Genomic DNA, 57671 nt, shown 5'->3' with positions numbered 1-57671 from the left:
GACATCGCCACGGAAACGATCCGCGCGGACATGCATGAAGGGCACGCCATCCACGAAGACCGAGACTTCGCAACACCCTGTGCGTTCGCCCGTCGCAGGGTCAAGACGCTGCACCCAGCCTCGCAGCGCTCCACGCCCAAAACCGTCCACGAACGACTCATAAACATAACGCGGCTGAAGAGTGACTAGGATATCTTCCTCGAACGCCTCTTCCACCGCGCCAACCAGACACGGCACCATCGACCGATCCGGAAAGCGCAGCCCCACACGATGTGGCTTACCGTCCGCCGCCGACGCAGGCAGATGGAAGGAAAATCCAAGCTGCGGCGTCATGACTCCGATGTTTTCCTGAACATCGGGGCGCGGAAGATCACAGGTCACACGCCCGACTTCCTGCCCGTCCAGCAGCACATGCAGGACAACTGGAACGCGCGGCGTCGCCAGATCGCACGCCCACCCACGCACTTCCAGCCCGTCAAGACTGTCAAAATAACCGATGAATCGCGTCAGTTTCCTTGACGTCGCCAAAGGAGCGTTCATGAAATCCTCTTCGACTGGCCCGCCACCCTCACCGGCATGCGCGCACTAAAATTTTATTGGCTTACGCTGCACCGATGAAAAAAGTCGGCACGACGCAAGACAGATTATTTTTGCGCCACAATAGAGAGTGTCGCGCATCCTGATATCAGGACGATGGCGCCGAAGCCTTAAATTCAAGAAAACGCAGCATCGCTTTGCGTGCAGAAGACGCATCGCAGCCAAGTTTTATCAGGGACACAATCTGGGATGGACGACAGAGGAGTGATTTCGCCAACGCTCCCACACCCAACCCACCATCGGGTGAGAGAGCCAGAGCCGCTGCCGGAGGCAGGGTTCGCGATGCAGGATCGCAGATGACACGCAGAACAGCGAACGGACGCCCCGCCTTTTGCGCTGCCCGCGCGACAAAGCCACTTTCCATGTCCAGCGAGCAGCAGCCTGTCTCATGCGCCAGCCGCTGTTTTTCTTCTGCCGTCAGCACCACCACATCGCTGTGCAGCAGCGCGCCGGCTACTACACCACGCAATCCTGCCCCCAGCCTGCGCCGCAAGGATGGCGAACATGGGAAAAGCTTTCCTTCCGCGACAACAGCATCCGGCACGAGAATCGTCCCCGGAGCCAGCTCCGGATCGAGCCCAGCCGCCAGCCCGAACGACGCCAGCACTGGCACACCACACGCCACCAAACGCGCCGCCCCTCGCTCGGCGCCATCGCGCGTAGCTCCGCTGATCGCAATGGGCGAGTCCGGGAAAAACCGACGCAACAGGTCCGCTTCAGCCTTCAGCCCGACCAGAAACCCGATCGGTCCGCTCTGAGCGTTATCAGAAGCCAAAGGACACCTGACGCGAATTGGTGCTGCCGAGATTGCGATACCGCGCCACCGCCAGAAGCGGGAAGAACTGCCGGTAGCCGTGATATTTCAGATAGAACACCTTGGGAAAACCAACGGCGTTGTAGGGCTGCTCGTCCCACTCGCCATTGTCATTCTGGTGCTTCGCCAGCCACGCGATACCCCGCACCGTCGCCGGATCGTCACGGCGCCCCACAGCCATCAGACCCAGAACGGCCCATGCGGTCTGTGAAGGCAGGCTCTCTTTGTACTGGCCGTGCAACCCGCCTTCGTAGCTTTCGCAGCCTTCACCCCAACCGCCATCGGGCCGCTGAACCGAACGCAGCCACTCTACAGCTCGCACCACCATCGGATCGTCATGCGACACCTCGGCAGCGTTGAGAGCACATAGCACCGACCATGTACCGTAAATGTAGTTCGTCCCCCACCGGCCGAACCACGAGCCATCCTTCTCCTGATCGGAGCGCAGATAAGCGAGGCCACGCTCGATAACCGGGCGATCCTCAGGATTGCCAAGCTGCGCAAGGAAGGAGATGCAACGCGCCGTCACATCGGCGGTCGGCGGATCGAGCAACGCACCATGATCGGCAAACGGAATGTGGTTGAGAAGGTCCTTGTCATTATCGATGTCGAAGGCACCCCAACCGCCGTTGGTGCTCTGCATACCCACGATCCATTTACGGGCGCGCTCGATCGCCTCCGCATTGGCCGGATCGTTCTGGCGATGCAGCAGCATGCCCACCACCGCCGTATCGTCCACATCCGGGTAATAATCGTTGCGATACTGGAAGGCCCAGCCACCCGGTTCCAGATCGGGCTTGTTGATGGCCCAGTCGCCCTTCACGTCAAGAATCTGACGTCCTCGAAGCCACTCGGCGGCTTTGGTAAGATTGGCCTTTGTGGCTTCCGCTTCGATGGGATTGGCCCCGCTGCCCGCTTCCATCATCGCATGACCGGCAAGACCGGTGTCCCAGATGGGCGACACACAAGGCTGGCAATACACCTCATCGCCGTGATCGACGAGCAGAGCCTGCACCGATTCCCACGCCGTCTTTGCGCGAGGATCGCTGTCTGGCACACCCAGAGCGCGGTACATCATCACCGTGTTGGCCATGGCGGGATAAATCGCCCCCAGACCGTCGATCCCGTTCAGACGCGGCTCAATGAAATCCACGGCCGCCTTGATGGCCTTCTGATGTGTCTTCTTGGGAACCAGCTTGATGGTCGGGCGCAGAACCTGATCCACCACCTTGAACACATGCCCCCAACGCGAGCGATACGGCCCGCGAATCCAGTCCTTCACCTGATCGGGCGGAGTCACGAACAGTTCCTGCACATGCACGCCACGCGGGTTGATCGCCACCGGACGCAGGGCCGCCAACACCAGCAAAGGCGCAATCACCGTGCGCGACCAGTAAGACATGTTCCACACGGAGAAGAACGCCGAGCGTTTCAGCAGCATCAGCTCGACCGGCATGACCGGCGTACCGTGCCACGGGATTTCCCCGAACAGGGCGAGCTGGAAGCGCGTGAAGACGTTGCTGCGCTCCGCCCCGCCATGATCGAGCACCGCTTCCCGCGCACGCTTCATGTGCGGCGCATCGGGATCGTCCCCAATGCATTTGAGGGCGTAATAGGCCTTCACCGTGGCGGAAATGTTGAACTCGCCATCGTGATACAGCGGCCAGCCGCCATGCTCGCCCTGAATGCGGCGCAGATAGACGCCGATCTTGCGCTCCAGATCCTCGTCGATACGGTCGAGAAAATGCTCCAGCAGGACATATTCGGCCGGAATGGTGGCGTCGGCCTCAAGCTCGAACACCCAGTGACCGTCCTCGTTCTGCTTGCCGCCCAGGGCTGCATGGGCACGCCGGACAATCTTCTCCAGTTCGTCAGCACCCGGTCCGCCCGGAGCAGAAGATGCGGAATGTGTCGTATCGTCCAGCATGGCCTACCGTCATTCTCCCTATGTCTTATCCAAAGCCCGCAACGGCTCAGGCAGCCGGTTGCATGCCGCTTTCGTAAGCGCCGCGCAATCCCAGCGCCCGAACTGCGGCAATCCCGGACCGAATGGAACCGTCAATCGTGGCGGGCAAACCCGTGGCCGTCCAGTCCCCCGCCAGAGCGAGATTGGCAAGCGCCGTCTTTGCCTGCGGTCTGCGTCGCAATTGCGACGGCGTTGCGGCAAACGTGGCACGTTTTTCCCAGACCAGCCGATGTCGTTCCGGCACAGTGGCGGGCAGCGGCATGTCCAGCAGTGTGTCCATGACGCGGCGCAACTCCTGCCAGATCGCAGCCCCCAACTCCTCGGGCGGCCGCGCTGCGTAGCGATTGGCGGCACTCACCGTCACGGACAGGATGTCATCGCGCAGGAACACCCACTCGGTCACACCGCCCACAACGCCCACAAAACCGGTGGACGCGAAACTGCCGAGCGGCAGCGGGGCGCGGTCGAGACGGAAATGCGCGTTGAAAATCCCCTCGAATTCGTCCGGAACCAGCAGATTTGGCAGCGCATCCTTCAGCAGGGACGCGGCCACGGGCGCTGGCACGGCAAGGATCACCACATCCTCCGGACCCAGCTCGATCCGCTCGTCGGGGAAGCAGAGCGCCGTCACCCGGTCCAGACCGGTCTCGATGGCCGTCACGCGCCTCCCCGTGCCCACGTCCGCCTTCATCACGGAAAGATAGGCCAGCGCCGGATCGACCAAAGTCTCAGAAAGCCCCACTTTGGCAAAACGCGGCAGGCAGGCTTTTCCGCCCTTTGCCAGCGACTCACGAATGACATGCCCAAGGAGAGCCGCGCTCGCCTCGTCACTGGGCGTATTGAGAGCGGCAATGGAAAACGGATCCAACAGGCGACGCGAGAACTCGCCGTCCGAAAGACAGGCGGACACGACCTCATCCGGCCCGGCTTCCATCAACCGGCGCAGCGCCATCACCTCACCCAACTTCATGCCCGGCACGCGACGTTGCGGACTGAACAGCCACCACGGCACCCGCCCCATGGACAGATCGAGCGTCCAGTTCGTGCCATCCGCGAGATCGACAAAGGGAAAGATCGGCCGGTCCGGCCCGCACACCGTATCCAGCGTTCCAATCTGCCCGAGATAGCGGAAGGCGGCGTCATTGGCGGTCAGCAGCAGGTGATTGCCGTTGTCGATACGACAGCCCAGCTTGCGGTCTTCGTAGGAACGCGCGCGTCCACCACAGGCCGGGCCGGCCTCGTGGATCACCACATGGCGGCCGCTTCCCGCAATCTCCACCGCAGCGGCCAGACCCGACAGGCCCCCGCCGATGATATGAACGCGCCGGGCCATCGCCGTCAGGCCGCGAAGGCCTGCAACACACCCACGGCCTTGCGGGCGGGCGACACGTCCATGGCGGAGCCTGCATGGTCCCAGCCACGCTTTTCCAGAGAATCGAGAATCCCGAGATAGCAGCCGCCCATCAGACGGGCCGGCATCATGGCGCGACGGTCGCACTTCTTCATGATGCGGAAGGCCTCACGGAAATGATCCCGCGCCCGTACGGAGATGATCTGCAGCACGCCGGGCAGACCAGCGGAGGAGAGAATCTTCTGCGGGTCGGCCGGCACATCGAAACGGGCCAGAAGATCGCGCGGCAGATAGAGACGCCCGGCATGTGCGTCCTCTCCCACATCGCGCAGGATGTTCGTGAGTTGGAGCGCACGTCCCAGATGGTGGGCGACGCGCTTGGCGTCATGCGAACTGTCACCGAAGATGTGCACCGACAGACGCCCAACGGCGGCGGCCACACGATCGCAATAAAGGTCCAGCGTTTCCTCGTCGGGCGCCACGATGGGACCGAGCGCGTCCATCGTCATGCCATCGATGATGGCATCGAAGTCATGCTTGTGCAGCGAGAAGAAACGGATGGCAGCATGAAGCACGCGATCCAGCGCGTCGTGCGTCTGCCCTTCGTAAAGACGCGCGATGCGCGCGTGCCATTCATTCAGCCGTGCTTCACGGTCCTTGGCATGCTCGGCCCCGCGCAGCGACGGGGCGTCTCCGTCGGCAATGTCGTCCACGATGCGGCAGAAGGCGTAGATCGCATACATGCCATAACGACGATAGGGCGGGAGGATGCGCATTCCGGTCGCAAACGAGGTTCCCGCCTGCCGGACGATCGCCTCGACGCGCGCCAGATCAGCGGGATCGCAGCCCAGCGGCGTCGGTTCATCATGCGTACCGAGTGTCTCGTTCATGCCATTTGCTCCTTTGTGGCGGCTTGCCACACCCATGTTCCACGCATCGCCTCAGGCTTTCCACGCGGCCAGCGCCGCAAGCATCCCGCGACCGAAATCAGCGCGGCGTAATGCCACCCGTCCGGCCAGCGGATCGCCCGCGCGCAGATGCGCCGCCAGCAGATGCGCCAGTTGCACCACCGCGCCGCAATACATTCTCATACGACGGTCCCGCACGGTGTGCAGAAGGCCGCGCGCCGTTGCGTTCAGCAGGTCCACGTCATCCAGCATCAGATCGAAGACACGGCGCAGACCGGCCGATGTTGCGCGCGCCAGCACGGCCTCCGCCGTCAGTCCTTCCGCCGCGAGCAGATCGAGCGGAATGTAGGACCGACCAAGCTTGCGCAGGTCATCCGCACAATCCTGAAGGTGATTGAGAATCTGGAGCGATGTGCACAGCGCGTCCGAGGCCACGAACGTCGCCTCGCTTTCCCCGTGCAGCCCCAGCAGAAACCGACCGACTGGATTGGCCGAATAACGGCAATACCGCTCCAGTTCCACCATCGAAGCGTAGCGGTCCTTCACCGCATCCTCGCGGAAGGCCACCAGCAGGTCCGTCGCCACCGCGCAGGGCAGTCCCGTTTCTTCGAGCATGGTCCGCACGCGAGCGGCGGAACGCGCGTCCTTGCGCGGGGGTGCTGCCGCCTTTCCACGCACGATGTCTTCCATCGCATCCAGACGGGCGATCTTTTCCTGTGGCGTCAGTTGCGCGCTGTCGGTCACGTCGTCGCTGAATCGGGCAAAATCGTAATAAGCGTGAACATGCGTCCGCAGCGGGCGGGCAAACAGAACCGATCCCACCGGAAAGTTCTCGTCCGCCTGTCCCTTGCCGGAAGAGACATCGGGGGCCTGCCACGGTGCGACGCCATGCGCCGCGATCTCGCGACGCGCAGCCTCCACCAGCCCTTCGGGCGTAACGACCCCGGCCACAGATGACGAATCCACTGACATGGCGCGGTGGTTTACACGCTCCGGAGGCGGCTGCCTACACTCCCTGCCCCGCGCGTCCCTCAGGGCCGCCCCACGCGCCACGCCGTCAACCGGCGTGCGTGGCATCCCGGTAGGCCCGGTTTTTCCACTGCACGCCGCGTCCACGATGATAATCCATCGCCGATCCCACCGTCGCTGCCGTATAGAAAAGCGCCACAGCAGGCAGGCATACCGCCCAGAGCGGCGACATGCGGAAGCGTTTCAGGGTGGGAACATAAGACCCCATGGAAGCAGCCCATGCGACAAACGCCAGTTTGCGCGCCGTGCCCTTGCCAAACAGCGCCACCAGCATGGGCAGCATCCACACCAGCACCATCCCCAGCACCGTACCTGCCAGCATGAGCGGGGAATAATGAAGCTGCACATAGGCTGTGCGCGCGATCATCCGCCAGATGTCGCGGGGGTGCGGGTAAGGACGGATGGAACGCGCAAGGCACGAATGTCCCAGATAGAGACGCCCGCCCGAGCGCTTCACATGAGCGGCCAGCGTGCAGTCATCGATCAGCGCACCGTGCAGGGATTCGATACCTCCGATACGCGCCAGAGCCGAACGCCGCAGAAGGATCGTGCCGCCTGCCGCTGCTGCCGTAGGACTTTTAGGGTCGGCCACACGGGCAAAAGGATAAAGAAGAGCAAAAAAGAACACGAAAGCCGGGACCAATGCCCGTTCGGCCGGACTTTCGCAGTTCAGCTCCACCATCTCCGATACCATATCCAACCCGTCCGCCTCAGCCTTGGCGACGAGCGTTGCGACATGCTGCGGGTCATGTTCGATATCGGCGTCGGTAAAAAGGATATAGCCCTCATCCTGCGGATCGTCGGCCTGCACACGGGCGACGGCCTGCTGCACGGCCCAGAGCTTACCGCTCCACTCGGCATCGGGACGGGGCGCCCCCTCCACGATGGTCAGCTTTCCCTGCGGATCGGGCAGCTTGCGGGCCAGAGTGCCGGTTCCATCCGTGCTGCCGTCATCGGTCATCACGATGCGGTAGCGACCGTCATAATCCTGCGCCAACAACGTGGAGAGCGCCCGTTCGATCGACTCCGCCTCATCACGAGCCGGCACGACAACCGTGACAGGTGGCGCTCCTTTCGGACGCGCATGCCGCAGGATCGGTCCAGCCTGCCAGAACCGCCCATGAAACGCGAGAAGAAGCCCCCAGACAACAGTTGCAAGCGTCGTGAGAAAGACCAGCATGCCTCATACGCCCCTATTGCAACATCCCACTCTTGCGAAACCAGTCGATGGCGTCCGTCACCGCCTCACGCGCTGGACGCGGGCTGTAGCCCAGTTCGTGAATGGCCTTATCGGAGGAAAAGAACATCTTCTTGCGCGACATCGCCAACATCTCACGCGTGACGCGCGGCTCGATCCCGAAACGGCGTGACAGCCATTCGGAGACGATGGCGACGGGCCAGATCACTTCCTGCGGCAGGCGGATGGAGGGCGGCTTCACGCCCGCAATTTCGGCCACCATGCGAAACAGGTCGCCCAGCAGGTAATTCTCGCCGCCGAGGATGTATTTCTCGCCGATTTTGCCGCGCTCGAGCGCGAGCGCATGGCCTTCCGCGACATCGTCCACATGAACGATGTTCACGCCCGTATCGACATAAGCCGGCATCCGACCCGCCGCACAGTCGAGGATCATCTGGCCAGTCGGCGTGGGCCGGATATCACGTGGCCCAACGGGCGTGGACGGATTGACGATGACAGCGGGCAGGCTCTTGTCACGCACCATGCGGAGCACTTCCTGCTCGGCGCGATACTTCGATTTCTTATAGATGCCGATGACACCGTGCTCATGCACGGGCGTCTGCTCGTCCGAAATCGTGCCGTCCCCGATCAGGCCCAGCGCCGCCACGGAGGAGCAGTACACGATGCGCTCCACGCCCGCGCTCTGCGCCGCCATCATCAACAGGCGCGTGCCTTCGACATTCGCCGCCATCATCGGCGCAGGATCGGGCACCCACAGGCGATAATCCGCCGCGACGTGAAACACGTAACGGCATCCCTTCACCGCATCGGCAAAGCAGGCCGGTGTGGAGAGATCGCCTTCCACCAATTCGGCGGGAATATCGGCGATGTTGGTACGGTCGCTGCCTTTGCGCACCATCAGGCGCAGGTCATGGCCACGGGCGAGCAGAACCCGGGCCACGGCGGAACCCACGAATCCCGTGGCTCCCGTAACGAGCGTCGGTGCGGTCATTGCAAGCAGTTCCCCTGAGAAACGCGACGGACGGACAGGGGGCCTGATTATCGCGATGTTTACCTCTGACGCCAGAGCCCACAAGCGGGAAAGGGCTTTTCATCCCACGCTCTGGCGTGCAACGGGTGGGTAGTGTATGGAAAGCGCCCTGTTTCGGAGCAGGCGCGCGGCATCCGCACGATGTCCGTGAACGGTCCCTGTGCCGACAGGCCCTTCACGCCCATGCGCCTTTTCCCGAACCCCTGCCGCATGGCCTGCGGACGGGATGAGCTGCAACAGTCACGGACGGCCCAGCGCGTTGAAGAAGCTCACTATTCTGCTCACCCTCATCGGCCTCGGCGTTATCGCCTTCGCGCTGGCCCATAGCGGCATCCGGGAAGTGTTCACGGCCGTCACCCGGATTGGCGTCAGCGGCTTCCTGCTTACGGTCGCCGCCCAGCTTGGCGTGGACGTGCTGCTCGGCGCCGCCTGGCATGCCGCCTTCCCCTCCATGAGCTTCCGGCATCTGTTCAAGGCCCGCATGGTGCGCGACGCCGCTTCCACCTGCCTGCCTTTCTCACAACTTGGCGGCATTGTGATCGGCATCCGCGCCACCTGTCGCCATCATGGTCTGCGCGATGCCCAGAGCGGTGGCGTCGAGTGGCCCGAGGCGGCCTGCGCCAACGTGGTGGACATCACCACGGAAGTGCTGGCGCAGATCGTGTTCATCCTTCTGGCTGTCGCTCTTCTGGCCATCGGCACGCCGTCCAACCCGCTTGTGCGGCCCGTCATCATCGGCGCCTTCCTGCTCACCATGGGGGCCGCCGGTTTCATCTGGACTCAGCAGCGCGGGGGCGCCGCCATTCGGCGTGGCGTGGAAGGTCTCGGCCGCCATATTGCCGGTCAGTGGCAGACCACCATGGTCAATGGTGCGGATTCTCTACAGGAGCGGATGGAAGAAGCGTGGTCCCACCCCGGACGTATCTCCGCTTCCGCCGCCATTCATCTTGTCGGCTGGATCTCCAGTGCTGGCGTAACGTGGCTGACCGTCCACCTGATGGGCGCCTCTCTCTCCTTTCCCGACGCCATCGCCGTGGAGGGTGTGACCTGCGGGCTGATGTCCGCCTCCTTCCTCATCCCGGCCGGGCTGGGCGTGCAGGAAGGCTCCTACATGACGCTCGGGCACGCCTTCGGGCTGGATGCCTCGACCTGCCTCGCCCTGTCGCTTCTGCGGCGCGGCCGCGAAGTGGGCATCGGTCTGCCTGTCCTCGTTCTGTGGCAGTTGGGCGAAATGCGCGCCCTTCACAAGCCTGACGCACAGCGTCCCGCCCCTCTTCCCTCATCGGGCAAGGTGGCCACGGACAACCCGGAAGGATGACGTCATGACGTCCGCGGCTGCCCCTCTGTTCGAGACGCTCACCGTCGTCGGACCCGGCCTTATCGGCGCGTCCGTGCTCCATCGGGGGCGCCGTGATGGCACGCTGGCGAAAAAGCTGATCGCGGTGGACATCAACCCGACGTTCCGGGAGCGTGTGCGCCAACTCGGCATCGCGGATGAGGTGACGGACGATCTCGCAGGCGCTGCCGCGCAGTCGGACTGCGTGATGCTCTGCGTGCCTGTCGGGGCGATGGGAGAGGTCGCGGCCACCGCCATTCCCGCCATGAAACCCGGCGCCATTCTGACCGACACCGGCTCCACGAAGGTATCGGTCATCGACGCCATTCGTCCATCGTTGCGCCCGGATGTGCCCTACGTGCCCGCGCACCCCATGGCCGGCACCGAATATTCCGGTCCGGACGCGGGCTTCGCGACCCTGTTCGACAACCGCTGGTGCCTCCTCACACCGCTCGACGGCATGCCGGACACCGCCACGACCGCCATCACCACGCTCTGGGAACTGTGCGGCGCCCGCACACGCACCATGACGCCGGAGCATCATGACCGCGTCTGCGCCATCGTCAGCCATCTTCCGCATCTTCTGGCCTTCACCATCTGCGGCACGGCGGACGATCTGGCGGACGAAACACGCTCCGAAGTGCTGGAATTCGCGGCCAGTGGATTTCGGGATTTCACGCGCATCGCTTCCTCCGACCCGATCATGTGGCGCGACATCTTTCTCTCCAACCGCGAAGCCGTGCTGGAGATGCTTTCCCGCTTTCTCGAAGACGCGCAGGCCATGGCGCGCGCCATCCGCTGGGGCGATTCGGATTACATCGTGGATCGCATCGAGCGCGGGCGGGCCATCCGGCGGAGCCTGCTCGAAAACCGTCAGGCCTGAACGCCCTCTCCCGCGATGGAGGCTGTGCTGTGTCTCCCGCCATTCCTGTGCAGAAACGCCCGGGCCTGTCTCCACCGCTCAGATGCGGCCCGACGCACAACAATCAGCAGCAACAGAAAGGCGATGGAAGGCGTCGGACACAACAGGAAAGCATGCCCGAACACGCGGGCGGCGGGCAGATAAAGAAAAATCAGGAAGAGCACAAACTTCTCACCGCTCCACCAACCGTTCCGCAATCCGCGTTCCAGCACCCACGCCATGGGAAAAGCCAGACAGGCCAGATCGTAATCCAGCAGGAAGGGTGAGCAGAACGGCAGGGCAGCGATCATCACCGCCATATCAGCACGTCCCGCCTCCGCGTAGGATGATGCAGGCCGTCGCCACACCGCCCATCCGGCCAAAGCGAGCACAAGCAACGTCATGGTGATCTGCGCCACATAGGCCATGGCGATACTGCCGTGCAGAAGACGGACGGACGTGAACACGCTCTGCATTTTCCACGCCGGGACGTAGGACATCTCATAGGTCTTGCGCGCGATCGCACTCACGCGGAAGAAACCGCTCCATGCGGCCGGTCCGAATGTCAGCCACGACACAGCTATCAACCCCAGACCGGAACATAGGCCACCTGCAATCACCCGCCACTGCCGTGCGCAGAGCAACACGACCGGCGCGGCCAGCAGAAGCTGCGGCTTGATGACCAGCACGCCCAACGACATGCCCGCCAGAAAAGGCCATGTAGGGATCAGCACCATGGCGAGCCCCAGAAATGAGCCGGTCAGAAGACCGTTCTGTCCATTGACGATGTTGATGACGAGCCCGGGAAACATCAGGATCGGGATCCACGCCCACCGCTGGGGCAGCAGGCGACGCACAACCGCCACAAAAACCGCCACGCTTCCAAATTCGAAAAGCCCCACCGCGACCGGATAGGACGCAAGAGCGAAAGGCAGGCAAAATAGAAGCCATGTAGGTGGGTAATAGAACGCGACATTCCCGAAGGTCATGCCGTGAAAGGCCACTTTTTCCGCCAGATGATGCGCGATCTCGTTGTACACTTCCGCCACATGACCACACTGCACCTGAATGGATGCGGTCCAGAAGCTGACAAAATCCAGACAGATCGGCACACCGTGGAAATCGTATCCACCATGTGAGACCAACAGGATGTAAGGCAGCAGCCCCCAGTTGAAGACGCCGCTGATAAGGCAGTACGCAAGCGCACGATCGCGCGTGAGCCATCGCCCTTCCAGCACACCTTTCACGATGAACAGGTGAACGCCGGATCGGAGAAACCGGGACAGCGATGCGGGAATGACACTCATATCCCGCGCGATTTTCCCTCAACTCCCTTAACAAACTCTCATTTTCGCAATGCCTCGAAATATGGAAACCGGGTTCGCGTGCCTCTATGATGCCGCCTGAAACCCCAGACCCCGCGCATGCGCAGGAGAACCGCCATGACCGTTGCTTCCGTTCATCCCGATTTCGCGGCTCTCGCGGCGGCACCGGTCGTGCAGACTCCTTTTGCGCATCTGGTGGTCGAGCACTTCATCCGTCCCGATGATCTGAAGGCTCTGTATGTCTCGCTGCCCCAGATCGAGTCAGGCGGCTCCTTTCCGCCGGAATCCCTGTCACTCACACCGCTCATGCAGAACCTGATCCAACAGATGGAAGGGCCGGAACTGCGGCGGCTCATTGCGGAAAAATTCGGTCTCGACCTGCATGACGCCCCCACCATGCTGACCGTGCGCGGCCGGACACGGGAAAAGGACGGGCGTATCCATTGCGACTCTGCCGCCAAGCGTGTGACGGTGCTGCTCTATCTCAACCCGGCGACGGAGGCGTTCGCACGGCAGGACGGCTGCCTGCGTCTTCTGAACGGACCGGACGATGTGGAGGACTATGCCGTCGAGGTGCCCCCCGTAAACGGGACACTTCTGGTCTTTCCCAACGGTCCGACAACGTGGCACGGCCACCGGCGCTACGCCGGACCGCGCACCACCATCCAGCTGAATTATATGGAGACCGGAGCGCTGGCCCGCTCGGAACTGCGGCGGCACAAACTCTCCGCTTTCCTCAAGAAACTGCCCTTCGCGGCGTAAAGGTGCTCAGGCGCCGTCCATGTTGTCCACATCGTCGGGCGCAACGCCGGGATCGTCCTCAACCGGCTTGCGAAGCAGCACGAAGGCCCCAATCATGATGGCGACACCCGCCACCAGCGGCAGATAACGCAGGATCAGTACGAAGAGCGATTGCCCGTAACCGGGATTGGCGATCAACGTCCACGTATCGACGACGATCAGGGTGAAGCCCACCATGAAACCACCCAGAATCAAGGCCAGACGACGGGCGTAATTCGGCTCATCATCCATGGGCCTGATCCTTTCGTGGAAAAATGTGTCGGAACGAACGGGGCCGTTCCCCAACGTCCCGACACGACTGGAGTTCAGCCACGCATTACTGCTGGAAGGCCTGTGCCCACGCGTTCTGCGTTTGCAATGAGACCGGCAGGCTGGAACTCGTGAGCGCCACGCCACGCCAGCCCGCGCCAATGGCGGTGTAGAGATTGACCGCATCGCGCAGACGCTCAAGCCGCGAAAGAGCCTCATGATTCTGCGCATCGAGAGTGGTGCGCTCTGCCGTCAGCACATCGAGGAAGCCGATCAGGCCGGCGGCGTAGAGTCTACGAGCGCGATCGCGCGCCAACGCGCTATCTTCCGAGGCCTTATGCAACTGCTCGGCATATTCGATGTCGTCATGCCACGCGGCCATCGCATCCTCGACTTCCTTGAAGCCGTTGAGGACGGTCTGCCGATAATGCAGACGGGACGCTTCGGCCGCCGCCTGTGCTGCGCGGATGGTGGCTGTGTATTTGCCGCCGTGCATCAGCGGCAGGCTGGCCATCATCAGGAACTGCCAGCTCATCGCATTGGCTTGGAACGCCTGATACATGGCCGATGCGTTCGGATTGAAGTTCAGCGGAATCACGAAGTGCGGGTAAAGATCCGCCACCGCAACACCGACCTCGGCCGTGGCCATCGCGTACTGCTTCTCCGCAGCCCGGATGTCGGGGCGGTTGGCAATCACGATGGACGGCATGGTGGCCGGGAACTCAGGGACTTTCGGCAACGGTCGAACGACCTTGAGCTCATCCTCCAGTTCGCCCGGCATCTTGCCTGTCAGAACCGAAATGGCGTGGGAGATCTGCGAGACATGCGTTTTGAGCGGTTCGCGGGCTGCGATCTGGGAATCCAGCTCGGCCTGCGCCTGTGCGGTCTGGAGCGTATTGCCCACGCCTTCGAGATAGAGACGGTTGGCCAGATCGAAACTGTCCTTCGCAACCTTGATGTTGTCGGTCGCAATCTGGATCTGCAACTGCGTCACGCGCAGAAGCATGTAATCGTTGGCCAGTTCCGAGAGCAGCATCATCAGAAGGGCGCGGCGGCCTTCAATGGATGTCTCGACAGAGCGTTCATGCGCCTCGACGGCCCGCCGGATACGTCCGAACACGTCGATTTCCCATGTCGCGGACATGCCATAGGTCAACATGGACGCTTCGGGCTGGTTGGCCGGATTACCCGGACGCAGGGGCCAGTTGTCGATGTTGATGGAATAACGGACATCGCCGCCGCCCGCATTGGCGTCCATCTGCGGATACCAGGCCGAAGCCGCCTTATCGCGCAGGGCACGCTCGGCAAGAATACGCTGTCCGGCTTCCTGCAGATCGTAATTGCCCTTGATCGCGTCCTCGACCAGTCGGGTCAGGATCGGATCATTGAAGGACGCCCACCACTCGGTCATTTCCTTGTCGGTGCGCGCAATCTGCTCCGGTGTCGCAGGCTTTTCTTCCGCCGCCTCCTTGAAGCCCGCCGGCACCTTCATGCGGTCCGGCTGGAAATTCGGCCCTACCGTGCACCCCGCCAACATGCAGCCACTCAGAAGAGTGGGAAGCACACGCCCGCGCAGAGTGGCGAGAAGACCACGATGCGAGGCTTTGCGAGAGAACGCCGGCTGATCGGAAGGATCGGAGGAAGAACTCTCCGCCGTGGTGGACATGCTGCACATCATCACGTCCATCGGCCTCACAGATGATCCTGCAGCCATGAGGTCAGCTTGCCGCGACGACTGAGGGATTCAGGCCCGACGCTGATCGTCGCCGTCATACCGGCAGCCAGCGTCACGCCCTCAGGCACCTGATCGAGATGGATGCGCACCGGAATACGCTGTGCCAGACGCACCCATGTAAAGATCGGGTTCACATCCTGAAGGCCCAGCTTGTCGGGGTTGCCGTTGGTGTCGTTGATACCGCGGGCGATGGAGATGACATGGCCGGGGATGATCTGCTTGTAGCCCATCAGCTTGACGCGGGCTTCATCCCCCACATGCACGCCCCACATCTTCGTTTCCTCGAAGTAGCCGTAAACCCAGTAGGAATCGGAGTCGATCACGGCCAGCCGCGCCTGACCCGCCGTGGCATAGTCACCCACCCGCAGATTGAGGTTGGTGATGTAACCGTTCACCGGGGAATAGAGCACCGAACGCTGAAGATTCAGTTTCGCCACATCGAGCGCCGCGCGGGCCGCATCCACCGCCGCCACCTGCGTGGCCACGTTCGAGTTGAAGACTTCCTGCTCTTCCGCCGAGACAATGCCCGACAGGCCCATACGGCGGCGTGCATCGTTCTGCTTGAGCTTGAGGTCTTCGAGCGCCCCGTCCAGACGGGCCTGAGCCTCACGGATGGCCAGACGGAAACGGACCGGGTCGAGCACATAGAGCGGATCACCCTTGTGGACGAACTGGTTGTCCACCACCGGCACCTGCACCACCGTACCCGAGACTTCAGGAGCGACGTCCACCACATAGACACGCACGCGCCCGTCACGGGTCCACGGCGCGATCATGTAGGTGTTCCAGAGAGTCACCCCAAGGACGATGGCCAGAGAAACGACGGCCAGTGTCAGGATCACGCGGATCAGTGTGCGGAGCAGAGGCATTGTGGTGTCTCGAAAACCTTTGGCGACGGGTTGCTCAGACGTAGAGAATCAAAAGACAGAGGACGCAGGTATAGAGCGCGACCTCAAAGAGGGCGAAATGCCAGAACCAGCGCATGAGTCCACTCCACCAGAGCAGAAAGCGCAGGACCATCGTTATGGGAAGTGCCACGAGGGCATAGACCACGATCGGCGCCATGAAGACACCAAAGAGATTGAACTCGGTCAGCATCCGGCTGTTCTCGAATCGGGTCGTTTCACACGAGGCATGATCAACTGGCGTAAATCCGCCTGAGCAAGAGGATGCTCGGCTCCTTGTTGCATCGGGCCACCCTTATGAAAGAAACCCGGCACGGCGTCGATAAGCTGTGCGGCCTGTACAAGACAGGCAGCCATGCGTCTGACGGTGCTCACGCTTCTCATCTCCTCTTCTCCGCGCGCCTTTCCAGCCGCTCCCGCCTGCGCCCGCGCCGCCTCGGGCGGAAGAAGCCGAGCGGCGGCATGACGCAGCGAGGTGGCGGTTGCCTGCGGGTCTTGCCGCAGTCCCGACAGGGAGCCAAGAGCCTCTGCCACCAGTTTTTCCTGCGCCAATGTCACTCGGCCATCAAGCCGCAGAAGACCGCGCAGGCGCATCACCACGCGCCCGAGTGCCACAGCAGCAAGGGCCGCATCCGTGACATGAAAGACACGCTCCGGCCGCTCCACCAGCGACAGACGCATGGTCAGGCGCAGCACACGCTGCATCTGGAGATATTCCCAGTTCAGCCACATCACGCGATAGCGCAACGGAAGCAGTGCGAATCGCTGCACGGCGCGGCACAGCGCCGTCACGAGCCGGGCGACATCCAGCCGCTGGTCCGCAGGCAGGATCACCCGGAACACCAGCGCAATCCCCACGCACGCCACCCAGTAGGCCAACCAGCTGTTGATGAGCGGAATATCTTCATAACGAACGGGATTGGACACCTGCGTCATGACATTGAAGAACACGGCATAACCGAAGCCGCGCAGGGCGTAACGCGGATGGAACTGAATCCAGATGCCCGGCAGCAGACACAGATAGAGCGAGAGCCACAGCAGCGGGAAACCATCCGTCTGCGGCAACATGAACGTGCGGAACACGTAACATGCCGGCACTGCCAGCGCCGTACCGCTCGAAAGCATGACGGCCGCCTTGGTGGCCGAAGGCGCCGTGGCCAGAAGGCAGGACGCGCAGATGAGATAGACCAGAGCGTTGGGCCCGGCCGTCCAGTGCAGGATGTACCATGTCAGACACCCCATCAGCGTGATGAGCGCGCCACGCGACATGTTGCGCAGAGCTGCCGGCCACTCGAGAAGCGGCATCAGCCGCACGCCTTTTTCACGCCATGCCAGATCGGACAGATTGTCGACCGCCAGCCCGAGTTGCACGAGGATATCGCGCTCTGTGTCGATCGCAGCCAGACCGGCCAGATCCGGCGTTTCCAGCGCCAGCGCCTCGATCCCATGCACAGCCGCACGAATACGCTGGCGGATGACCGTGGGATCGCCGTGGAGCAACTGCTCCATGGGCATATCCGCCAGTTCGCGCATGAGACGATTAGAGATCACCCGCGCCCGCAGCACACGCGCCGCATCGGATGAAGGGACGGCCCGCATGGCAGCGTGATGGGTGCTGAGCAGACCCAGCAGCCGCGCCACTCCCTGATGCAGGGCCGCCGCGCGCCGGTTTACCTGATAATCCACGGATGAGGCGTAATCGATCGCTTCCGTCACGGCGCCAGCCTGCGCCAGAAGCCGGGCGCGAGCGCTGTAGGTGGACGTGTCGAACTCGCGGAACGCACCCGCCTGCCCTGTCTCGTCGGAGCGTGGATCGGCGGCATCCCGCTCGACCGCCGTAAGCGTCACGAACTGGGCCAGCACATCGCGCAGCAGTTTCTCGATGCGCTCTGTGGCCGTGTTGGGGCTGCGCAGGGTGGTGATCTGAAAGACGATGGCGGTGCTGACGATCCCGATCACCACCACAGAAAGACGCGACATGGCGCTTTCAAAAATGCGATCCGGGTCCGTAAACGCGCTGACCGAGATGATGATGATAGTGTAGCCGGTGAGCACGGCGGCATAGGCGCGGTAGAACCGCAACAGCGTGGCTACACCGCACGCCACACCGATGAGCGAGGCGAGACCGGCGAAGAACAGCACCGGCTGTTGCGGAAAGGACGCCATCAGCGTGATGCCCAGCGTCGTGCCCGCCAGCGTACCCACGATGCGCCACATGCTCTTGGAAATCAGCGCACCCGGCGTGGGGTTGGCTACGATCAGAACGGTGGTGACGGCCGAGATCGGGTTTTCCAGCATAAGGAACCCGGCCAGCCAGAGCGCCAGACCGATGGCCAGCCCGACACGCAGGGCATACTGCACAGTAGGGCCGATCCGTGCCCAGAGTTGTCGCAGATCATGGCCGACTTCCGCCCACAGACCGGGCGGCGTATCGGAGAGAACACCAGTCGCGGCACTCATGCAGATTTTTTTGCACGAAGAGATGAGGGGACCGAACCGCTCTCTTTCTCGTCGTCCCGTTCCGCATTCAGAGCTGCCCCGACACGCTCGAACACATCAAGACAGAGAACCAGCTCCCGCTCCGACACATCGCTGAGCACCCGCGCCGCCACATCATCCGCCACGGCAAGAACGGCCTTTCCCATAGCCGCCCCTTCCTGTGTCAGCACGACCAGTTTCGAGCGGCGGTCATCCGGATCGACCTCGCGCGTGACGAGGCCGCGCTGCTCTAACACGTCCAGCACCCGCACAAGAGATTGCGCCTCAACCGAGAGCGCGCGCGCCAGATCGGTCTGACGCACGGGCGGTTCAAGGGTGCCGAGATAGTAAAGCGGGCGCCACGTCGCATCGGTCAGGTTGAAACGGCGCAGATCGTGATCGATCTCACGCCGCCAATGCGTCGCCAGACGGGCCAGTCGATGCCCAAAGCGACGTCTCAGCAAAGGCAGGGACGGCAAGGCTTCCTGCACAGGGGCAATGGAATCTGACACGCGACGGTTCGGGCCCACACGAAAAGACAACACACGAATCATTCGTATGCGTACAATTATCCATGACAGAATCGCGCGCGGCTCCACAAGGCGCAAAACACATTTCTGTCATGCAAAAACATGCATAACCGTGCCGTCAGCCATCCTGTCGATAGGGAGAAAGTTCCATCAGAGCCGTTTTTTCCGCCAGCACGCCCTGTCGCTCGGCGACCAGAAAGTGGGTCACGGCCCGCTTCAGCGCAGGGTGCGCGATCCAATGGGCGGAATGGGTCAGCGCGGGCAGATACCCTCGTTGGATCTTGTGCTCACCCTGCGCCCCCGCCTCTACCCGGGCCAGTCCGTGCTCGATGGCAAAATCGATGGCCCGATAATAGCACAGCTCAAAATGGAGGAAGGGCCACTCCCCCACACATCCCCAGTTGCGACCATAAAGCGTATCAGCGCCCATCAGATTCAGGGCGCCAGCAACCGGTCTGTTTCCCTGTTCAGCGACCATCAGCACGATGCGATCGCCAAGCCGTTCGGACAACAGCGAGAAAAATGGACGCGTGAGATAGGCGCTCCCCCACTTCCGGTCCACGGTCGCCTGATAGAACACAAAGAATGCGTCCCAGAGGGCTTCCGTAATCTCCGCCCCTCGCACGGCCCGGAACGTCAGACCGCAGGCGTTGGCATCCCGGCGTTCACGTCGTAGCACCTTGCGCTTGCGCGACGCCAACGCGCCGAGAAAGTCCTCGAAGCTGCCATAACCGCGATTGTGCCAGTGATACTGAAGGCCCAGACGCGGCAACCAGCCGCCCTCTGTCAATACGGAGGCGTCCTCGGACGAACAGAACGTCACATGCGCCGAGGACAGCGCCAGTTCACCGCAGACCTGCGCCAGCGCCTGCCCCAAGGCGGCCTTTGTGCCGTTCGGCGCGTCCGGTCGCACCAGCAAGCGCGGGCCGGGAACGGGTGAAAACGGCACGGCTGTCTGGAGTTTGGGGTAATAATCCCCGCCCGCTTGCTCAAAAGCGCGGGCCCATCCCTGATCGAACACATATTCGCCGTAGGAATGGGCCTTCAGATAGGTGGGCGCCGTAGCCACGAGGTGTCCCGCCTCATCCCGCAGCACGACATGCTGGGGGAGCCAGCCGGTTTCCGGCGTGGCGGAACCACTGTCCTCTATGGCCGAGAGAAAGGCATGACTGACGAACGGATTCCCATCTCCGGCGCAGGCATCCCACTCACTGACGGGAAGACTGCCGATCCGGTCATGAAGGGAAACCGTCCATCCGGTCATTAGCCGATCTCGAACAGACCTTCCACCTCGACAGGCGCGTCCAGCGGCAGGGACGGTACACCGACCGTGGAACGGGCGTGACGACCGGCATCGCCGAACACCGCCACCGCCAGATCGGAGGCGCCGTTCATCACACCGGCATGGGCGGTGAACTCGGGCGTGCAGGAAATGAACCCACCCAGACGCAGCACGCGCGTGACCTTGGAGAGATCCCCGATCGCGGCCTTGAGCTGAGCCAGAACCCCGATCAGGCAGTAACGGGCCGCCTCGGCACCCGTCTCGGGCGATACGGCGGCACCCAGTTTCCCGGTGGTCAGAAGCTTGCCGTCCTTGAGGGGAAGCTGGCCCGACACCACGATCAGGGAGCCCGAACGGGTCCACGGCAGATAGTTGGCGACAGGAGCCGCCGGGGTGGGCAATTCAATGCCCAGCGCGGCCAGACGGGATTCGGGAGTGTCGGACATGAAAACCTCCTGCTTGGATGATCCGTAAAGGAAGCCTCACCCTGCCGCCCCTCGCTCATGGGAGCAAGGGGTGCGGGCACTGCGCGTTCAGCGTCCGATCAACGCACCCAGCGGTCCACCGCCAAGCAGATGCACATGGAAATGTGGCACTTCCTGACCGGAATGCGGCCCCACATTGCTGATGAGGCGATAGCCGTTCTCTTCAAGCCCGAGCATCTGCGCCACATGGCCGACCGCACGGGTGAAGCCCACGATTTCATCGGAAGAGGCTTTTGCCGAGAAATCCGCGTAGGAGACATAGGCCCCCTTGGGGATCACCAACACATGCACCGGCGCCTTCGGTCCGATGTCATGGAAGGCCAGCACCCACTCGTTCTCGAACACTTTCTTGCACGGGATTTCACCGCGCAGGATTTTCGCGAAGATGTTGTTCGGATCATAATCTGTCATCATGACTACGCTCCCTCCGCTTCAGGGTGTCTTGGACGAACGGGACGCTTTTTCCGCGATCCCGCTGGTGCCCTCGCGCCGGGCAAGTTCCGCCCAGACCTGATCGGGCGTGACCCCTGCGTCCACCCACAGAACGATAAGGTGATAGAGCACGTCCGCGCTCTCCCCGATCAGTTCATGCGGACGCCCAGCGACCGCCTCGATCAGACATTCGACGGCCTCTTCACCGAATTTCTGCGCCACCTTGCGAGTGCCGCGCGAAAGCAGCCGCGCCGAATGACTGATGGAAGGATCCGTGCCCTTACGGCTCTCCACGACAGCAAACAGCCTATCGAGGACGGAAGCATCGACAGGCACGTCACTTCGGCGCGCGGCTTCCTTCTGCAATACCTTGGCGGAGGAGGCGTTCTTCTTTTCGGGTGTCTTGGCCATGATCTTTCCGGTCAGTCTCAGAATGTCAGGGGCGGCACGGGGGGACGCACCGGCAGCCCGGCGTCAGTCAGCGCCTGTTTCACCTCAGGCACGGTGAACTGTCCGAAATGGAACACGCTCGCCGCAAGAAGACCCGTCGCCCCGGCCTTCGCGCCTTCCACAAAATGCTCCAGCGCGCCCACCCCGCCCGAAGCGACGACAGGCAGGCGCACGGCGGCGTTCACCGCTCGCAGCAGATCGAGGTCGAACCCCGAGCGTGTGCCGTCACGGTCCATGGAGGTCAGTAGGATTTCACCGGCACCACGCGCTGCCACCTCCCGGCACCACTCCACCGCGTCGATGCCTGTAGGGGCACGACCGCCCTGTGTATAGATTTCCCAGCCGCCCTTGCCGTTGGCACGGGCATCCACACCCACAACCACGCACTGGCTACCGAACTTGTTGGCGGCTTCGTTCACCAGTTCCGGCCGCTTCACTGCCGCCGAGTTCATGGCACATTTGTCCGCGCCCGCCAGCAGCAACTTGCGCATATCAGCGGTCGTGCGCACCCCGCCCCCCACCGTCAGCGGCAGGAAGATGCGTTCGGCTGTGCGGTTCACCACATCCAGAATGGTGTCGCGGTTCTCATGGCTGGCCGTGATGTCGAGGAACGTCAACTCATCCGCGCCCGCGGCGTCATACACCGCCGCCTGCTCCACCGGATCACCGGCATCGCGCAGGGAGACGAAGTTCACGCCCTTCACGACGCGCCCGTTCTTCACATCCAGACACGGGATAACGCGGAGTTTCAGCATCAGGACAGAACCCGCAGCGCGTCTGCCGGCGTAATGCGCCCGTCATAGAGCGCGCGTCCCACGACCACGCCCTCAATGCCCGGCGTCTCCTCCGCCACGCGCTTGAGCGCCGCGAGATGATCCAGTGATCCCACGCCGCCGCTGGCGATCACGGGGATGGACACCGTGCGCGCCAGTTCCGCCGTCTGGACCAGATCCAGCCCTTCGAGCATGCCGTCACGGGTGATCTCGGTAAAGATGATGGCCGTCACACCCGCGTCCTGCATCCGCAGTCCAAGATCGGTCGCCTGCATGTCGGACACTTCCGCCCAGCCTTCGGTGGCCACGAGTCCCTGTCGTGCGTCGATGCCCGCCACGATACGGCCGGGAAACGCCTTGCACGCTTCCTTCACCAGCGCCGGATTTTTCACCGCGACCGAGCCGAGGATGACGCGGGTGATCCCCGCCTCCAGCCATGCCTCAATCCCGGCCATGTCCCGCAAGCCCCCTCCAAGCTGCACGGGCACGGACGCATTGGCCACGATCTTCTTCACGGCGTCCGTATTGGCCGAGTGTCCAGCAAACGCGCCGTTGAGATCCACCACATGCAGCCAACTGAATCCCGCATCGCACCATGCCCGCGCCTGCGCGCCCGGATCGTCGGAATAGACGGTGGCGTCGTCCATCTCGCCCCGGCGCAGACGCACGCAGGCTCCATCCTTGAGATCGATGGCAGGGTAGAGAGTCAGGGCGCGGGTGCTCATGGAGTTCGGTCTTCCCGTATCGGCTGGGGTGTCGGATCCGTTCTGCGCGATGCGGCTCTGTTCCTGAAGCCGCTTCACGAAATAATGGCCCCGCAACATACGGCCATCGACATGGGCGTAGGACGGATGCGTCCCCCACTGCTCGAACCCCATGCTGCGGAACAGGGCAATGGCGCCTGTCTGCGTCTCGCGCACATCAAGATTGAGGAACTGATAGCCCATCGCCCGCGCGCACTGCACGATCTCGTCGAGCAGCATCCGCCCCAGCCCCATACCGCGGGCATAGGGAGCGATGTGAAAATGCATGACGCTGGCGTTCATCGCCTGCGCTTCATTGTTGCGCGGCGGCCGGACAAGCTGGGCAGAGCCCACGATCACGCCCCGATGCCGCGCCACGAACAGCATCCGTTCCGGCACCAGAAGCAGACCACGGTAATAGCGCTCCAGCACCGAGCGCCCCTGCGGCTTCACCCAGCCGAAACCGCCCCCATCGAGAATTGCGGCGTCCACCGCCTCGCACAAGGCGTCGATGTCATCGTCGTCCAGTTCCTGCGCACGCTCGGCGGCAAGAGCTGGCGGCGGGGTTGCGGAAAACACCCGATTCATCCCGGCACAACCCCGGGCGTCCAGCGAAGGAAATTGGCGAGAATCCGCAGACCCACCGTCTGGCTTTTCTCGACATGAAACTGCGTGCCCGCGACATTACCCCGCGCCACGATGGCGGGAACCGGGCCACCATAATCCGTGGTCGCCAGCAGATCGTCCGGACGCGCACCACGCAGGGCATAGGAATGCACGAAATATCCGTGCGGCTGCGCTCCCAGCCCCTCTGTCAAAGGGTGCGCCTGCGGGAAAGACAGTTCATTCCACCCCATCTGCGGCAGGCGCAGACCGGGAACCTCCATGGGCGCGATCTCACCGGAAATCCAGCCAAAGCCAGCCGTCTCGCCATGCTCCAGCCCGCGCTCGGCCATCAACTGCATGCCGACACAGATGCCGAGAAACGGCGTACCGCCCTCCACCGCCTGCATGATGGCGGCCTTCAACCCCGGCACGGCCTCGATTCCGCGTGCGCAGTCGGCAAACGCACCCTGTCCCGGCAGAACGATGCGATCCGCATCACGGACAGCGACCGGCTCATTCGTGATCTCGACCGTAACAGGCAGGCGGGCACGGCGCGCGGCTTCCTCCACCGCTCGGGCGGCCGAGGCGAGGTTACCGCCATCATAATCAATGACCACCACGCGCTGAGAGGACATCCGCTTCTCCGTCATGACCGCCCGCTTCCACCAGACGCCGCCAGTGCGAAGGGATCCGGAATCGACGACACAGCGCTGACCGAAGGCTGAGTTGCCCCCCGTCTGTGCTGTCCATCCAGATAGCGCAGAAGAGCCATTTCCCGCGACGACCCCACCACGCTGCCAGCCGAAACGTAACCCCGCAGCCGAAGGTTCCACTCCACCAGTTCGCTGCCGAAGGCCGCCAGCGCGAAACGCCCCGCGAAGACGATCACCGGCAACAACGGCACATCACGCAAGACCACCGCCAGCACGACCGAGAGCGCGATCACCAGCATTCCGGGGATACGCGCGCCAATACCCGCAAGTCCGATGCCGCCCAGGAACAGCACGCTCCAGCGAACGGTCTGCGGCACTACGACCGGCAGTTCCCGCTCCGCCGCGCGGCCTGCGAAGGCTACCCCCGGCACCCAGACCGACCAGACTTTCACAGCACACCTTTGGTGGAGGGCACGATGCCCACCGCGCGGGGATCGAATTCGACGGCCATACGCAAGGCACGCGCGGCCGCCTTGAACGCGCTTTCCGCGATGTGGTGACTGTTACGCCCGACCTTGCGCGTGACATGCAGGGTAATCATTGCGGACATGGCGAAGGCGCGGAAAAATTCCTCGAACAGTTCGGTGTCCATGATGCCGATCTTCTCGGTCGGAAACGGCAGATCCCACGCGAGGAATGGACGTCCCGACAGATCCACCACCACTTCGGCCAGCGCCTCGTCCAATGGCACAAGCGCATGACCAAACCGCCGCACGCCTTTCTTGTCGCCCAGCGCCTTGCGGAACGCCTGCCCAAGCGTGATGCCCACATCTTCGACGGTGTGATGAAAATCGACCTCAAGATCGCCTTTGGCCGTCACGTCGATATCCACCATGCCGTGACGCGCAAGCGCCGTCAGCATATGATCGAAAAACCCGATCCCCGTGTCGATGACCGCACGGCCCGTGCCATCGAGATTGATGGTGACGGTGATATCGGTCTCGCTGGTGACCCGGTGCAATGTGGCGGTGCGTGCGTCGTTCATGCCGTTCCTGATACAGGATCGAGTGCCTCAATGCCATGACCCCGCAGGGTGGATATTCACGAGGCAGGAGCCTCAATCGGCAACATCGCAATCCTGTCGCACCACTTCCGCGAGACGGCTCGCCTCTTCCTCGGGCATGGGCCGACCGAGCAGGAATCCCTGCATTTCGTCGCAGTCATGATCGGTCAGCAGCTCAAGCTGGGCGCCCGTCTCGATTCCCTCTGCCGTCACGCGCAGCTTGAGCTTGTGGCTCATGACAATGATCGATTCCACGATGGTCCAAGCATTGGCATCATTGGTGATCTTGTTGATGAAGGAACGATCCACCTTCACCTTGTCGAACGGAAAGTCGTGAAGATAGGCAAGGCTCGAATAGCCGGTGCCGAAATCGTCCAGCGCTACCCGCACTCCAAGCGCCCGCAAATCCTTCACCAGCGCCAGCGCGCGTGGCACATCCTCCATCAGGAGGTTTTCCGTCACCTCCAATTCCAGCCGGGAGGGTGCCAGCCCCGTTTCGTGTAGAATATCGCGCACTGTCCCTACCAGATCGACACGCTGGAACTGTGTAGGCGACAGATTGACGGCAATGCTGAGGTCGGAAGGCCAGTTGACGGCCACCGAGCAGGCGGTGCGCATTACCCACTCACCCAACGGCACGATCAGACCGCTTTCCTCAGCCAATGGAATGAAACGATCGGGAGGGATCATGCCACGATGCGGATGCGGCCAACGCGCCAAGGCCTCGAAACCGATGATCTTTCCGTCCCTGCCAAAAAGCGGCTGATAATACAGCATGAGTTCATGGCGACTGATTGCGGCGCGCAGTTCCAGTTCGAGATCATGCCGTTCCCGCACGGCTACATCCATGCCGCGCTGGAACTCACAGACCTGCCCTTTTCCGGCAAGTTTGGCCTGATACATGGCGATATCGGCGCATTTCAGCAGCATCTGCGCCGAATGCCCATCGCGGGGACAGATGGCGATACCGATGCTCACACCCACATAGGCATCATGGCCACCCAACTTGAAAGGCTGCCACAGACTTGCCAACAGACGCTGAGCCAGTTGCTGGGCATCGGCAGGCGATGTGACGCCACGCAGGACAATGACGAACTCATCTCCACCGATGCGGGCGATGTAGTCGGAATCACGAAGCTGGGATTGGAACCGCTCCGCGACTTCCCTGAGCAGCAGATCGCCTGCGTGATGACCCAACGTGTCGTTAACGGCTTTGAACCCATCCAGATCCAGCCCCAGAATGGCGGCCTGCGGTCCGTCACCATGGGACTTTTCAAGAATCTGCCCCAGCACACTTTCCAAAGCGCGACGATTGGGGAGAGAGGTGAGCGAATCGTGTAGAGCCAGATAACGGATATGTTCTTCCGCCGCTTTCCGCTCAGTGACATCGCGGACCGCAACAATGGTCGCTTCCCCGTCCACATACGGCAGTTCGCGTGACAGAACCTCCACAGGAATACGGCGCCCATTCGGCCCGAGCATTTCCCTCTGCGCCGGATTCCCCATCCTCAGCTGATCGCCAGCAGAAAAGACATGATCCTGCTTGGAACCGGTGTCCTGGAACAGATCCGACAGCCGCTTCTCTTGTAGCTGCGAAAGATCGAGCCCCAGCATTTCCTGAATACGGTTGTTGGCATCGAGAATTGTTTCATTTCGGCAGATGAGCAGTCCCTCAAACGTACCGTCCGCCAGATGCCTCATGCGATCACCTTCCTGCCGCTGAGCGATGGCCACGCGAATATCGAGCAACGAGGCAAGACAAAACAGCAAAATGAGAGCGGTAAAACCGGACAGGCACAGCACGGCAAGCGGTGAAAACAATGCGCTGTCGGGCTGCTGCACGAGCGTCAGCCATTGATCGAACGGCAGAACGGACCCCATGCATCCCAACGGAAGCAGGGTCAGCGCCAGAGCAAGAAGGGCTGTGGCCACAAGCCGAGGACGTGAGGCCGCCTGACTGCCAAGCTCCCAGAAAGCGAAACCGCAGAGCGTTGCGCTCAACACCAGCACGAAGAGCACGACCCAGAGATCGTAAGCCACCACTCCCGGCTCGACCGCCGCGGAGAGGATATAGAACGCTGAAAATGTCATTCCGAACGCGAGCACGCTGCCCGCAAGAATGACTGATTTTATGGTCCGCCTATGACAACGATAGAGCCACCCTGCCCCGGTGGCCGATGCCCAGATGACCAGCCCGGAAAGGACTGTCGCCGGCTCCGGACTGGTGCCCCACAAACTGGAATGCGTCGACCAGAACGTGTCGAAAAACGTCCCAAATTCAGCGAGGGTGACCGTGGCGCCAAAAGCAAGAACGCTTTCACGGGACTGCAACGATTGCCGCGAGAGAAAGAAGATCGCGAGAGCGGATGTCAGGATCGCTATCGCAATGACACTCAGATGAGACTCTGCATTCTGTCCACTGAGAAGGAATGTAAACAGCCGCTCCATCGCGTCGTGTTCTCACCTGTCGCAACATGTCGTTTTCGTGAGACACCTAACCACCAACACATTAACGCCGACATAAGACTGACGGGCTGATCCTTATCAGCGGACATGTTAGGCCGACGTCTTCTGCCGTTATCTGGAAAGCTCCCTGCGTGCGTGACCTTCTCCCTCGGTTTCTGAAACGAAAAACCCCGCTCCAAAAAACCCTTGAAGCGGCACGCAAGGGAGACGCTCAGGCCATGCGCACCGTCGGACTGGCTTATCTGCAGGGCACTCATGAGACGCTGCCGCATCACGGTCACGCGGCATGGTGGCTGGAACAGGCCGCCGCAAAAGGAGATGGGCCAGCCTGCGATCCTGCGGCCCGACTGGCATGGGAGGGCGTGGTTCCGGACGAAAAAGCTCTTGAGGCACCACGTAAGGAACACCCTCGAACACAGGAAGCGTTCCGTCTGGCCCGCCTCGGTCACGCGCGCGCCAACCCGCAGGCCTCTCTCTTCCTTGTGTGGCTGCTTGACCGAACACGCACACAGGCTCCTCAGGAACGGCTGGAAGCCCTGCAAGCCGCAGCACAGGCCGGCCTACCGCTTGCGGTAACGGCGCTCGCCGATCTGGAAGCGCGCTCCGGTGCTTCTGTCGAGTCCGTCATGGAGCGCCTGAAAGAACCTTTGCAAACCGGGCTCGGGGCAGCGCATCATCTGCTGGCGCAATGGTACGCGCGGGGACAATTTCTTCCGCGCGATGCGATCCTCGCCCGACACCATCTTGAAACAGCCGCATCTACGGATCATCTCGACGCGCAGGCCCTTCTTGGTGAGTGCCTGATGGTGGAAAATCACGCCTCCCCTCCCGCTGAAGATGAAACGGATCGACGTGAACGGTTGCGCCGCCTGACGCGCGGCGAAACCTTGCTGCGCCGCGCGGCACAAAACGGTCATGGCCGAGCCGCCTGCGTGCTGGGAGATTACTGGGCCGTCATTGCGGAACCAAAAGACATGACACAGGCCATGAACTGGTTCCGTCTTGGCGCGTCCATGAAAGATCCCGGGGCACTCTATATGTATGGCCGTTTGACTCTGGAAGGACAACCGTCCTCTGCAGACCGGGAACGCGGCCTCACCATGCTGCGCGAAGCCGCACAGGCCGGACATCCCGGAGCACAGAAATTTCTGAAACTCCTCGCTCAGAACGGATAGTGTTCTCTACGTCTTTTTTCTTATCGAGGACGTGAGCGGACCATATCAAGTCCGCTTCTCCCCACACAGGATCAAGCCAGAAACAAGGACATATTATTGCTGCTGGCATCCCCCACAAACGTCACGGTGTGGCCATCGTCCAGACTGACCACCAAGTTGCTTCCCACCATCGCCTGACTCGCCGTGCCAGAAATCGAGAAACTGGCATCGGCATTCAGGTTACGACCAATCACCGTGACATCCCCGGTGTGTCCGCTGGCAATCGTGATGTGATCCGATCCCTGTGTCACATCGAGCGTGAGCGCGCCTGTGCCCGCCGTGGAAAGATCAAGTCCGCCGGAGCCAGCAACGACATCCAGAGAGCCGCCGCCTGTCGTGACATCAAGCTTCTTGCTACCACCCGTTACCGTGCCACTGGCGGACGCCGATGCAAATTCCATCACTGTCAACGTCGCATCGCCTGTGGAAGCGCCGGTGTCCTTGACGGAGAACGTGCCCGAACCGGTTTCATAGAACTGAGCGTCACCCGTTCCCGCATCGGTGAAGGTTGTCGCTCCACCATTGGCCCATACCTGAACCGTGCCCTGATCCTGCGCCGTGATCTCGCTTGTGGCGCCCGAGAGCGCCACAAGGCCATTGCTCAGCGTGGCATCGTTCGTGCTGCCCTCGCTGCTGCCAAACACCGTCAGATAGGAATCGCCCGTCTGCGTCACTGTTCCGGTCGTGCCCGAACCATTCCACAGATCGACCTCTTCCTTATCCGCTGACGTACCCCCCGTGATGGCCACCGTGCCGTTCAGGCCCGAACCATTGCCCAGAATCACCTGATTGAAGCCACCCGCGTTGATCGTGGCCGCCCCGTTGCCCAGCCAGAGCTGGTTGTCACCACCGGATGTACCGGTAACAGTCCAATCGGTCGTATCGCCCGAACTGTTGGATACAAGTTCGCCCGTGCCCCCCGTGAAATCCACAGACTGCGCACCGCTGAAAACCGTAACCTGCGATGTGCTCGACGACGCATTCACGGTCTGGACACCGCCAGAGGTATTGATAAGAGCCGCGTTCTTCCCGGTCGCCGTCAGATTGAGCTGCGACGACACGCCATTCTGTCCAAGGTTATAGGTTACGGCAGCATCGGCCATCTGCTGGGCCGTCACCACTCCAGCACCGGTAACGACCGTTCCGTTGCCGGATGCCACCGAGATGATGGCCTGACGAGCCGCGGTCGTCGCCGTCCACGTCGCATTCGCACCGGCGAACACACCAATCGTCAAGGTACCTGTGGAAGCGCCGGTGTCCTTGACGGAGAAGGTGCCCGAACCGGTTTCATAGAACTGGGCATCACCCGTTCCCGCATCGGTGAAGGTTGTCGCTCCACCATTGGCCCATACCTGAACCGTGCCCTGATCCTGCGCCGTGATCTCGCTTGTGGCGCCCGAGAGCGCCACAAGGCCATTGCTCAGCGTGGCATCGTTCGTGCTGCCCTCGCTGCTGCCAAACACCGTCAGATAGGAATCGCCCGTCTGCGTCACTGTTCCGGTCGTGCCCGAACCATTCCACAGATCGACCTCTTCCTTATCCGCTGACGTGCCCCCCGTGATGGCCACCGTGCCGTTCAGGCCCGAACCATTGCCCAGAATCACCTGATTGAAGCCACCCGCGTTGATCGTGGCCGCCCCGTTGCCCAGCCAGAGCTGGTTGTCACCACCGGACGTACCGGTCACAGTCCAATCGGTCGTATCGCCCGAACTGTTGGATACAAGTTCGCCCGTACCCCCCGTGAAATCCACAGACTGCGCACCGCTGAAAACCGTAACCTGCGATGTGCTCGACGACGCATTCACGGTCTGGACACCGCCAGAGGTGACCACCGTACTGATACCCACGCCCGTGTTAGCCAAACTTAACACGGAACTTCCGCCGTCCACTCCCATGGCAAACGTGTCGCCATTACGCCCCGTCTCCGTAGCACTGACCGTGCTTCCATCTTGCAGGACAAAAGTGCTGCCCTGAGTCAGGCTCGCATTGTCATTGACCACAGTAAGAGGCGCAGAAGCCGTTGCTGTGATCGTGCTGCCGACATCAGGATCGACGATATTCGTCACCATGGAGCCCGGTAGAACCACGTCTGCAGAAGCCGTGGCGCTGTCGGCATCCTGTGAGAGAGTGAAAGACAGCGACGCCGTTCCACCGGTAGCGCCTGCGGCCGTCGTAGGATCCGTAGCTGTGATCGCGCCGCTCGCAAGATCGGCTTTCAGTTCTGCCAGCGTGCCACTCAGCACTAGCGTCTTGCCATCGGCGGAAATGGCGGACTGGAGAGGCCCCTTACCAGAATCCACAAATTGGCCGTCGCCCGAGGTCTCCTTGATCGTCAACACATCGACCTGTGACGTACCGCCAATGCCACTGAGAGTAGAGTCCTTCAGAAGCGAAGACAGATCGACGTTCTCGTCAGGAACGGTCAGTGAAATATCGGGAACCACAGTGACAGATGACGTGGCACTGTCGGTGGAAAAACCATTGCTGATCGTTGTGGAAAACGAAAAATCCGTGGAAGAGGAAAGATCACCATACGGCTGGAAGGTCGCATTCCGCAGTGCCGCTTGCACCTCCGCTGCCGTTCCAGTGAGCGTCAGTGTGGACGTGTCGTTTCCGGACAGCGTCACATCGGAACCGGCGCTGGTTGCGAGAAGACCGCTGTTGCCCGAAGCCGAAACAGTGACCGTAACCGGTAGATCATCCGGACTGTTGATCACGGCAGCCGCAAACGGCGTGGTTGCATCGCCCGCCGCATTGACCGCTGTCGTTCCTGATTGGACAAGACCTGTCAGAGATGGGGAATCCGATGGAAAGACCTGAAGACTTTCCGACCAGGATACTGTCGATTCATACGGATTGCCGTTGGTCGCACTCACCGAAAGCGTTGTTGACTGACCAGCCGCAGCCGCGCCCTGTCCGGTTTCAAAGTTCACCCCCTCAAGAAAGGAGGCCGCATCCGCAGCGCTGTCAAAGCTCGCGGAAACGATCTGCTGGCCATTTGTGGTGGTGTTCGCAACGCTTCCGATAAGACCTGTCGTGGATGCGGAAGCGAAATCGAGTGTACCCGCCAGGGCATTGCTGCTCTGCACGGCAACCGTCACATCGCCACCATAACCATTGCTGATTTTCACACCGTTATCGGCGGAGAAAAGCGACAGCGACGTCGAAGCCTGCGTGATGGAATAATGCCCGTTCGTTACGGCATCATTCCCAGAAGGAACGGTGGGCACGATCTGCAAGGTCATGGGAGAAACATGACCATCCTCAAGCAGAGAAGAATCTACCTTCTGTACAATGTCACTTCCCTGTTCCTGCAGGGTAGCGCTGATCCCGATCTGAGCCTGCTGCGTAGAGAGAAGGGTGGAGTCACTTCCGGGAACGAAGGCAAGATGACTCTGGAACGATGAATCCTGAAGAAGACTGCCAAGCTCGGATTCCGTTCCCGTCAGGCTCAGCGTGGTTGTATCGTTACCGGAAACCGTTACATCCGATGGTACATCGTCCACCTTGAGCACACCACCCACGCCCGCCGAAACGCCGGTAATGGTAAAAGTCAATGTGGCAACCTGCGTCGTTGACAGATTTGGGGACCAGTTGGCCGTGCGAAGAGCGAATATCTGCCCTATCTGCTGAGCACTGCCAGCCGTATCTGAAACTGTCTGCGGATCGGCACCACTGATCATCGCCTGCGCGAGGGAGGTATCCGGATTGATGACAACAGAGTTCGTTGCCGTAGCTGTCCCGGCAGAATTGGAAATCGTGACCTGAAACTGCTGGGTCGTCACAGTTGTGGTGACACAAGTAGCGGAAAGGTCAGGAACGAAATAATTCGCGAAATCCGCCAGCGTTCCCTTATAGGTGAGCGTACCGTCACTGCCCTGGGTAAAGTCGGAAGAAATGCGACTGTCGCTCTGCAACCGCGTCGTATTAAAAGACGCGCCTCCCGAAAGAGCGGAAACAGTGATGGTATCGACCGCATCGACACTCTGACCGTCCGAAAGAACAAACCCGGTCAGCGGATTGAAGATGATCGGATTGAGCTGGTAATTGTCATCGGCCACAAGGATCGAAGGAGACGTGGCACCGGTTTTCCGGGACACGGGGGGCGTCGCATTTGTGCTGTCGGTCATGACTCTGCATTTCCATCATCGCCCTGCGTGATCCATGTCCATACCTTTTGGCTCAAGGAGCATGGTCAGGCAGAAGCGCGACTCAAGGGTGCCGGAACTCTCCGGCGGCTTGAGGAAATGTTACGGTCCGACCGTTAACAAACATTGCATGAAGGTATACGGAAACGGCGAATTGTTATCCTCCGTCTCTTTTCCGAGATACGTCCTTTAAATCACACGCGCTCCACTCAGAATGGAACGGAACCTCAGGGCGTCAACCAGCCACCCAATTCAACCCGCGCCAGTCCTTCAAGCAGATCTATCGCGCCCTTGCTGGCATTGAGGCAGGGGATCAAAGTTAGCTCCTCTCCGCCCGCCGCAAGGAACTCATCGCGGACTTCGTTGCCGATCTCATCGAGTGTCTCAAGGCAGTCCGTGAGAAAACCCGGCGTCATGACAGCAACACGCGTAATGCCCTGAGCCGGAAGTCCTGCAAGAAAAGGCGCCGTATAGGGCTCCAGCCACTTCGTTGGCCCAAAACGGGACTGAAACGTCATCGGCATCTCTTGTTCGGACAGCCCCGTCTCCTGTCTCAGAGCCGCAACCGTTCGCTCACATTCCTCCCGATACGGATCGCCTTTGCGGACATACTCTTCAGGCAGGCCGTGAAAAGAGATCACCACCATTTGCGGAGGAGCAGAAAGCCCCTCCACTGCCGTCTTCAGGGAATCGGCCAGTGCCCGAATGTAGAGAGCGTGATCGGCAAAGGCAGGCAGCGTGCGAATCGCGGGCTGGAGCCGCAGCTTCATCAGGAAGCGAAAGAGCTGGTCATTGGCTGTAGCCGTCGTCGTGGCGCTGTATTGCGGATAAAGCGGCATGGCGAGAATACGGTCGCATCCCGCCTGCATGAGTTCCGTCACACCATCGGCCACAGAAGGCGTACCATAGCGCATGCCCCACGCCACCTGCACATTTTCCGCTGCAAACCGCTCGGCCAGTTGCTCCGCCTGTGCCCGCGTAAACGTGCGCAATGGGCTTTCATCGCACGCGGTGTTCCAGATCCGACGATAGGCTTCGCCCGAACGCCGGGGGCGCACAGTCAGGACAACCCCTTGCAGAATGGGCTGCCAGACAACCGGATTGGCTTCGATCACACGCCGATCCGAGAGAAATTCACTCAGATAACGCCGGACGGATGCAAAGCTGGTGTCGTCAGGGGTACCGAGATTGAGGAGCAGAACGCCAAGACGTCCGCCCCCAACGGAAGCGACTGACTGAGCAGCCGGAACATGCAGGAAATTCATGCGATCCGGCTTAGCCCATCACGCCAACGAAGCGAAATCAGCCGCGTCGCCGACGCACCCGCACCGGCTGCAACGCTCGCTGACGTGCCGCATTTCGGCCCGCCATCGCGGCGATCAGTCCAGCCATACCGGCAAACACCGTCCACTCAACAACGGACGAAAAGGGCATGAGGAATTCGGGCATCGACACGTCGGCAACTCCCATCCCGCGACATCCGCACTGCCCCCGAGGCAATGCTTCGACATCGCTATGTCATCAGGACATGGGAAGGTGAGCAGCGCAAGTCAAATACTGCTCGCGCGCCAAAGGCCCGAGATCAATGCGTGGGACAACTGACTTCGACACGAAGTGCTGGAATATCACCGATTTCCGGCAAATGCTGGCGCAGAATCTCACCCGGCGACATGTTGGCCATGCGGGTCAGCAATTCACTGACAACCGGCCACGGATATGCCCCAGCCCCGACCCGCACGCACATTCCCTCATCCGCGCGAGGCGGCAGAAGAACGGTGTCCCATTCATCCCGCACCTTCAGCGGAGAAGACGGCAAAAGCACGCGCGCCGTACGCGCTGGCACCGGCACGAAGGCGGCTTCCGTGTCACTCGCCTCCACGGCGTCCACTCCGCCATCGTCCGTACCGGTAAGAAAATGTCCATACGACGCGGCAAAAGGCCCCTGCCGATCCGTCACCTCAAGCCGTACCGTCAGATCGCCTCCCAAATGTGGAACGATATGCGGCAAGGGAACAGGCCGGCTGTCGCGCTTCACGAGGCGAAACGGCTCTTCCTTTTTCTGTGAATCGATATGCAGGAGAACACCCGGCCCTTCAGGCGGTAAATCCTCCGGGAGCAGCGTTTCCAGGCGGTCCGAGACAGGATCGTTGTGTAGAAACCGGCCGTACACGTCGAGCAGCCATATTTCCTTGTCCGAAGCCTGTATATCGGTCACCCCTGCGCGCCCTTCTCTTTCATGCGGTCGGCTCATTGCCGAGAGCCTCCAGCCCAGTCCCAAGGCATTTGCGCATAAGCGAGGAGAGCGCAAGTCCCTCGGCCTGCACCGCTGGAACGACAAACCCTTCTTCCGGCAACAGATTCGGCATCGTGCGGACACGCGCAACACAGACCGTCACCATGAGCGCAAAATGGCTGAACACATGCCGCACCGTTCCCGCCACCCGCCACGGGTGGCGCGGCCCTCCCGGTGCAAGTTCGAAAGCCTCTGGCAGCGGCCATGGCGCATCCCGCCACGGCGTTCCGGGCAACTCGACGGTACCCCCCAGCAATCCTTTATCGGGCCTACGACGCAGCACTATCTGCCCCGCTTCATCCACCAGCAGGAAATGCACGCCGTGCCGCTCAGGGCGTGCGGCTTTCGGTGTCTTCGCGGGAAGTTGCGCCTGTATCCCGGCTTTATGGGCCGCACACGAGACCACCCACGGGCAGAGCAGACATTGCGGCGTGCGGGGCACACAGACGGTCGCGCCCAGATCGAACAGAGCCTGCGCGAAATCGGACGGACGGTTTCGGGCTTCGGTTTCCCCATTGAGACGAAGCGCCTCGCGGCCCAGTTTCCGCCGCGCACCCGGAAGCGGTTCCTCAATGGCAAACACACGCGCCACGATCCGCTCGACATTGCCGTCCACCGGCACGACTGGCACACCAAAGGCGATGGCCGCGATCGCGGAAGCCGTATAGGGACCGATTCCGGGAAGCGACTGCAATCCCTCGACATCACGGGGGAACCCGCCACGCCGCACGATGTCGCCCGCGCACCGATACAGATTGCGCGCACGGGAGTAATAGCCAAGGCCCGCCCACGCCGCGAGCACGTCATCGAGCGGAGCTGCGGCCAACCGCTCTACGGTCGGGAAGCGCATAAGAAATGCGTGGTAATAGGGGACGACCGCCGTAACAGTCGTCTGCTGGAGCATGATTTCGCTGATCCATACATGATAGGGATCGGCGGTCTGACCGGACAGCGCACGCCAAGGTAGGACGCGGCGATTATGGTCGTACCATGCAAGGAGAGCGGATGAAGATGGAATCACGGAGGCTCTTATGAAAGCCGCACGGACATCGGGCAAGGCCGGGAGAAACAAGGCCGAAGACAGGCAGCCCCCGCACCCACCCAAACGCGCTTTTGCGCCCCGCACCCTCTCCACCCTTCTGCCCGGCGTGACGAAGGAGGCGTTTCGCAAGCGCTCTCCCGCAACGGTCACGCTATTCCTCGATTGGTCCAACATCGTGGGAGAATCGCTTGCGCGCCGCACGGAGCCGCGCAAGCTGGGCGCCGGGACGCTCACCATCGCCTGTCATGGGCCGGTGGCGATGGAAATCCAGCACATGCAGGCGGCCCTCATCAACCGGATCAATATGTGGTGCGGTCAGAAAATCGTGGAGCGACTGCGACTGACGCAGGACTTCCAGCCCATGACACCCAAACCGCGAGCGGTTGCACGTCAGTATGCCCCACTCACGCCTCCCGATCTGCCCGATTTTCCTGAGGGCCCGCTGCGCGACGCGCTGGAGGCTCTGGGCACGCGACTGGCGGAGCGGCGTAATCGCCGCTCCTGAACGCAGCGCATGACCGCCATTCGTGCAGACCGACACCACCGAGAAGAATCTTTACCTCTCACTCATGGAGACATGCGAAAGAGCCGCGCATGTTTCTGCCCGGTCTCCGAGCAGACATTTTCTTTCTGCTGCACACCGGAAACCGACCATGCCTGTAACCACATCTCCCCTGCGCCGCCACGAGGAAGCCGAGCGCTCCGAATGCGCCCGCCTCGTCCGCTGGAGCCGCGCTTCGGCCCGCGACACGGCCATCATGCTCGATGCCAGTCAGTTGCGCCGCACCAATCCCACCCTCGTCCGCGCTTTTGAGGCTCGCCTACAGGGAGCCGCTTTCCCGAACGAGCAGGACTGACACACAAATGAAAAAGGCGGCCTCCGAAGAGACCGCCTTAATTTCACAGTTCCGGATAAACCGTTCGTCAGGAACGGTTGCGCCGCGACATCACACCCCACACCTTGCGCCCGGCAAAGCGGCTGAGTGGCCCCGTCACAGCGGACGCCACGGAGAAAATGGTGAGGGTCTGCTTGAGTTCGTTGATGGCCCGGTCACGCCGCAGATGCGCCTCGATCTCGGAGGGCAGGATGAAAGAACGGCGACCGAAGAAGAGGAACACAAGCGCAACGAAAATATCGGTACCGAACACGGCTCCCGGCGCCAGCACAGGCCCGAAACCGAATTCATACCGGAAAATGGCCCAAAGCAGGGCGTGGCCAGTGATAAGGGAGAAAAATCCCATCAGAGCCGCCACGACCAGAAGCGCGATCTGGCGTCCCAGACGCATCGCCTTCCGCTGAAGGAGTTCCACTTCCGCGTGGGCTGCGGTCTTTCCGACCTCAAAGATGCGCATGAGTCGCCGTCTACCTTGCCATCGGCCAGCTTTCGCGAAAAAGCCCGCCTTCCTGATTCCAACCTCGTCCCTTTGCGGGAAAACCGGAACGAAGTCGAATCACCCCGATAACGGTAACGGATCGACTGACAGCCCCGGTTTCCTGCTTGCAGAGACTCCCGGGGCGAAAGCTTAACGCGACAGGCGGCCGAGGACAAACCCGACGACGGCGGAAATGCCGATGGAGAGCAGCGGCTTGGCGCTGACATTCGTTTCCACGTTCTTGCGCTGGTGCTGCGCCATGTCGCGCGCACTGGAGACCGCTGAGTTGGCCGCATCCGTCACGGACGGGACGACGTGCTTGTTCAGAAACTCTTCGAGCTGATTTTTCAGAGCTTCCAGTTCGTCACGCGCGTTGGTGTTCGCATCGCTGGCAGCCTTGGCGGCGCCCTTCGCGATCTTTTCAGCAGACATGCGGTTGTCCTTCCCAGTTGTCTCCATGCCCGTCTTGATGAACTTGCCTGGACGTCGGACGGGCATGGATTACATGGCTCTTAACTCCCGGAGAAGGCTGTGGTTCCATGGCGCCATGACAGCTTCATCACCTCGTGGCCGCAGCAGGCGCGACACCGGCGCCCCCACGCTCAGACTGGAAGGGCTGCGCCTCTCCTCCGAGACGCCTCCCCTGAACGTGACCGTTCACGAAGGCGAGTGCCTAGCGTTACTGGCCCTTTCCGAGCGGGAAAACGGGCTGTCGCGATTCGCCGATGTTCTGTCCGGCAGGGCGCTTCCCGCCGACGGAAGAGTTTTTGTGGCCGAAAAGGATGTCACCCCCCTCCTTCCGGTAGCCCGAGGCGGCATTGCTGTGGTCGGTCGCCACACGCCGCTTTTCGGTCACATGACCGTGCGCGACAATATCGGCTTTCCCCTCCGTGCGAAGGGGCTCTCGCGCGCCGCAGCCCGGCAGGCAGCCGTACATCATCTCGCTCTGCTGGGGCTTGAACGCCACGCCGATGCGTTCCCCGCCGATCTGGCGCCCGATATCCGTATTCGCGTTGCTTTCGCACGCGCACTTGCCACCGATCCTGCCGTCATCGTGCTGGACGACGTGTTCGCGGGGCTCGATGGCGAGATGCGACGCGATCTGCGCCAGCGACTGGATCGCCTGCGCCGCGCGCGAATGCTCACTCTGCTTCTGCTGACCCGCGACCGGGAGGAAGCGCTGACCGCCGCGCGTCGGATCGGCGTGCTGGCCGATGGCGCACTGCTTCAGCTTGGCGATGCGGGCACGCTGATCGAACGTCCGGCCTGCCCCCGCGTGGCGGTCGCCATGGGAGATGCCAATCTTCTCGTCGGCGCGGTGATGGCGCTTGAAGACGATGTCGCGCGCGTCCGGCTGGCCTGCGGCGCGGAAATGGAGGCGCTCGCCGATCCCGATCTGGAAGAAGGCGATCTGGTGGATCTGTGCGTGCGCCCGGACCAGATTTCCCCGCTGTTTTTGAGAGGACAGACGAGCGAGGACGCGGAAAGCGCGCTAGGGGCGACCCTGACCGACATCATTCATCTGGGCGATGTGGTGCAACTGCGATTCCGTCTGGCCGAAGGCACCGAAATCAATGTGCATCGCCCTCCGGCCTCCATCCCTGGCTTGGCGAAGCCCGGAGCGGACGCCCTGCTGGCATGGCAGCCCATGAATGCCATGGCCTTTCCGACTGGCACCAATCAGGAGTAACCTGACTCTGTTTGTCATCAGACTCAGGATGGGAACTTGTCTCGACACGCTTCATCAGACCCGGCGCAGCCGGGCGGCAACAGACGACGTGCTGGGCGCAGGTTTCGCTTCACGGTTCGACTCGCAGCCTCTCTCGCAATTCCTCTTGCCGTCTTCGGACTGGGCGGACACGCGGCAGCCGGGATGCGCCGGTCGCATGCTGTCGTGGTGGCGTCTCAGCCGGGTGCTCTCGATGGGGTGCTGGCTGACGTGTTGTGGCACCCGTTCTACCGCCTGACTCATGAGACGATACGGATGACGACGTGGAACGATCAGCAGGATCTTTCCGCCGAACGCCGTGCCGACACGCCTCTCCAGACATGGTCTCTCGCCCTTGTCGAGGAAGACACCGCGCGGATTGGCTGCCGGGATGGCGTGTTCCGGCGCATGGACGAGGGCCATCTGGACGCCAAGGACGATCATGCCTGCGGCCTTCAGGCGTTCGATCTTGACCATGTACTCGTCTGGGACACGAAGCGACTGTCCATCCAGCCGAGTTGGACCGATTTCTGGGACGTCGCCCGTCATCCGGGCAAAAGAGGACTGCGGGCCGACCCTCGTGGCACGCTGGAGGTTGCCCTTCTGTCGGATGGCGTGCCGCCCAACGCCATCTACAGCCAACTCAGCACACCGCAGGGGCTCGACCGGGCCTTTCGTCGGCTGAGCCAGCTTCGTCCCTATATCGTGTGGTGGAACACACCTGCCGAAGCCATGCGCATCCTGACAACGGGTGCCGCCCTGATGGGAATGGCACCGACAACGGAGGTGCTGGCCGCCAACACTCTCGTAGGCGAGCGCTTTGGCATTCTGTGGGCACCGCGCCTGCGTATCCGCTACAACTGGGTGGAACCCGCGCATCCGGCACGAAACGTGGTGGATGCGGCCTCCCTTCGCACATGGATCATGGCGCCCGAGCAGACACAGGCGCTCAGCAAAGGGCTTGCCGAATCACAGGCTCCCACCACCGAAACCCGCCCGGCTCTTGCGCTGGATATCGCCTTCTGGACCAATCATCTGGACGAAATATCTCCCCGCTTCGCACAATGGCTGGCGCGTCGCTAGGATATACGGTTTTCTCCCTTAATTACCCGCGTCCTCGTTCACACTGGTCGGTTCCATCGTCTTGTCTTCCCTTCTCTCCGCTTCTCCTGACTTTCTCGTGGCGCATGCCGCACTCACATTTACCGCGACACTGGGCATGGGCGCCCTGTGTCTCCTGATGCCCAGAAGTCGCCTGTGGTTCTATATATTGCTCGCACTCTGGCTGCCGGGAACCGTTCTGGCTCTGTGGCTTCCCTCCCTGCTGTTCACCCCCACGCTTATGCCACGTGAGCCTATCCCTTCCCTTGTGTCCATCATTCAGGGGTTTCTGCTGTGCCCCACCTTTACTCTGCCAGTGCTGGGCACGCTTCTGGACGCCCCCTCCGAACTGGCACGCACGGCCTTTGAACTGGGGGCCGGTCGGACCCGCCGCGTGACGTTGCTGTGGCTGCCGCTGCTGCGCGGAGGCCTCGCACTCGGCATGTCTGCCAGTGTCGCCCTGTCGATCCTGATGGCGTTCGCGCTAGCCTGGCGGCTTCAACCCGCGCTGTAGCCGCAGGAACCTCTTTCAACCCCGGGCACCTTGCCGCTATCGTGTGGACATGATGTCTGACGCGCCTTTCTGGAAAACCACGCCCCTCGACGAGATGTCCCGCGAAGAATGGGAATCACTGTGCGACGGCTGCGGACGTTGCTGCCTGCACAAGCTGCGGGATGAGGATGACGACACCCTCTATTACACCAATGTCGCCTGTCGGCTGCTCGACACACAGACCTGCCGCTGCACCGATTACCCGCAGCGTCATCGCAAGGTGCAGGATTGCGTAACCCTTACCCCTGAAATGCTGCGCACCATCGACTGGCTCCCCCCCACCTGCGCCTACCGACGCCTTTCCGAAGGGCTGGATCTCCCCGCGTGGCACCCGTTGGTGACGGGACGCCCGGAAAGCGTGATGGAAGCGGGCGTGTCGGCCGGAGGTCGCTGCATCAGTGAGCGGCAGGCGGGAATACTGGAAGACTATATCGTCCGTTGGCCCGCGCTGGATCCCGCAGAAGAAAGCGAAGCGTCACGCAAGGTGGACGCCCGCGTCATGGGCGACACATGACGGCGACAGGCCGCCCCCCCTCCATTCCCTTTTCCGCGCTCCCCGACCATCTTCAGCTTCCTGATGTCCTCATCCCGCTTGAATGGCGCCGTTCCTCCCGGGCGCGGCGTCTTTCCATCCGTCTGTCACGCTCGTCCGACAGCGTCATCATCACCCTTCCTGCCACCACTCCCGCCGAAGCCGGTCTCAAGCTGTTGCGCACCCATACGGGATGGGTGGAAAAACAGTTGCAGCGCCGCCCCGCTCCCGTCCGGCTGGTGGATGGAGGATACGTTCCGCTCGACGGTCAACCGCACAGGATCAGGCATGTCCCGCAAAGCCGTGGAGGCGCGTGGCTGGCAGGCGAAGAACTGCATGTAAGCGGCGATGCGACTTTCCTTGCCCGCCGCGTGGGCGATTTCCTGCACGAACTTGGAAAAGAACGGCTGCGGATACGTCTGATGCAGCAGGTGACCCGCACCGATCTGCGCCCCACCCACATCGCTGTGCGTGACACCACCAGCCGCTGGGGAAGCTGCTCCGCCACGGGCCGCATTATGTTGTCCTGGCGACTGGTTATGGCGCCACTTGCCGTGCAGGACTACGTCATCCTGCACGAGCTTTGCCATCTTCGGCATCACAACCACGGAACGGCTTTCTGGAAAGAAGTGGAGCGCGTGTGCCCCGGCTATCGTACGGCCGAAGAATGGTTGTCGCAGCATGGTTCCGCCCTGATGCGCGCGGGATGAGATGACTTACGAGACAGAGCCGAACGTGCTAGAAGCGCGCCGGTTGTGCGAACTTGGCGGAATGGTAGACGCACGAGACTTAAAATCTCGAGTCCGTAAGGGCGTGCGGGTTCGAGTCCCGCAGTTCGCACCACAGCCATCCAAGAAAGCCTTAATCTTTATCAGCCTCAGACTTCCCCCATTATTTACTAAGCATCCTTCAGCGACGATTACGGAAAACTCTCACCACTCCCCGTAATCATCCAATACTCTTCAAGCCCGATTGTACGTATCTTCCAACCGCACAATATCGTCCTCGCCGAGATACGCACCCGTCTGCACCTCGATCAGGGTCAGCGGAATCTTGCCCGGATTTTCCATGCGGTGCACGCATCCTTGTGGCAGATAGATGCTCTCGTTCTCACGCACCAGAACTTTGTCGTCATCGCGCGTCACCAACGCAACGCCGCCAACCACCACCCAGTGCTCGGCCCGGTGAAAATGCTTCTGCAGGGACAGCTTCTGCCCCGGCTGCACGACAATCCGCTTGACCTGAAAGCGATCATTCTGAATCAGGCTTTCATAGAATCCCCACGGACGATAACAGCGGTTATGCGTCGCGGCCTCTGGTCGTTTGTGCGCCTTGAGGCGCTCCACCACTTTCTTGACGTCCTGCGCCCGATCACGATGCGTCACCAGCACAGCGTCATCGGTAGTGACAACCACCACGTCATCCAGACCCGCCACAGCCGTGAGATATTTCTCGGAGCGCACATAACTGTTGTGACAATCCTCGATCAGCACATCGCCAACCTCGACATTGCCCTCCCCATCCTTGGCGCTGATGTCCCACAAAGCGTCCCAGCTTCCCACATCCGACCATCCCAGATCGACCGGCACCACCACCACATTGTGGCTCCGTTCGGCTACCGCATAATCGATGGAAATATCGGGTACTTTGCGAAATTCTTCGCTACCCAAACGCTCAAAGAACAGATCGCTCTTGCGCGCAGTCACGGCGGCACGCACACTTTCGATCACATCCGGCGCATGCTCTTCCATCTCGCGGATCAACGTGTCCGCCCGGAACACGAACATCCCGGAGTTCCAGAGATAACCGCCCGTCTTGAGAAAATCCTCAGCCTGCTGCGCATCCGGTTTCTCTCGGAACGCCTTTACAGCACAGACACCCGCCACACCGGGAACCGTCGCACCTACCTCAATATAGCCATAACCCGTCTCGGGACGGGTCGGCTTCATGCCAAACGTGACGACCTTGCCAGCCTCGGCTCCCGCAACCGCTGCCTGCATGGCTTCGCCCAGCGCTTCCGGCTTCGTGATGGCCGCATCTGCCGCCATCAGCCAAAGAACGGCGGAAGGATCGGTCTGGGCGACAATGAGAGCCGCCGCCGCAATCGCAGGGGCGGAATTACGGCCTATCGGTTCAAGCAGAATCTTGGGGGAATCGATCCCCGCTTCGCGCAACTGTTCCGCAATGAGGAAACGATGCTCCTCGTTGCACACCACGATCGGAGCAGAGAGCGTAACCGTCTTGGCACGCACTGCCGTCTCCTGCAGGAGAGACTGGGCGCTCAGCAGAGGCCAGAGCTGCTTTGGGAAACTGGCCCGCGACATAGGCCAGAGCCGTGTGCCGGAGCCACCCGAAAGGATAACGGGTACGATTGTCGTTTTCGACGACTGTCCTGCCGACAGCCCTGACGCATTCTGATCCGTCATCTTGCCCCCTGCCTTCAATCGCTTTGCTGCCGGAAGCATCCCCAGCGATATCGATCAACATGTCACAGGAAAACCTTGGCCACGTTTTGCGGCCATCGGGTTCTGCCCTGCACTCTCAAGCGCTTATATCTCTACCGTAAGCGGAAAACCATCAAGCCGTAACAAGGGATCAGCCGCGTCGGCGCGCATGTTTACCGGGAATACAGCCATGATGACGATCCGTATAATAAATCGCCCGGCCCACCGGAGCCAACAATCGCCCACGCCGCCCAATATCCCGCAGCACATGACCATGCGTGGCAATGACCGCCCCGCCGGAAAGGCAGCCCCGCAAAGCGACATGATGACGCGCAGGGCGCTTTGTGACGTGATGAGATGAAGCTGACGCGTGATGTGTCACAGCCTCTGTCATCGCCCGCGCCTGAGACACAGGGCAGAGAGGCAACGCAACACACATCAGTACCGCCCCCTTCACGAGGACGGAGGCCACCCTTCGCCGTGGGGGAAGAAGCGGATAAGACTGTTCGGGAAATACACGAGCTCTGAACATGCCGCGACCTGTCCAAAAAGCCCGCGCATCAGGCCGGCAACGTTGCAGGAACCTCTATCATTGTAATGAGTTGCAACCACGCGCACAAGCACGAACGCTCGCAGTCAGGCGTCGTCATCCTGCGGAATGGTGCCGTTGACACGCTCACGCAGTTCTTTGCCAGCCTTGAAGAAAGGCACGACCTTTTCTTCCACAGCCACGGTTTCTCCCGTGCGCGGATTCCGGCCCGCACGCGCATCACGCTTCTTGACGGTAAACGCCCCGAATCCACGCAACTCCACCCTGTCACCCCGCGCAAGGGCCGACGTCAGTTCATCGAAGATCGTATGAACGATCAGTTCGACATCTCTGAGCAAGAGATGAGGATTCGCAGCGGCAATTTCCGCCACAAGTTCGGATCTGGTCATCGCGCCTCCCCATGGGCAGGGTCAAGGTTTCCAGATAGAGACCGCGCCGTCAATCGGAACCTGCAATTGTGGCGCAATTCCGGACACATCAAGGCCCAGCCATGACATCACAACATTCCCAAACCAGCCCAGAATATGATGGCGGACGACAAAACTCTTCGGAGCCTCGCCAATCCTAACAATTTTCGGACTGTCACCAAGGCCGACCTTCTTTCCCAGCCAGACCTGCGCATCCCGCGCACTTCCCACCTCATCGATCAATCCGGCCGCCAGCGCCTGTCGACCGGTGTAAGGGCGCCCATCGGCAAGCTGACGGACTTTCTCCACCGGCATATGGCGCCCGTTGACCACCATCGTCACGAACTGGTCGAACAGGTCATTCACCACGCCCTGAAGCATCACACGGCCTTCCGGCGTGACAGGTTTCGTAAGCGATGGCTGCCCCTTCAGCGGCCCCGACACCAGTTCCTGAACATTCACTCCCAAACGCCCGAGCAGGCCGGAGAACTCCGGAGCCTCCATCAACACACCGATGGAACCGGTCAACGTGCTGCGTTCAGCGAAAATGCGAGTGGCGGGCACCGCGATCATATAGCCCGCCGAAGCCCCCATACCGCCCATCGTCGCCACAACCGGCTTCGTCTGCGCGAAATGCTCAACGGCGTCGTGCAATTCCTCACCGCCCGTCACAGCGCCACCGGGGCTGTCGATAGCGAGGACAAGCCCCTTCACCGAAGAATCCCGGCTGGCCTGATCGAGAGCTTTCGTCCAACGGGAAACGTCTGAACCGATCATGCCGCGCACATCGACCCGAACCAGATGCGGTCCGACGATTTTTCCGGCGGACGACCATCCCTTTCCCGGTGGAACCGACGATGACGCCGCAAAGAGAACCGCCACCGCCACGGCAATCACAGCCCCGGCGCGCCAACGCCACAGCCGTCGCTTCAACAGCGCACGCCCCATTACGTCATCAGCATCCGGTTCCATGTCGCTCCCGCTTTTCATTCATATCTTTTCGGCACCCTGATTACACAAAAGGGTAAGGACGACCTGAATCATCCTTACCCCTCCGTTCACGGCACGGAAAAACAGACCGTGTATCAGGACTGAGCCTTGCGACCGCGACGACGACCGCTTTCCTCACCCTCAGCCGGGCTGCTGCTGGCGCTGATCTTGCGGCCAAGACCGATTTCGCGCGCCAGCGTGGAGCGACGCTCAGCGTAGTTGGGCGCCACCATCGGGTAATCGGTGGGAAGACCCCAACGCTCACGATACTGATCGGGCGTCATGCCATAAGCACTCTGGAGATGCCGCTTGAGCATCTTGAGCTTCTTTCCGTCTTCCAGACACACGATGTAATCAGGGAAAACCGAACGTTTGATCGGCACAGCCGGCTGCGGCTTCTCGGGCTCAGGCGCAACCTGTCCCGCACTTTCCAGCGCCGTGTAAACGTCACGGATCAGACTGGGAAGACTCTCGGGAGAAAGCGAATTGTTCGAGACCTGAGCCGAGACAATCTGGGCTGTCAGCTCAAGAAGCGGGGAAATGGGCTTGTTTTCAGACACGACAAACTCCGTTACACTTTGAGCGGATAGCAAAGTAACTGACGAAAACCTCTGCATCTTCCGCGATAGAGGATGGAATAAGTAATAATCACCTCCATCATCCGACGCAATGCCTTCCATCACTTTGCGGCCAATAATTCATCTTCACACTCTCATGAAATAATGCCCATAAAAGAAAAAAGAAGAGGTCTCATAAGCTGGATCTGTCACCCGACTGACAAGAATGTCGAATAAATCCCTCGCCCACGGCACCCTATGTTCTGAAAAACGAGACCAGCCAATAATTCACTATGCAAAAAGCCCATAAAAAAACGGCCGCCCTTGGGCGACCGTTCTTAAGTCATCCTCCAGCCCTTCAGAAGCGCTGCGGATGTCCGTGCTTCAGCACGTTCCGTTCAACGGAACTTCTTCCACAGGAAGCCGGCAATTCCGGCCACCACGATGAAGCCGAAAACTTTTTTAAACGAGCAGCAGCCCTTTTTCGGAGCGCAGTCGCCTGCACCCTTGCAGCAATCCTTGGCCATAGACCATGTCCTCATGTTCACGACGGATTTCCATATGGAAGGAGCACCATCCGCCATCAGCTCCCCACGACAGGCAACTTAACACGCCCGTCACCCAAGCAACACTACCACGTCATGTGGGTTTGGTAATGGAGCGCCTCTACCGACGCATTTCATCCGCAACCACCCCATCCGAGCGCCCCTTATGCGCCCCGGTGAACGTCTTTTTCACCCATCCAAGCCACCCCGCACTCCGCTGCCGCATGCTTTCCATGAACAAGTAGACAACCGGCGTGGAATAGAGTGTCAACAACTGACTCACGGCCAGACCGCCGACGACGGCAATCCCCAGAGGCCGCCGCAGTTCGGCGCCATAGCCATTACCGATCACCAGCGGCACCGCGCCCAAGGCCGCCGCAAGTGTCGTCATCAGGATCGGACGGAACCGGCGCAGACACGCCTCCCGGATCGCGGCCTCAGGCGTCATCCCGCCGTCCCGCTCCGCATGCAGCGCGAAGTCGATCAGCAGGATCGCGTTCTTCTTTACCAGCCCCACCAGCAGAATCACGCCAATCATCGCGATCAGCGAGAAAGGCTCGCCCGCCGCCCACAAGGCCAGCACGGCTCCCACTGCTGCCGAGGGCAACGTGGAAAGAATGGTCAGGGGATGGATCAGGCTTTCATAGAGAATGCCCAGCGTGACGTACATCGTCACCAAGGCCGCCATGAACACCAGCACTTCATTCATCAGCGCCTTGTTGAATTCCGCCGCGCGTCCGGTGAAGCCGCCCCGCACCGTATCCGGCATGTGGATTGCACGCTCTGCCCGTGCGATTTCGGCCTCTGCATCCGACAGCCCCTTGCCGTGTGGCAGATTGAAGGAAATGGAACCGGACACAGCGCCGCTCTCATGACTGACCTGTAACGGTGATGGACGATAAGTCAGATCAGCCACCGAAATGAGCGGCACCATCGTCTCGGTCGAAGACGACACAGCCGATCCGTTCGAAGCGCCCGCCCCACCCGCCAGACGGTTGGCGATCTGGTTACGGAAGGACTGACGGCTCAGGGCGGCTGTGCGTGAATCCTGCTGATCCGGCACCCGCACACGGATCGAGTTCGAGACCGTGCCGCCGCCCGCCGTGCCGCCCGCTGTGGACACCCAGAGCGAACGCAGCGTTTCAGGGTTTTCCCGAAACGCCTTCATCGCTTCCATCACCACGTAATAGGTTGTCAGCGGCGTGGAAATGTTCGACGCCGTGCGCTGGCCAAATGCATCGAGCAGGGCATTGCCGATCAGTTCCGGCGTGATGAGATACCGCGCCGCCGTGTCGCGGCGGATATCCACATGCAGAGCGCGCCCGTGATTACTGATGTCCGAACTCACGTCGGTCAGCATGGAATGCCCCCGCAGTTCCTCGGACAGACGGGGCACCCATGTCGCCAGCGCCTCTCCGTCCTCACTGCGGAAGACATAGGTGTAGTTGCCTTTCTTCTGGCGGCCGCCACCACCGTTCACATCACCCGAATTGGAGATCTGTGCATCCAGCCCCGCAATATGATCCACACGTCCCTGAATACGCTTTGCCACATCTTCCGGCGTATCGCGCCGGGCGTGCTTGTCCGTCAGCGTGGCAAAGGCGGACGCTTCATTAGCCGCATCATCCCCCGTGAATGCCACGACTGAAGTGACTTCGCGGTCCTTCATCATGGCCGCGATCACCGCCTGCGTCTTCTCCGATACGGTACGGAACGAGCTGGTCTGGTCCATGCTGAGATAGCCCGAGACCAGCGCAATATCCTCAGGCGGCAGGATCGTTTTCGACATCAGCATGATGCCAAGAACCGTCAGGCCCACACTGGCGGGAAGCGAGGTCAGCACCCACCAGCGATGCCGCAACGCATGATCGAGCGAACGAAGGTAGATCCTGACCGTACCGTCCAGCGCGGCCTCAATCAGATCAAAGGCCCGGTGCGCCAGACGGACCAGTCCATGTCCCTCGATGGATGAGTGTCCATGGTGCACTTCGAGAAACCGCGCGCACATCATGGGGGTGAGCGACAGGGAAAGGAAAAAGGAAATCGCCACCGCCGTGGTCAATGTCATGGCGAATTCGAAGAAAATTTTTCCCGGAATACCGGAAAGCAGAAGAAGCGGCAGAAACACGGCGATCAGTGAAATGGTAATGGAGAGCACCGTAAAGACGATCTCGCGCGATCCGACCAGCGCTGCCTCCAGTCGGCTCATGCCGCCTTCCATGTGCCGTGCAATGTTTTCCACCACTACGATGGCGTCATCGACCACGAAACCCGTGGCGATGGTCAACGCCATGAGCGAGAGCGTGTCGAGGGAAAAGCCGAGGAAATGCATCGTGGCCACAGTGCCTGCGAGCGAGACCGGCACCGTTACGGCAGGGATCAACGTGGAGCGCCACGAACGCAGAAACGCCAGCACCACGATCACAACCAGCACGACCGAGATGATCAGGGTCAGTTCCGTATCCCAGAGGGCCGCGCGGATGGAACGCGACATGTCATCGGCCAGAGTCAGCTTCACATCCGCAGGCAAGACCTGTTGCAGACGCTTCTCATGGTCACGAATGGCATCTGTCAACGCAATGACATTCGCCCCCGGCTGCGGTCGGATGATGGACACAACCGCGGGATGTCCGTCGAACCACGCGGCTTCGCGCTCGTCCTGCGGTCCGTTTTCCACCTGCGCCACATCGGTCAACCGCACGGGCCGCCCGCTGCGATATCCCACCACCAGATCGCGATATTGCTCGGCCTTGCGGGCTTGATCGTTGGTGGCCAGCATCAGGCGCTGCCCAGCTATATCAAGGCTGCCTTTAGGTGTGTTGGCATTGGCCGAAGCCAGTGCCGAGCGGATATCCTCAAAACCGATGCCGTAATGGAACAGGAGATAAGGGTTCATCTCCACCCGTACAGCCGGTTTGGCCGCGCCCTCCGGCTGTACCCACCCCACTCCCGAAATCCCGGCGAGTTGCGACACCAGCCGCGTCTCCGCGAAATCGCGCAGTTCGGTCAGTGGGCGCGTGTCGGACGTCAACACCGCGATCATCACGGGATTGTCGGACGGATTGGCCTTGTAATATTGCGGGTTCTCAATGAGCGTGTGCGGCATGTCCTGCCGCGCGGCCTGCAACGCCGCCTGCACGTCTCGCGCCGCTCCATTGATGTCGCGCGCGTCATCGAAGAACAGCAGAATGAAAGAAGAGCGGTCCGTGGTGTCGGATGTCATCTGCGTGACACCCGCAATCGCCCCGAGCCTGCGCTCCAGCGGCGTGGTGACGGCGCTGGCCATCTGCTGCGGCGAACTGCCCTGCTGCGATGCGATCACATAGATCACCGGTACCGAAATGTCAGGCAGATCCGCAACCGGCATGACGCGCCACGACAGCAGGCCCGCGAACACCATGGCGAGCGCGATGAGGGTCGTGGCGACGGGACGGAAGATGAAGAGACGGGAAGGGTTCACTGTCTTTCTTCTCCTTCCCGTTTTCCTGAATCACACCCTCTCATACCCTTCTGTTCTTTGTTACCGATCAAGGCGCGATATAATACCGGAACAAGATTGTGGGGAGCATTTGATGTACCGAAAACAGCAGGATCGCTATTGCGGGCAGCATCCCCCCGATTACATGCCCCTTCTTTTCCGTATCCGTCAGAGCATAAGCCAGAAAAAGCGCTGGAATCAGAAGATACCGTCCCTGTACACCAACAATGATCGGGGAACCCGCAGGCGTCCATGACAACAGAAGGGCGAGAAAAGTCAGTATCAAGGCACCGACCATCATGATCACCAGCACTCCTTGCTCCATGATCCTTTGCCGCAGGAATTTCCGTGGCAGTGCAAGCGCAAAGGCCACCACAAGCAGGATACCCAACACCTTGTAAGCATGTGCTGACAACGGCGTATCCAGCCACCCGAGATCTCCCACAAAAGAAACGAAATAGAAGTTGCGGGTACTGGAATCGCACAATGTCCGGATCACATAACCGGCGACAACACCGGGATGCAGAACATAGTTGAGCAACCGATGATCCGTGGAAATATGGCCATAGGTTTCAGAATAGGCCGTCGTCTTCATGGCGACCATCGTCCAGGCGACCGACAGGATCGTCACAATTACGGCGGCAGATAGCAGGTTGCGACGCCGAAGTGAAAACCATGCGACAAAAGGCAGAAGGAGCATCGGCAGAGCATGAGTGCGGCACGTACACACCAACACGATACTGACGCACATGATCCAGAAAAGCCGAAGAGACGCAGCCTCCTTTTCCCGCATAATCCGCATGAAAGCTGACAGTGCCAGAAGAGTCACAGCAGTGGCCATGCCGTCCAGGCTGGCGGATGAAGACTGAAACAATGTCATGGGCATGGCCAGCAGCGCGAGAACAAGGCCGTTCGGCGTGTAAAGCGCAAAAGCTGACAGTGTAATCAGGATAACTGAAACCGTGGCCAGTCCACGCGCCAGTCGGTACGATTTGTCGATCGAAAGATCAAGGGTACGTCCTGTCCATAAGCCCACCGCTTGCGGCAGGTAGATCAATGGAAAGTAATAGCCAGTCCCGGCGGCAACACTGAAAACATTCTGGTGCGACCAGCGAAAACTCTCAAAAGTAGCAATATCACGCTGCGTCAGTCGTAAATCCGGCCGCTGATTCCATTGCTTGGAAAAGACCATATAATCCGAAAGTCCGCTGTCGATCGGGCCGCCTGAAAGATTGCCCTGCGGATGTTCCAGCAAAATGACTCCCTGCGTCAGAAACCACGCCCGTTTCACATGCTCAGGCTCATCGGGGGACTGCATGGGAGGCAGGATTTCCGTGAGCACGAAACAGAAAAAACCGAGAAAGACATAAAAAAGGAGTGTAAAGCGTCGCGCTTCCGGCATCCTCCAATCCTCTGCCGTCACGCTTTTCCTCCTAAAGAGACTACAATCCCTGCGATAATCAGCCCGACACCCAGCATGTATTGCCGGTTAAAGCTTTCGTGCAGAAAGAAATGACTCAGAACAGGCACAATGACGAAAGCCAGCGCCATGAAGGGGTAAACGCGCCCCAACTCCGCGCGCTGTAACACCCAGACCCAGCCAATAGTGGTGATGCCATAGAGCGCGAGCGCCGCCGTCAGAACCGCCAGACTTGGCACATCGAATACTGTGCCGGCTTTTTTCAGACCTGAAGCACTGATCTTGAAAAGGATCTGTCCTATCGCGATGCCGCATACGCACAGAATGGACCAGAAAATATCCATCAGACGTTGCTCATTTTGCGGCTCGCGTTGACACCGCAAGCATCCAGAACCCGCCATAACGGCAGGCCAGTGCGCTTTCCCGGCTCCGAGAGGATGTCATAGGAAAGAAACGCCAGAATGAACTGCGTCCCGAGAATGATCGGCAATCCTGCCAGCATCACTGTTCCCGCTGACGCATACACGCCCGCCTGAAGACTGTGCAGCCAGTGAATGCCACCAATGATCGTCCCTCCCAGAACCAGCAAAACGCCCAGCGGCAGTTCCAAGGACGCCAGCGACATATCGCGCAAATAATAGCTGTAGAAGAGACGCTTGCAGAAATTGACCAGATGCTTGCGCAGAAACTCGGGCGCTACCTTGCCAATCTTGAGATTGCTCACCTCGTCTCCATATTGCGCCGCCATCGGCACATCCAGCACGGTCGCCTTGAGAATATTGAGTCGGAACAGCATGTCGGTTTCAAAGAAATAACGACGACTGATGCGCTCCATGGGTAAAACTGATGCGCTCCATGGGTAAAAGAGCAGCCACGTCGCGATGAATGGCCGTGTACCCATTCGTGGGATCGAACAGGCTCCAGTAACCGGAGGAAATCTTGGTCATGAAGGAAAGGACCGCGTTCCCGAAAAGCCGCATCCCCGGCATGGATGATAGCCCCTCCAAATTGAAGAACCGATTGCCTTTTGTGTAATCGGCATGTCCCGTGAGGATCGGAGCCACAAACTCCGGCACGAGAGCAGGGTCCATCTGACCGTCGCCGTCGATCTTCACAATGACATCCACATCGTCGCGGATCGCGGCGCGGTAGCCTGTCATTACCGCTCCGCCAACCCCTTGATTGTGCTCATGCCGCACCACCGTCACACGGGCATCGGTGCAGGAGCGCTCCACCAGATCACCGGAACGATCCGGACAGCAATCATCCACCACGTAAATTTTCTGCACTTCCGGGCCAATACGGGAGATGACATCCAGAATGTGAGCGGTGACCTTGTAGGAAGGAATCACCACTCCCACAGACATCGTTTCAGTCATCTCTTCCGCTGTCTCCCTGTCGTGCGCTCCTGTAACCGTGACCTATGGCAATGTGAAGCCCGAACATCACCGACGCTCCACCCCTCGGCTCACCGGGCGGGCGCCGTCTCGGAATAATCCTGCGGCACCACGAACAGCGCGTCGGGCTGCGGCACACGTTCAACCGACACCGCCTGCACCATGGTGCGACCACCCTGCACCATCCTCACCAGAATGCCGTCCGCCGTGTAGCACGCATCTCCGGGACGGCCGTCCTGATCCACAGTGCGCCAGACCGTACAGAACTGGCCTGCCACCGTGTCCGTGCCCATTCTCGCGAACGACCCGGCAGCCACCTGTCCCGGCAGAGTCAGGGCCGTTCCGGGCGCGGGCATGGTGCTGCGGCGATGGGAGAGCGTGTCCACCACCGTCAGCGTGCGGTCCTTCCACGATGTAATCATATACACCGCCGATCCGGCCGGATCGATCCGTTGACGCAACGTCGCGACCTGCCAATGCATGTCCTGACGGACAGGCGCGCCTCCTTCCGGAGAGGCCAGTTCATACGTCACCGCGACATCAACCGACGGCGTGACATAGGGGCCCGTGGTCTTATCCGCCTGCGCCGCAAGAGGGGCCATCAGGCCCAGCGCCAGTATCCCACTATTACGCAGGAAATGACGTCTTTCCCTTCCCATCATGGTGCGGAAGATGCCCCCGGCGAGCCGACATCGGCCTCCGATTCCTTGGGCAGATCCGATGTATCGGGAGCCGTTTCATGCGGCGTCTGGATCAACGGTTCCTCGCCCTTTGCCGGAGAAGACGGTGTCGCAATCTTCGGCGTAGCCGGAGCCGCCGTGCCTCCGGCTTTGGCCGAGCGTTGCGTCACGTCCTGATACCCCGCAGGCGGCTCGAACTCGGATGCGGCGATGGGGTGATAATCGACCGTAACCGCAGAAAGCTTACCCTTCGCGCCATCGGCATCCACGCCATCCTCAGCCAGCACCAGCCCGTCCGCCGTGACACATGCCGTCGCCTGTCCGTGCGCGGTCGTCACATCCCACAACGTACAGCTCACACCGGCAATGTTACGCTCTCCCTTGCGCTGGAATTGCATGGAGACATCGAGGAGGAACGGATTGCGTACGGTTCCCCGCCGCACCAGATGACTGTACACATGCTGCCGGTGCAAAACGATGGTGACAGCCTGATTGGTGCGATCGAGAATGGTGGACGCCGCGCCATCGGGCGAGTCCACCCGCATGCGCGCCCCCTCCGTCGTGAACCATACCTTCACGCGCTGGCTTTCAGGCGCCCCATCCGGCTGGACATCGTACGTCACGACCGCATCGCGCAGAGGCATCAGCGGCGGATGTTCGGACGCGGCAAGTGCGCTTCCCGATACTGACAGGGAAGCCAGCAGCGTTGCAGCGGCAAGCCCGCGCCTCCACGAAACGGTTGCGATCATTGGCGACGTCCTTTCCAGCCGGGCAGCACAAGCATGTGCTCACGAAAACGAAACCACCCCATAACACCCGCGCCGTCAACAGCCCCTTGACGCCGTTTCCTCCCGCATGCGCCGAATTTCGTCACGGAGTTCCGCCTCCATAATCCCCCTCCACCGCGGATCGACGCGAACAGCACGCGCCAGCGCCTCCTTGTAGCGAAAGGCCGGGATCTCGATCCCCCCGAACTGCGCCAGATGCGCCGTGCCGAACTGCGTGTCCAACAGTTCGAACCCGCACAGACGCAGACGCGCCACGAGATGCACCAGCGCCACCTTGGAGGCGTCCGTCGCCCGGCTGAACATGCTTTCACCGAAAAAGGCCGCCCCCAGCGCCACTCCATACAGGCCACCCACCATGCGCCCTTCACTCCACGCCTCGACGCTGTGCGCGAAGCCTTCCCGATGCAGGGCACAGAACAGACGCACGATGGTCTCGCTGATCCATGTCGTCTCCCGCCCCGGTGCCGGGGCTGCGCAGGCCCGCATCGTGCCTTCGAAATCACGGTCCACGACAACCTCGAACCGGTCACTCAGCGCCGTGCGGGTCAACCGTTTCGACAGATGGAAACGATGCAGCGGCATGACACCGCGTGGATCCGGGTCATACCAGTCCAACTGGTCGGGATGATCATCGCTCGCCATTGGGAAAAGACCGATGGAATAGGCCCGTAACATCAACTCCGGCGTCAGTTCGATTTCCCCGCTCATCTCACGCCCATCTGTTCTGCTCTTCGTCGCCCCATCATACGCGCCGCAGCCAGCCCTGCGAACACATGTCGCAACCTCTTCCCCGATCGGCTGTTTCCCTTTTACGTGAAAGTCACCCGCTTGCATGCAGCGCCGACCGCCCCGCATCATCGGGGCACGCGCCCCCATTCAGGAGATCAACATGGCCGCCCGCCCTCACATCGTTCGCAGTGTCCGACTCCCAGAGGCGGTCGAGGCCCGTATCGCAGCAGAATTCGACGCTCCGCCACCGCCAGACAAGCCGCTGGACACCGATACCCTCTTCCGTCTCGCGGAAAAGACACACGCCGAGGCCATGCTGGTGACGCACCACGCCGCCATCAACGCCGAAGCGGCACAGCGCATACCTTCCACGGTCAAGCTGGTGGCCACTGTCAGCGTCGGTCTCGATCATCTCGATGTCGCCGCCATCACCGCGCGCGGCATTGCGGTGAGCAATACCCCCGACGTGCTGACGGACTGCAATGCCGACCTCGCCATGCTGCTGATCCTTGCCACCTCCCGCCGGGCCGCCGAATACACAGCACTCGTGCGCGCCGGCTGGGGACGCGATCTGGGCATGGACGAGATGCTCGGCCAGCGCGTGAGCGGCAAAACGCTGGGTATCGTGGGTATGGGACGCATCGGTCAGGCCGTTGCGCGACGGGCACGCGGCTTTGGCACGACGGTGCTCTACAACAATCGTCGCCGCCTCTCACCCGAGAAGGAAGAAGGCGCGACATGGGTGGAGCATCTCGATGACATGCTGCCACGGTGTCAGATCATCAGCCTTCACCTGCCCGGCAGCGATGACACGGACGGCATGGTCGATGCGGCCTTTCTGGCGAAACTTCCCAAAGGTGCGATTTTCGTCAACGCTGCCCGCGGGCGGCTGGTGAATGAGGACGCGCTGATCGACGCCCTGCGCAGCGGGCATCTTGCGGGTGCCGGGCTGGATGTCTGCCGCAACGAACCCCACCCCGATCCACGTCTTCTGGAATTGCCCAACCTGTTCATGACACCACATGTGGGCAGCGCCACAGTGGAGACCCGCACCGATATGGGGATGCTCGCGCTCGATAACGTGGCGGCCGTGGCGGCAGGCAAACCGCCGGTCACCCCTGTCACGGCCTGACGGCATCAGCCCCGGCTCTTCACATCGGAGCCGGGGCTATAGAAACACAGCCGTCTGTTCAGGCCGCGTTGCTGGGACGTTCCTCATCGAAGAACCCATCCACGCAATACGGTCCCGCCGCATGAACGTGTAGGGCCTGTTAGGGCTTGATCCAGTCTGCTGCGGCAGCGATGTGGATGACCGCGAGGAACGACGTTGCTGTTTTTTCATATCTGGTTGCGACAGCGCGCCACTCCTTGAGGCGAGCCCAGAGGTTCTCAACGAGATGCCGACACCGATAGGCCCATTTGGGGCAGGCGACCGGGCCATCGCGTCGTTTCGCGGGAATGGCTGGCCGTGCTCCCATGTCCCATATCCGTTCACGCATGGCGTTCGACGCGTAGCCCTTGTCCGCTACTACCCACAGGGGAGTGGCGGGAAGGCTGTCGAGCATGGCTGGTGCCAGAGGCAGTTCATGAGCCTGTCCAGGGGCCAGCGCAAAAC

58 protein-coding genes and 1 tRNA gene (1 of these 59 running past the window's edge) are annotated in these 57671 nt (G+C 61.2%); 13 read left to right on the top strand and 46 right to left on the bottom strand.

Annotated features, from left to right (window positions below; all coding sequences use genetic code 11):
* The 8 genes from GOB87_RS02345 to hpnA form a co-directional block, all read right to left on the bottom strand.
* Window positions 1-540, bottom strand: partial view of a glycosyltransferase family 2 protein gene (locus tag GOB87_RS02345; RefSeq protein ID WP_166312946.1) — the 5' portion only. The gene continues 1977 nt to the left of window position 1, outside the view; the window shows 540 of its 2517 coding nt (coding positions 1-540); it begins with the start codon at window positions 538-540; its stop codon lies beyond the left edge, outside the window.
* 145 nt (window positions 541-685) lie between these two features.
* A complete protein-coding gene (locus GOB87_RS02340) occupies window positions 686-1372 on the bottom strand; it encodes a phosphorylase family protein (RefSeq protein WP_166312945.1) in 687 nt (228 codons plus the stop codon).
* Window positions 1362-3338 (bottom strand): squalene--hopene cyclase, encoded by a 1977-nt coding sequence (gene shc / locus GOB87_RS02335; RefSeq protein ID WP_166312944.1) that lies wholly within the window; start codon window positions 3336-3338, stop codon window positions 1362-1364. Before shc ends, GOB87_RS02340 begins: the two co-directional genes overlap by 11 nt.
* Window positions 3339-3384: 46 nt before the next feature.
* Complete coding sequence (hpnE, locus tag GOB87_RS02330) at window positions 3385-4710, bottom strand: hydroxysqualene dehydroxylase HpnE (protein WP_166312943.1); 1326 nt, start codon at window positions 4708-4710, stop codon at window positions 3385-3387.
* A gap of 5 nt (window positions 4711-4715) precedes the next feature.
* Window positions 4716-5618 carry a presqualene diphosphate synthase HpnD gene (gene hpnD, locus GOB87_RS02325; RefSeq protein WP_166312942.1) on the bottom strand — a complete coding sequence of 301 codons (903 nt, stop codon included), beginning with the start codon at window positions 5616-5618 and terminating at the stop codon, window positions 4716-4718.
* 51 nt (window positions 5619-5669) lie between these two features.
* Window positions 5670-6608 carry a squalene/phytoene synthase family protein gene (locus tag GOB87_RS02320; RefSeq protein ID WP_166312941.1) on the bottom strand — a complete coding sequence of 313 codons (939 nt, stop codon included), beginning with the start codon at window positions 6606-6608 and terminating at the stop codon, window positions 5670-5672.
* A gap of 85 nt (window positions 6609-6693) precedes the next feature.
* On the bottom strand, window positions 6694-7845 hold the full coding sequence (locus GOB87_RS02315; RefSeq protein WP_166312940.1) for a glycosyltransferase: 1152 nt from the start codon (window positions 7843-7845) through the stop codon (window positions 6694-6696).
* A gap of 13 nt (window positions 7846-7858) precedes the next feature.
* Entirely contained in the window at window positions 7859-8854 is a 996-nt protein-coding gene (gene hpnA / locus GOB87_RS02310; protein ID WP_166312939.1) for a hopanoid-associated sugar epimerase, read from the bottom strand.
* A 298-nt stretch (window positions 8855-9152) separates the two neighbouring features.
* Here hpnA and GOB87_RS02305 point away from each other — a divergent pair, with 298 nt between their 5' ends.
* Both GOB87_RS02305 and GOB87_RS02300 read left to right on the top strand, forming a co-directional pair.
* Entirely contained in the window at window positions 9153-10211 is a 1059-nt protein-coding gene (locus tag GOB87_RS02305) for a lysylphosphatidylglycerol synthase domain-containing protein (protein WP_242006112.1), read from the top strand.
* A 4-nt stretch (window positions 10212-10215) separates the two neighbouring features.
* Window positions 10216-11112, top strand: coding sequence for a prephenate dehydrogenase/arogenate dehydrogenase family protein (locus GOB87_RS02300; RefSeq protein ID WP_166312937.1), 897 nt, complete (start codon window positions 10216-10218; stop codon window positions 11110-11112).
* On the opposite strand, the gene GOB87_RS02295 is transcribed toward GOB87_RS02300, so the two are convergent.
* Window positions 11103-12437: a glycosyltransferase family 87 protein gene (locus GOB87_RS02295; protein WP_166312936.1), complete on the bottom strand. Its 1335-nt coding sequence runs from the start codon at window positions 12435-12437 to the stop codon at window positions 11103-11105. The two genes, GOB87_RS02300 and GOB87_RS02295, sit on opposite strands and share 10 nt — an antisense overlap.
* Before the next feature lie 135 nt (window positions 12438-12572).
* On the opposite strand from GOB87_RS02295, the gene GOB87_RS02290 reads away from it, so the two are divergent.
* The gene (locus GOB87_RS02290; RefSeq protein ID WP_166312935.1) at window positions 12573-13217 is read left to right on the top strand and encodes a 2OG-Fe(II) oxygenase family protein; all 645 of its coding nucleotides are present in this window, start codon (window positions 12573-12575) and stop codon (window positions 13215-13217) included.
* A 6-nt stretch (window positions 13218-13223) separates the two neighbouring features.
* Here GOB87_RS02290 and GOB87_RS02285 read toward each other — a convergent pair whose 3' ends face one another.
* The 16 genes from GOB87_RS02285 to GOB87_RS02210 form a co-directional block, all read right to left on the bottom strand.
* Window positions 13224-13487: a hypothetical protein gene (locus GOB87_RS02285; protein WP_166312934.1), complete on the bottom strand. Its 264-nt coding sequence runs from the start codon at window positions 13485-13487 to the stop codon at window positions 13224-13226.
* Between the two features lie 85 nt (window positions 13488-13572).
* Complete coding sequence (locus GOB87_RS02280; RefSeq protein ID WP_166313045.1) at window positions 13573-15042, bottom strand: efflux transporter outer membrane subunit; 1470 nt, start codon at window positions 15040-15042, stop codon at window positions 13573-13575.
* A gap of 155 nt (window positions 15043-15197) precedes the next feature.
* Window positions 15198-16109, bottom strand: coding sequence for an HlyD family efflux transporter periplasmic adaptor subunit (locus GOB87_RS02275; protein WP_166312933.1), 912 nt, complete (start codon window positions 16107-16109; stop codon window positions 15198-15200).
* Window positions 16110-16143: 34 nt separating this feature from the next.
* On the bottom strand, window positions 16144-16338 hold the full coding sequence (locus GOB87_RS02270) for a DUF1656 domain-containing protein (protein WP_166312932.1): 195 nt from the start codon (window positions 16336-16338) through the stop codon (window positions 16144-16146).
* Window positions 16332-18605: an FUSC family protein gene (locus GOB87_RS02265; RefSeq protein WP_166312931.1), complete on the bottom strand. Its 2274-nt coding sequence runs from the start codon at window positions 18603-18605 to the stop codon at window positions 16332-16334. The genes GOB87_RS02270 and GOB87_RS02265 overlap by 7 nt, the downstream gene beginning before the upstream one ends.
* Entirely contained in the window at window positions 18602-19135 is a 534-nt protein-coding gene (locus tag GOB87_RS02260; protein WP_264806490.1) for a MarR family winged helix-turn-helix transcriptional regulator, read from the bottom strand. Before GOB87_RS02260 ends, GOB87_RS02265 begins: the two co-directional genes overlap by 4 nt.
* Window positions 19136-19271: 136 nt before the next feature.
* The gene (locus GOB87_RS02255) at window positions 19272-20417 is read right to left on the bottom strand and encodes a GNAT family N-acetyltransferase (protein ID WP_166312929.1); all 1146 of its coding nucleotides are present in this window, start codon (window positions 20415-20417) and stop codon (window positions 19272-19274) included.
* The gene (locus tag GOB87_RS02250) at window positions 20417-20881 is read right to left on the bottom strand and encodes a RidA family protein (protein ID WP_166312928.1); all 465 of its coding nucleotides are present in this window, start codon (window positions 20879-20881) and stop codon (window positions 20417-20419) included. Before GOB87_RS02250 ends, GOB87_RS02255 begins: the two co-directional genes overlap by 1 nt.
* A gap of 87 nt (window positions 20882-20968) precedes the next feature.
* Entirely contained in the window at window positions 20969-21334 is a 366-nt protein-coding gene (locus GOB87_RS02245; protein ID WP_166312927.1) for a histidine triad nucleotide-binding protein, read from the bottom strand.
* 18 nt (window positions 21335-21352) lie between these two features.
* Window positions 21353-21763 carry a phosphoribosyl-ATP diphosphatase gene (locus tag GOB87_RS02240; protein WP_166312926.1) on the bottom strand — a complete coding sequence of 137 codons (411 nt, stop codon included), beginning with the start codon at window positions 21761-21763 and terminating at the stop codon, window positions 21353-21355.
* 17 nt (window positions 21764-21780) lie between these two features.
* Entirely contained in the window at window positions 21781-22557 is a 777-nt protein-coding gene (hisF, locus tag GOB87_RS02235; RefSeq protein WP_166312925.1) for an imidazole glycerol phosphate synthase subunit HisF, read from the bottom strand.
* Complete coding sequence (gene hisA / locus GOB87_RS02230; RefSeq protein ID WP_373320746.1) at window positions 22557-23897, bottom strand: 1-(5-phosphoribosyl)-5-[(5-phosphoribosylamino)methylideneamino]imidazole-4-carboxamide isomerase; 1341 nt, start codon at window positions 23895-23897, stop codon at window positions 22557-22559. Before hisA ends, hisF begins: the two co-directional genes overlap by 1 nt.
* Window positions 23898-23902: 5 nt before the next feature.
* Entirely contained in the window at window positions 23903-24574 is a 672-nt protein-coding gene (hisH, locus tag GOB87_RS02225; RefSeq protein ID WP_242006111.1) for an imidazole glycerol phosphate synthase subunit HisH, read from the bottom strand.
* Window positions 24571-25029 carry a hypothetical protein gene (locus GOB87_RS02220; protein WP_166312922.1) on the bottom strand — a complete coding sequence of 153 codons (459 nt, stop codon included), beginning with the start codon at window positions 25027-25029 and terminating at the stop codon, window positions 24571-24573. The genes hisH and GOB87_RS02220 overlap by 4 nt, the downstream gene beginning before the upstream one ends.
* Complete coding sequence (gene hisB, locus GOB87_RS02215; RefSeq protein ID WP_166312921.1) at window positions 25026-25622, bottom strand: imidazoleglycerol-phosphate dehydratase HisB; 597 nt, start codon at window positions 25620-25622, stop codon at window positions 25026-25028. The genes GOB87_RS02220 and hisB overlap by 4 nt, the downstream gene beginning before the upstream one ends.
* Before the next feature lie 72 nt (window positions 25623-25694).
* Window positions 25695-28088: a putative bifunctional diguanylate cyclase/phosphodiesterase gene (locus tag GOB87_RS02210; RefSeq protein ID WP_166312920.1), complete on the bottom strand. Its 2394-nt coding sequence runs from the start codon at window positions 28086-28088 to the stop codon at window positions 25695-25697.
* A gap of 149 nt (window positions 28089-28237) precedes the next feature.
* Between GOB87_RS02210 and GOB87_RS17035 the strand changes: the two genes are divergently transcribed.
* Window positions 28238-29281 (top strand): tetratricopeptide repeat protein, encoded by a 1044-nt coding sequence (locus GOB87_RS17035; protein WP_166312919.1) that lies wholly within the window; start codon window positions 28238-28240, stop codon window positions 29279-29281.
* 71 nt (window positions 29282-29352) lie between these two features.
* On the opposite strand, the gene GOB87_RS02200 is transcribed toward GOB87_RS17035, so the two are convergent.
* The 5 genes from GOB87_RS02200 to GOB87_RS02180 all read right to left on the bottom strand — a co-directional run bounded on the left by GOB87_RS02200 (window position 29353) and on the right by GOB87_RS02180 (window position 36713).
* Entirely contained in the window at window positions 29353-33450 is a 4098-nt protein-coding gene (locus tag GOB87_RS02200; RefSeq protein ID WP_166312918.1) for a beta strand repeat-containing protein, read from the bottom strand.
* Between the two features lie 245 nt (window positions 33451-33695).
* Window positions 33696-34733, bottom strand: a complete 1038-nt coding sequence (gene hemH, locus GOB87_RS02195; protein ID WP_166312917.1) for a ferrochelatase — start codon at window positions 34731-34733, stop codon at window positions 33696-33698.
* 37 nt (window positions 34734-34770) lie between these two features.
* Window positions 34771-34938: a hypothetical protein gene (locus tag GOB87_RS02190; protein WP_166312916.1), complete on the bottom strand. Its 168-nt coding sequence runs from the start codon at window positions 34936-34938 to the stop codon at window positions 34771-34773.
* A 112-nt stretch (window positions 34939-35050) separates the two neighbouring features.
* Window positions 35051-35719, bottom strand: coding sequence for a hypothetical protein (locus GOB87_RS02185; RefSeq protein WP_166312915.1), 669 nt, complete (start codon window positions 35717-35719; stop codon window positions 35051-35053).
* Window positions 35703-36713 carry an A/G-specific adenine glycosylase gene (locus GOB87_RS02180; RefSeq protein ID WP_166313044.1) on the bottom strand — a complete coding sequence of 337 codons (1011 nt, stop codon included), beginning with the start codon at window positions 36711-36713 and terminating at the stop codon, window positions 35703-35705. Before GOB87_RS02180 ends, GOB87_RS02185 begins: the two co-directional genes overlap by 17 nt.
* Before the next feature lie 79 nt (window positions 36714-36792).
* On the opposite strand from GOB87_RS02180, the gene GOB87_RS02175 reads away from it, so the two are divergent.
* A complete protein-coding gene (locus tag GOB87_RS02175; protein ID WP_166312914.1) occupies window positions 36793-37308 on the top strand; it encodes a DUF721 domain-containing protein in 516 nt (171 codons plus the stop codon).
* 148 nt (window positions 37309-37456) lie between these two features.
* Entirely contained in the window at window positions 37457-37660 is a 204-nt protein-coding gene (locus GOB87_RS02170) for a hypothetical protein (protein ID WP_166312913.1), read from the top strand.
* A gap of 67 nt (window positions 37661-37727) precedes the next feature.
* Here GOB87_RS02170 and GOB87_RS02165 read toward each other — a convergent pair whose 3' ends face one another.
* Together GOB87_RS02165 and GOB87_RS02160 are read right to left on the bottom strand one after the other, a co-directional pair.
* Complete coding sequence (locus GOB87_RS02165) at window positions 37728-38156, bottom strand: phage holin family protein (RefSeq protein ID WP_166312912.1); 429 nt, start codon at window positions 38154-38156, stop codon at window positions 37728-37730.
* Between the two features lie 171 nt (window positions 38157-38327).
* Window positions 38328-38609: a DUF883 family protein gene (locus tag GOB87_RS02160; RefSeq protein ID WP_166312911.1), complete on the bottom strand. Its 282-nt coding sequence runs from the start codon at window positions 38607-38609 to the stop codon at window positions 38328-38330.
* 115 nt (window positions 38610-38724) lie between these two features.
* On the opposite strand from GOB87_RS02160, the gene GOB87_RS02155 reads away from it, so the two are divergent.
* The 6 genes from GOB87_RS02155 to GOB87_RS02130 all read left to right on the top strand — a co-directional run bounded on the left by GOB87_RS02155 (window position 38725) and on the right by GOB87_RS02130 (window position 42914).
* Entirely contained in the window at window positions 38725-39867 is a 1143-nt protein-coding gene (locus GOB87_RS02155) for an ABC transporter ATP-binding protein (RefSeq protein ID WP_166312910.1), read from the top strand.
* Window positions 39868-39903: 36 nt separating this feature from the next.
* A complete protein-coding gene (locus GOB87_RS02150; protein WP_242006110.1) occupies window positions 39904-40968 on the top strand; it encodes an extracellular solute-binding protein in 1065 nt (354 codons plus the stop codon).
* A gap of 61 nt (window positions 40969-41029) precedes the next feature.
* The gene (locus tag GOB87_RS02145; protein WP_166312909.1) at window positions 41030-41500 is read left to right on the top strand and encodes a hypothetical protein; all 471 of its coding nucleotides are present in this window, start codon (window positions 41030-41032) and stop codon (window positions 41498-41500) included.
* Window positions 41501-41549: 49 nt separating this feature from the next.
* Window positions 41550-42053, top strand: coding sequence for a YcgN family cysteine cluster protein (locus GOB87_RS02140; RefSeq protein WP_166312908.1), 504 nt, complete (start codon window positions 41550-41552; stop codon window positions 42051-42053).
* Window positions 42050-42781 (top strand): M48 family metallopeptidase, encoded by a 732-nt coding sequence (locus GOB87_RS02135; RefSeq protein WP_166312907.1) that lies wholly within the window; start codon window positions 42050-42052, stop codon window positions 42779-42781. The genes GOB87_RS02140 and GOB87_RS02135 overlap by 4 nt, the downstream gene beginning before the upstream one ends.
* A gap of 47 nt (window positions 42782-42828) precedes the next feature.
* Window positions 42829-42914, top strand: a tRNA-Leu gene (locus GOB87_RS02130).
* A gap of 119 nt (window positions 42915-43033) precedes the next feature.
* On the opposite strand, the gene GOB87_RS02125 is transcribed toward GOB87_RS02130, so the two are convergent.
* From GOB87_RS02125 to aat, 13 genes are all read right to left on the bottom strand, one after another.
* Window positions 43034-44497, bottom strand: coding sequence for a mannose-1-phosphate guanylyltransferase/mannose-6-phosphate isomerase (locus GOB87_RS02125; protein WP_166312906.1), 1464 nt, complete (start codon window positions 44495-44497; stop codon window positions 43034-43036).
* 654 nt (window positions 44498-45151) lie between these two features.
* Window positions 45152-45454 carry an integration host factor subunit beta gene (locus GOB87_RS02120; RefSeq protein ID WP_166312905.1) on the bottom strand — a complete coding sequence of 101 codons (303 nt, stop codon included), beginning with the start codon at window positions 45452-45454 and terminating at the stop codon, window positions 45152-45154.
* Between the two features lie 21 nt (window positions 45455-45475).
* Entirely contained in the window at window positions 45476-46444 is a 969-nt protein-coding gene (sppA, locus tag GOB87_RS02115; protein WP_166312904.1) for a signal peptide peptidase SppA, read from the bottom strand.
* 113 nt (window positions 46445-46557) lie between these two features.
* Complete coding sequence (locus GOB87_RS02110) at window positions 46558-47022, bottom strand: MucR family transcriptional regulator (protein WP_166312903.1); 465 nt, start codon at window positions 47020-47022, stop codon at window positions 46558-46560.
* Between the two features lie 395 nt (window positions 47023-47417).
* Entirely contained in the window at window positions 47418-47546 is a 129-nt protein-coding gene (locus tag GOB87_RS16935; protein ID WP_264806478.1) for a hypothetical protein, read from the bottom strand.
* A 139-nt stretch (window positions 47547-47685) separates the two neighbouring features.
* Window positions 47686-51024, bottom strand: a complete 3339-nt coding sequence (locus GOB87_RS02105) for an efflux RND transporter permease subunit (protein WP_166312902.1) — start codon at window positions 51022-51024, stop codon at window positions 47686-47688.
* A 67-nt stretch (window positions 51025-51091) separates the two neighbouring features.
* Window positions 51092-52465, bottom strand: a complete 1374-nt coding sequence (locus tag GOB87_RS02100) for a DUF2142 domain-containing protein (protein ID WP_166312901.1) — start codon at window positions 52463-52465, stop codon at window positions 51092-51094.
* A complete protein-coding gene (locus GOB87_RS02095) occupies window positions 52462-52806 on the bottom strand; it encodes an EamA family transporter (RefSeq protein ID WP_166312900.1) in 345 nt (114 codons plus the stop codon). Before GOB87_RS02095 ends, GOB87_RS02100 begins: the two co-directional genes overlap by 4 nt.
* Window positions 52806-53297 carry a hypothetical protein gene (locus GOB87_RS16710; protein WP_242006109.1) on the bottom strand — a complete coding sequence of 164 codons (492 nt, stop codon included), beginning with the start codon at window positions 53295-53297 and terminating at the stop codon, window positions 52806-52808. The genes GOB87_RS02095 and GOB87_RS16710 overlap by 1 nt, the downstream gene beginning before the upstream one ends.
* A complete protein-coding gene (locus GOB87_RS16705) occupies window positions 53266-53841 on the bottom strand; it encodes a glycosyltransferase family 2 protein (protein ID WP_166312899.1) in 576 nt (191 codons plus the stop codon). Before GOB87_RS16705 ends, GOB87_RS16710 begins: the two co-directional genes overlap by 32 nt.
* 89 nt (window positions 53842-53930) lie before the next feature.
* The gene (locus tag GOB87_RS02080) at window positions 53931-54521 is read right to left on the bottom strand and encodes a hypothetical protein (protein WP_166312898.1); all 591 of its coding nucleotides are present in this window, start codon (window positions 54519-54521) and stop codon (window positions 53931-53933) included.
* The gene (locus tag GOB87_RS02075) at window positions 54518-55288 is read right to left on the bottom strand and encodes a hypothetical protein (protein ID WP_194303172.1); all 771 of its coding nucleotides are present in this window, start codon (window positions 55286-55288) and stop codon (window positions 54518-54520) included. The genes GOB87_RS02080 and GOB87_RS02075 overlap by 4 nt, the downstream gene beginning before the upstream one ends.
* A 75-nt stretch (window positions 55289-55363) precedes the next feature.
* A complete protein-coding gene (gene aat / locus GOB87_RS02070; RefSeq protein ID WP_166312897.1) occupies window positions 55364-56035 on the bottom strand; it encodes a leucyl/phenylalanyl-tRNA--protein transferase in 672 nt (223 codons plus the stop codon).
* Between the two features lie 181 nt (window positions 56036-56216).
* Here aat and GOB87_RS02065 point away from each other — a divergent pair, with 181 nt between their 5' ends.
* Window positions 56217-57188, top strand: coding sequence for a 2-hydroxyacid dehydrogenase (locus GOB87_RS02065; RefSeq protein ID WP_166312896.1), 972 nt, complete (start codon window positions 56217-56219; stop codon window positions 57186-57188).
* 139 nt (window positions 57189-57327) lie between these two features.
* Here GOB87_RS02065 and GOB87_RS02060 read toward each other — a convergent pair.
* Window positions 57328-57671 (bottom strand): transposase (locus GOB87_RS02060; RefSeq protein ID WP_166312895.1); only part of this gene is annotated, 344 nt, incomplete at its 5' end.

The organism is Acetobacter estunensis (genome assembly GCF_011516945.1).
Classification (GTDB): domain Bacteria; phylum Pseudomonadota; class Alphaproteobacteria; order Acetobacterales; family Acetobacteraceae; genus Acetobacter; species Acetobacter estunensis.
The sequence above is the reverse complement of the archived record's forward strand: the minus strand, read 5'-3'. Positions and strand labels throughout refer to the sequence as shown.

Bases quoted from the DNA above. Each gene is read 5' to 3' on its own strand.
- GOB87_RS02075 (WP_194303172.1), bottom strand. From the start codon at position 55,288: ATGATCGCAACCGTTTCGTGGAGGCGCGGGCTTGCCGCTGCAACGCTG.
- hpnD (WP_166312942.1), bottom strand. From the start codon at position 5,618: ATGAACGAGACACTCGGTACGCATGATGAACCGACGCCGCTGGGCTGC.
- hpnE (WP_166312943.1), bottom strand. From the start codon at position 4,710: ATGGCCCGGCGCGTTCATATCATCGGCGGGGGCCTGTCGGGTCTGGCC.
- GOB87_RS02160 (WP_166312911.1), bottom strand. From the start codon at position 38,609: ATGTCTGCTGAAAAGATCGCGAAGGGCGCCGCCAAGGCTGCCAGCGAT.
- GOB87_RS02315 (WP_166312940.1), bottom strand. From the start codon at position 7,845: ATGCTGGTCTTTCTCACGACGCTTGCAACTGTTGTCTGGGGGCTTCTT.
- hisB (WP_166312921.1), bottom strand. From the start codon at position 25,622: ATGAACGACGCACGCACCGCCACATTGCACCGGGTCACCAGCGAGACC.
- GOB87_RS02185 (WP_166312915.1), bottom strand. From the start codon at position 35,719: ATGAGCCGACCGCATGAAAGAGAAGGGCGCGCAGGGGTGACCGATATA.
- GOB87_RS02295 (WP_166312936.1), bottom strand. From the start codon at position 12,437: ATGAGTGTCATTCCCGCATCGCTGTCCCGGTTTCTCCGATCCGGCGTT.
- GOB87_RS02300 (WP_166312937.1), top strand. From the start codon at position 10,216: ATGACGTCCGCGGCTGCCCCTCTGTTCGAGACGCTCACCGTCGTCGGA.
- GOB87_RS02120 (WP_166312905.1), bottom strand. From the start codon at position 45,454: ATGACCAGATCCGAACTTGTGGCGGAAATTGCCGCTGCGAATCCTCAT.
- GOB87_RS02245 (WP_166312927.1), bottom strand. From the start codon at position 21,334: ATGATGACAGATTATGATCCGAACAACATCTTCGCGAAAATCCTGCGC.
- GOB87_RS02285 (WP_166312934.1), bottom strand. From the start codon at position 13,487: ATGGATGATGAGCCGAATTACGCCCGTCGTCTGGCCTTGATTCTGGGT.
- GOB87_RS02240 (WP_166312926.1), bottom strand. From the start codon at position 21,763: ATGGCCAAGACACCCGAAAAGAAGAACGCCTCCTCCGCCAAGGTATTG.
- sppA (WP_166312904.1), bottom strand. From the start codon at position 46,444: ATGGAACCGGATGCTGATGACGTAATGGGGCGTGCGCTGTTGAAGCGA.
- GOB87_RS02080 (WP_166312898.1), bottom strand. From the start codon at position 54,521: ATGATGGGAAGGGAAAGACGTCATTTCCTGCGTAATAGTGGGATACTG.
- shc (WP_166312944.1), bottom strand. From the start codon at position 3,338: ATGCTGGACGATACGACACATTCCGCATCTTCTGCTCCGGGCGGACCG.
- aat (WP_166312897.1), bottom strand. From the start codon at position 56,035: ATGAGCGGGGAAATCGAACTGACGCCGGAGTTGATGTTACGGGCCTAT.
- hemH (WP_166312917.1), bottom strand. From the start codon at position 34,733: ATGAATTTCCTGCATGTTCCGGCTGCTCAGTCAGTCGCTTCCGTTGGG.
- GOB87_RS02255 (WP_166312929.1), bottom strand. From the start codon at position 20,417: ATGACCGGATGGACGGTTTCCCTTCATGACCGGATCGGCAGTCTTCCC.
- GOB87_RS02270 (WP_166312932.1), bottom strand. From the start codon at position 16,338: ATGCTGACCGAGTTCAATCTCTTTGGTGTCTTCATGGCGCCGATCGTG.
- GOB87_RS02135 (WP_166312907.1), top strand. From the start codon at position 42,050: ATGACGGCGACAGGCCGCCCCCCCTCCATTCCCTTTTCCGCGCTCCCC.
- hisF (WP_166312925.1), bottom strand. From the start codon at position 22,557: ATGCTGAAACTCCGCGTTATCCCGTGTCTGGATGTGAAGAACGGGCGC.
- GOB87_RS02290 (WP_166312935.1), top strand. From the start codon at position 12,573: ATGACCGTTGCTTCCGTTCATCCCGATTTCGCGGCTCTCGCGGCGGCA.
- GOB87_RS02250 (WP_166312928.1), bottom strand. From the start codon at position 20,881: ATGTCCGACACTCCCGAATCCCGTCTGGCCGCGCTGGGCATTGAATTG.
- GOB87_RS02200 (WP_166312918.1), bottom strand. From the start codon at position 33,450: ATGACCGACAGCACAAATGCGACGCCCCCCGTGTCCCGGAAAACCGGT.
- GOB87_RS16705 (WP_166312899.1), bottom strand. From the start codon at position 53,841: ATGACTGAAACGATGTCTGTGGGAGTGGTGATTCCTTCCTACAAGGTC.
- GOB87_RS02280 (WP_166313045.1), bottom strand. From the start codon at position 15,042: ATGTTGGCGGGGTGCACGGTAGGGCCGAATTTCCAGCCGGACCGCATG.
- GOB87_RS02065 (WP_166312896.1), top strand. From the start codon at position 56,217: ATGGCCGCCCGCCCTCACATCGTTCGCAGTGTCCGACTCCCAGAGGCG.
- GOB87_RS02165 (WP_166312912.1), bottom strand. From the start codon at position 38,156: ATGCGCATCTTTGAGGTCGGAAAGACCGCAGCCCACGCGGAAGTGGAA.
- hpnA (WP_166312939.1), bottom strand. From the start codon at position 8,854: ATGACCGCACCGACGCTCGTTACGGGAGCCACGGGATTCGTGGGTTCC.
- GOB87_RS02320 (WP_166312941.1), bottom strand. From the start codon at position 6,608: ATGTCAGTGGATTCGTCATCTGTGGCCGGGGTCGTTACGCCCGAAGGG.
- GOB87_RS02210 (WP_166312920.1), bottom strand. From the start codon at position 28,088: ATGGAGCGGCTGTTTACATTCCTTCTCAGTGGACAGAATGCAGAGTCT.
- GOB87_RS02140 (WP_166312908.1), top strand. From the start codon at position 41,550: ATGATGTCTGACGCGCCTTTCTGGAAAACCACGCCCCTCGACGAGATG.
- GOB87_RS02155 (WP_166312910.1), top strand. From the start codon at position 38,725: ATGACAGCTTCATCACCTCGTGGCCGCAGCAGGCGCGACACCGGCGCC.
- hisH (WP_242006111.1), bottom strand. From the start codon at position 24,574: ATGACGGAGAAGCGGATGTCCTCTCAGCGCGTGGTGGTCATTGATTAT.
- GOB87_RS02170 (WP_166312913.1), top strand. From the start codon at position 37,457: ATGCCTGTAACCACATCTCCCCTGCGCCGCCACGAGGAAGCCGAGCGC.
- GOB87_RS02275 (WP_166312933.1), bottom strand. From the start codon at position 16,109: ATGCCTCTGCTCCGCACACTGATCCGCGTGATCCTGACACTGGCCGTC.
- GOB87_RS16710 (WP_242006109.1), bottom strand. From the start codon at position 53,297: ATGGAGCGCATCAGTCGTCGTTATTTCTTTGAAACCGACATGCTGTTC.
- GOB87_RS02265 (WP_166312931.1), bottom strand. From the start codon at position 18,605: ATGAGTGCCGCGACTGGTGTTCTCTCCGATACGCCGCCCGGTCTGTGG.
- GOB87_RS16935 (WP_264806478.1), bottom strand. From the start codon at position 47,546: ATGGCCAAGGATTGCTGCAAGGGTGCAGGCGACTGCGCTCCGAAAAAG.
- GOB87_RS02095 (WP_166312900.1), bottom strand. From the start codon at position 52,806: ATGGATATTTTCTGGTCCATTCTGTGCGTATGCGGCATCGCGATAGGA.
- GOB87_RS02125 (WP_166312906.1), bottom strand. From the start codon at position 44,497: ATGACGGATCAGAATGCGTCAGGGCTGTCGGCAGGACAGTCGTCGAAA.
- GOB87_RS02175 (WP_166312914.1), top strand. From the start codon at position 36,793: ATGAAAGCCGCACGGACATCGGGCAAGGCCGGGAGAAACAAGGCCGAA.
- GOB87_RS02190 (WP_166312916.1), bottom strand. From the start codon at position 34,938: ATGGGAGTTGCCGACGTGTCGATGCCCGAATTCCTCATGCCCTTTTCG.